Origin of the sequence: Nocardia aobensis NBRC 100429 (assembly GCF_000308375.1) — a bacterium.
GTDB classification, from domain to species: domain Bacteria; phylum Actinomycetota; class Actinomycetes; order Mycobacteriales; family Mycobacteriaceae; genus Nocardia; species Nocardia aobensis.
Window position 1 is genome coordinate 57,672 of the sequence record NZ_BAFQ01000167.1, and the last position, 57,671, is coordinate 115,342.

The window sequence follows — 57,671 nt, forward strand, 5'->3', positions numbered from 1 at the left end:
CGCGAGGTCGTCGTCGAGCAGTTCGCCGTCGACCTCCACGACCTCGGTGGAGACGGTGCGGCGGTAGGCCGGCTGTGGGTAGTCGTCCTCGACGACGACATCGTCCTCGAATTCGTATTCGACGTAGCGCGGGTCGTCGTACAGCTGGTCGATGTAGCCCGGTTCGGCGCGGTCGTCGTAGTAGTCGTCGCGATCGGCGGCGGGGTCGGGGTCGTAGCCGTGATCCCGGTACTCGTCCCGGTCGTCCTCGTCGTCCTCGTCGTGCGAGTAGTCGGTGGGAAGGTACCGGCCGCGCGGCCCGCCGAGATCCACCTCGACCACGGCGGGCGGAATCCCGAGAAACCTTCGCCCACACAGCAATCCGAGGTATCCGGCGACGGTCAGCCAGGCGAAGGTGAGCCCCGCGGTGACCAGCACACCCGGTCCGATCTCCCCGAACGATCCGACCGTGCCGCCGGCGAACAGGCCCAGCAGCAACAGCGCGAGCGCGGCGAGCGCCGCCGAGAACACCGTCGCCCACGGGCTGCGCACCTCGTCGGCGGACTCGCGCGCGCAGTCCAGGCCGCCCCGCACGCCGACAGCCGCCGGCACCAGCAGCAACACCGGCCACCAGCCCGCCGCGGGTCCGCTCGGCACCGCCGCGAGCACCGGCAGCGCGGGCACCGGCGCGCCGGCGACCGAGAACACGCTCAGCGCCCCACCGCCGATGTGCACGTCCGCGCCGATCAGCACGCTGGTCGCCGCGATCACGACATTCGGCAGATAGGCCAGCGACAGCACGGTCAGACCGAGGAAACCCGCGATATTGCCCGCCGCCGCGTAGGTGTCACCGATCACCGACCAGTGCAGCACGAACGACACCAGCGTGAGGATCGCCCCGCCGAGCAGCAGGCGCCACAGCGCCCGCACCGCCGCCCGCGCCCCGGCGAAAACCCAGTCCGGCAGCGAGGAGGCGATCCGATCGCGCAGCGCATTGGGCCGGGTGGCGATCCCGGTGACCGCCGCGAGCAGGTGCAGACCCCCCACACAGCAGAAGGCGGTGAGCGTATCGGGCGACTGCAGCGGCACCGCTGTCGCGGCATCCTCGGCCACCGCCAGGCAGACGGCGGTGACCAGCAGCGGGCCCGCGAGCGCGGCGCCGACGATCCAGCCCAGATCGGCGCGTGAGGAGCGCGGCGAGACGGCATGCGCACAGTCGCGCATGGTCAGCCACAACACGCCCGCGGTCGGCAGCAGCGGCAGCAGCCCGAGCGAGGTCTTGCCGACCACGACCGGCACCTGATGCACGGCCAGCCAGCCGGCCGCGATCGCACCGGACGCGCCGGTCATACCGCTGCCCGCGGCCAATAGCGTGATCAGTACGAGCGCCACGATGGCGACGACGGTGAAACTCGACGCCCGAGCGGCGATGACGAGCAGCACCTTGGCCCGCTCGGGGCTCAGGGACAGGAATACCGGATCCTCGGGTCCGCCTGCGCCCCTGCCGCCGTGACCGCTTCGCGGCTGGGACGCATCCGCGTTCGGGCGAGCCTGCGCCGGTCTCGTGCCGGCCCGCTGTTCGCGAAGGTCGGCCCATCGGACCAGTGCGGACTTCATAGAACTACCTCGCGGGATCCTGGTTGACTCGTCCGGTTGACTCGCCGAAGCACGACACGACCACCGACATGACAGGGTCTCAGCTGGAAACGGATCGGCGAGTCAGGCGCGCCGTGAAAAGCGCCTGACTCGCCGATCGTCGCGTCGAGCGGATCTACTTCTGGTCGTCCTCGGGACGGAAGGCCTTGGTGGCGTCGGCGGCCGGGTTACCGGTCTGCTCGCCACCGAACGGCTGCGCGCCGGGCTGGCCGGGCTGACCGGTCTGCCCCTGCTGGCCCTGCTGACCGAAGTTCAGCGAACCGTACTGCTGACCGGACTGGCCGGGCTGCTGGCCCGCGGCGCCGAAGTGCTGGGTCGCGGCCTCGTCACCACCGGTCTGCGGGCGCTGACCGTAGGGCGACTGCGCACCCTGCGCGCCGTAACCCTGCTGCGCCTGCTGACCCTGCTGGCCGTAGGGCTGCTGTCCGTACGCGGAGGGCTGCTGACCGTACTGGCCCTGGCCGTACTGCTGACCGTACTGGCCGTAGGCGGCCTGCTGCTGTCCCTGCTGCTGGGCCTGACCCTGTGCCTGGCCGTACTGCTGGCCGTACTGGCCGTAGGCGGCCTGCTGACCGGCCTGGGCCTGACCGTAGGACTGCTGCTGACCCGGCTGGCTCTGGCCGTAGGAGGACTGACCGTAGGCGCTCGCACCGCCGGCAGCCGGGGCGGCGGCCGCCGCGGGCTTCGGCTCGGGCGCGGAGAGGATTCCGCTCTCGAACAACAGCGCGACCACGGCCGCGGCGAGCTGCACCAGCGCCAGGAAGACCAGGACCCAGGCGGTTCCCGCGGTCTTGTACAGGGTCGGCGTCACGAACGCCTGGAACAGGACACCGAGGAAGCCGGCCGCCGAGGCCGCCGCGACCACCGCGTTCCTGGCCTCCTGCTTGGGCAGCAGCGCGATACCGGCCACCAGACCCGCGAACAGCAGGAGCAGCAGCGGCGCCGTGCCGCCTTCCTGGAACAGGCTCATGCCCTTGTCGGGCTCCTTGGAGCTGTTCATCGCGCCCTCGTCGAAGGTCGAGAAATCGAGGAAGCCCAGGAAGAAGTTGATCACGCCCAGCGCGGCGATTCCAACGGTCAGGTAGAAAGTCAGCCCCTTGGCGCTCAACGCCGAAAGCCCCGAACCGCCGCCGGTACTACCTGTCGGCTGCTGGCCGAAGCTGGGCGCGGACGAGGGTGTGGGCGAGGGCGTCTGATTGGGCGCGTTGTACCCGGATCCCCCGGTCGGGTAGGACATGTGGTCGTCTCCTATCGAGTCCTTCATCGGCTTCAGGCTGAATGCCCTTGACGCTACTGCACTCGAGCGCACCGGTCACGGCCACGACGCCACTGGCGGCAAGCTCGAGAATTCACTATGAACCGCATACCCGGATCGTTCGTGTTGTCACCGAAGACGATCGGAGGTATCGGATGGACGTTTCGGAAATGTTCTGCACGGTGGTGCGGGCGCTGGGCCTGTGCCACCTGTTCCCGGCACCCTGAACGACGGTTGTCCCCTGCCCGGGACAACCGCTGCCGACCCTGCCCGGCAGCACGTCGTTCACCTGCCGAGTGAAAAACGAAGGCCGCCTTGCCGTTACGACAAGGCGGCCTTCGCGCTGTGTCCCGCTGCCGCACGGCAGCGAACGATCAAGCGGTGATCGAAGCCTTCTCCAGGATCTCGCGCGCCAGGGCGGCGGTCTCGGACGGGGTCTTGCCGACCTTCACGCCCGCGGCCTCGAGGGCCTCCTTCTTGGCGGCGGCGGTGCCCGAGGAGCCGGAGACGATGGCGCCGGCGTGGCCCATGGTCTTACCCTCCGGGGCGGTGAAGCCCGCGACGTAGCCGACGACCGGCTTGGTGACGTTGGCCTGGATGTAGGCCGCCGCCCGCTCCTCGGCGTCGCCGCCGATCTCGCCGATCATGACGATGAGCTTGGTCTCCGGGTCCTTCTCGAACGCCTCGATGGCGTCGATGTGGGTGGTGCCGATGACCGGGTCGCCACCGATGCCGATGGAGGTCGAGAAGCCGAAGTCACGCAGCTCGTACATCATCTGGTAGGTCAGGGTGCCCGACTTCGACACCAGGCCGATCGGGCCCTTGCCGGTGATGTTGGCCGGGGTGATGCCCACCAGCGACTCACCCGGGGTGATGATGCCGGGGCAGTTGGGGCCGATGATCCGGGTCTTGTTGCCCTTCTCCACGTTGTAGGCCCACGCGTAGGCGGTGTCCTGCACCGGGATGCCCTCGGTGATGACCACGAGCAGCGGGATCTCCGCGTCGATGGCCTCGATGATGGCGTCCTTGGCGAACTTCGGCGGCACGAAGGCGATCGACACGTCGGCGCCGGTCTCCTTGATGGCCTCGGCGACGGTGCCGAACACCGGCAGCTCGACGTCCGAGCCGTCCTTGGCGGTGTGCGAGACGGTGGTGCCGGCCTTGCGGGCGTTGACGCCACCGACGACCTGGGTGCCCGCCTTCAGCATCAGCGCGGTGTGCTTGGTGCCCTCACCGCCGGTGATGCCCTGGACGATGACCTTGGAGTCCTTGTTCAGGAAGATAGACATGTTGTTTTTCGTCCTTTACTTGGCCGCAGCCAGTTCAGCGGCCTTGTCGGCGCCTTCGTCCATGGTCTGGGCGAGGGTGACCAGCGGGTGGTTGGCATCGACGAGGATCTGGCGACCCTCCTCGACCTTGTTGCCGTCGAGGCGGACGACCAGCGGCTTGTTCGCCTCCGACCCCAGGATCTCCAGGGCCTTGACGATGCCGTTGGCTACCGCGTCACACGCGGTGATGCCGCCGAACACGTTCACGAACACGCTCTTGACCTGCGCGTCGTTGAGGATCACGTCGAGACCGTTGGCCATCACCTCGGCCGAGGCGCCACCACCGATGTCGAGGAAGTTGGCCGGCTTCACGCCGTTGTGCTTCTCACCCGCGTAGGCGACGACGTCCAGGGTCGACATGACCAGGCCGGCGCCGTTGCCGATGATGCCGACCTCACCGTCGAGCTTGACGTAGTTGAGGTCGTTCTCCTTGGCCTTGAGCTCCAGCGGATCGGTGGCGTCACGATCGGCGAACTCGGCGTGGTCGGGGTGGCGGAAGTCGGCGTTCTCGTCCAGGGTGACCTTGCCGTCCAGCGCCAGGATCTCGTTCTCCGGCGTGCGGACCAGCGGGTTCACCTCGACCAGCGTCGCGTCTTCGGCGACGAAGACCTCCCACAGCTTCTGAATGGTCACCGCGGCGGCGTCCAGCACGTCGGCGGGCAGGTGGCCCTGCTCGGCGATCGAACGCGCGAAGGCCAGGTCCACGCCCTTGACGGCGTCGACCGGCACCTTGGCCAGGCGGTCGGGCTTGGTGGCGGCGACCTCTTCGATCTCCATACCGCCCTCGACCGAGCACATGGCCAGGTAGGTGCGGTTGGCGCGATCGAGCAGGAAGGAGATGTAGTACTCCTCCGCGATGTCCTTCGCCTCGGCGACCAGGATCTTCTTGGTGACGTGGCCCTTGATGTCCAGGCCCAGGATGTTGTTCGCGTGGGTGAAGGCGTCGTCCGGGGTGGCGGCGTACTTCACGCCACCGGCCTTACCGCGGCCACCGACCTTGACCTGCGACTTGATCATCACAGGCTTGCCGATTTCGGTCGCGATGGCACGGGCGTCCTCGGCCGAGTCCGTGACGCGGCCCTCCGACGAAGGCACTCCGTGCTTCACGAAGAGTTCCTTCGCCTGATATTCGAAGAGATCCATGTACTCACCGTCTCGTCTGCGTTGTTGTGACAACGACTTTGTTGGCGGCCCGTCGTCGGAAGCGGGTCGAGTCGGACTCTAATCAGTTCGATGTCGCCGAAATCAGCCGCATACAGCCTAAGTGGCGCAGGTCACGAGCGGGCATCCGCCCGGGCAAAACCGCTGGCCAAGGCTACTGGCGAGTAGCTTGCTGACACGCCGCCAGGTAGGGCGGACGATGATCCGAATTGCCACATTGGCTACTACATAGTGTAGTTGTCTGTTCTCACTCGCGTGCCCAGCAGAACGTGAGATATTCCGCGCTCTAGACGTGATCAATGTCACAACTACCCCCTTATCGAGCGGAGCGCTTGCCCACCTGCAATCGTTTCGTTACCGTCGATGCGGTCGATGTCACAGCCAGATCACAGGCGTAACGGGAATACTCGTCACTCGGTCGCCAGGCGCAGCTGGTAGAACACATCGACAGACCCACCCGGATGAGGCCGCGTACACCGCACCGATCAGGAGGACGGCAGGCTTGTTGCAGCACAGTGCTCCGCAGGTAGCGAGCCGTTCTACCGGCGCACCGCGTCCCGCGTCTTCCGGATCCCCCGCGTTACCCGGTCTCGGAGTCCGCCGATGAGCCACGGTCGCCTACAACCTGGGCATCGGCCACAGTCCGCCCGCCGTTACCGCGGCGACGGAGAATCCCTCGACCAACATCCGTACTTCGGTGGTAACCAATCCTTCGGCGGTTACACCGGTTCCCGTTCCGAGGAGCCCGCGGCTCCGCCCGTGCGCAGTATGCCGGGACGTGCCGACAGCTGGATGTCCGCCGGCGCCGGTGCGGCGGGCGCGACCGTCGTCGGCCTCACCGCGACCACCGGGAATTCCACCGAGAACGCCTGGGGCGCAACCGGTTCGGAAGATTCCGGGCAGTGGCAGCCCTGGGGAGCCCAGGCGCGGCCCGACGGTGACTGGACCGCCGATCCGCAGTGGCCACGAACCGACGAATGGGCCGCCGCCGACCCCGGTTTCGATGACGGCCGCGGTGTGCACTACCCCGAGGGCCCCGCCGACTACGACGCCGCCCATTACGACGCCGCCGACGAATACGACGAACCCGCCGGCAGCGAACCGTTCAACCTGGCCCGGCTGCGCAGCTCCTGGAAGCGTGACAGCGCCGACGCCGATGAGGCCGACGCCGACGCGGAAGGCCCCCGCCGCTTCAGCGGTGCGCACCGCGTGCCGACCCCGCCCGCCGCGCTCAAGGGCCGCGCCGCCGTGGTGGCGGTCGCGGCCGGCGCGGTGGTCGCCGCCGGACAGGCCGGAATGGAGTCCGGCAGTCAGCACCACACCGCGACCGCCGACTACGACGCCGCCGGTCAGGTCCACGAAATCGCGGCCCAGGCGGTCAGCACCCAGGCGGGTAATCCGCAGTCGCCGCAGGTTCTCAATGTCGCGCCCGTCGCGGATCTCAGTCAGTTCCAGGACATCCTGCAGCACGGTCAGGAATTCGCCGCCGGACTCGCGGCCCAGGAATCGGCGAAACTGCGCCCCCTGTTCTCCAAATTCGCCAACGGCACCTTCACCTCGGGCTTCGGTAGCCGCTGGGGTGTGCAGCACCTGGGTGTCGACATCGCGGCCCCCATCGGCACCCCGATCTACGCGGTCGAGGACGGCGAAGTGATCAGCGCCGGCCCGGCCTCCGGATTCGGCATGTGGGTCCGCCTGCGGCACGCCGACGGCACCATCACGGTCTACGGTCACGTCGACACCGCTACCGTCTCCGAAGGCCAGCACGTGATGGCCGGCGATCAGATCGCCACCGTCGGCAACCGCGGCTTCTCCACCGGTCCGCACTGCCATTTCGAGGTGTGGCTCAACGGCCAGGACAAGATCGACCCCCTCCCCTGGCTCGCCTCCCGCGGCATCTCCCTCGGCCCCGAGCGCGACTGACGCGTTCCCCGGGTGTCACCCGCACTCTCTGCCGGGCGGCTGCCTGAGAAAGCCGTTGCCGGTCGATGGGCGCAGCGGTCAATCTTGCGGCATGATCGAAATTCGTGTGGTCGGGGCGGACGACTGGCGGTTGTGGCGGCGGGCTCGACTAGCGGCGCTCGCGGGGGCGCCGGATGCGTTTCGGACTCGGCTGGCGGACTGGCAGGGCGACGGAGACCGGGAAGACCGCTGGCGTGCGCGGTTGAGTATTCCCGGGGCGCACGATCTGCTGGCGTTTCGTCACGGCGAACCGGTGGGAATCGCGAGTGGGGTGCCGGAGCCCGACCATGGTGCGGCCCGGGTGATCTCGATATGGGTCGACCGGTCCGCGCGCGGCCTGGGGGTGGGTGATCTGCTGCTCGGTCGTGTCGAGCGTTGGGCTGCCGAGAACCGATACACCACCCTCCGGCTCGATGTCTTCGCCGACAACGAGCATGCCGTCGCGCTCTACCGCCGCAACGGATTCGAGTTCGAGGCGGAATGTCAGCGCACCGAACAGCTCGGCGTTCTCGATGCGGGCGACCGGGTGGAACGGATCATGGTGAAAGGCATCGTCCCGGCGGGCCGTTGAGCGCGAGGCCGCCGGGACGGCGCCTCAGAGCTTTACCAGGGTCCGGCTGTACTGCGGGATCAGGCGGATCTTGCCGGCGGTGCCGAAATCGATGGTGACCGTGGCGAGGGCGCCGAAACCTTCGGCGGCGACCACGCGGCCGAGACCGTACTTGTCGTCGCTGACACGGTCGCCCACGGCGAGCACCAGGCCGGAGTTGTTGTGCTTGGCGGCGGGCCGGGCGGGGCTGCGATCGCGCAGGCCGGGGCGCTGCTGGGACCAGCCGTCACCGCGGGTCCAGTCGCGTTCCAGGCCGTCGTCCTCGCCGCGGCGGCGGAAGCCACGTCCGCCCGACGGCGGAGTCGGTTCCAGCCGTTGCCAATCCATCAGATGCCCCGGAATCTCCTGCAGGAAGCGGGACTCCGGATTCGACACCGCCTGTCCCCAGCCGGAGCGCACCACCGCGCGGCTCAGGTACAGCCGTTTCCGGGCGCGGGTGATGCCGACGTAGGCCAAGCGGCGTTCCTCGGCCAGTTCGGCCGGATCGCCCAGCGCGCGCATGTGCGGGAACTGGCCGTCCTCCCAGCCGGTCACGAACACCACCGGGAACTCCAGGCCCTTCGCGGTGTGCAGGGTCATCAGGGTGACCACGCCGGAACCCTCGTCCGGGATCTGATCGGTATCGGCCACCAGCGAGACCCGTTCCAGGAACGCCGCCAGGGAACCGGGGTCCGGCTCGCCGTCGGCCGCCTCGGGCAGCAGGCCCTCCTCGCGGGCGGCCTCCACATTGTTGCGCGCCTCGGAACTGAATTCCCTTGCCACGCTGACCAATTCGTTGAGGTTGTCCAGCCGGGCGCCGTCCTGCGGATCGTCGGAGGCCTCCAGCTCGGCGCGGTAGCCGGTCTTGTCCAGGACCGCCTCGACGACATTGCCCACATCGGGGAATTCGCTGTCCGCGGTGACGCCGGCGGCGCGGATCTCGTCGAGCAGATCGAGGAAGCCGGCGATCGCACGCTGCGCGCGGGTGTTCAACAGCGCCACCTTGCCGTCGGCGGCGTCGCGCAGCGCGGCCGCGAAGCCGATATCGCGCTGTTCGGCGTGCACCGCGACACAGGCTTCGGCGCGGTCACCGATCCCCCGGCGCGGCGTGTTGAGAATGCGGCGCAGGCTCACCGCGTCGTCGGGATTCTCGAGCACGCGCAGGTAGGCGACCACATCGCGGACCTCCTTGCGCTCGTAGAACCGGACGCCGCCGACCACCTTGTAGGGCAGCCCCATGCGGATGAAGATCTCTTCCAGCGCCCGCGAGTTGTTGTTGGTGCGATAGAACACCGCGACATCGCCGTAGTTGTAGTCGCCCTGTTCGACCAGCCGGTCGATCTCGCGCGCGACGAACGACGCCTCGTCGTGTTCGTTGTCGGCGACGTAGCCGACGATCAGATCGCCCTCACCGGAATCGGTCCACAACTTCTTGTCGCGCCGATTCTCGTTGCGGGAGATGAGCGCGTTGGCGGCCGAGAGGATGTGCTGGGTGGAGCGGTAGTTCTGTTCCAGCAGAATCGTTTCCGCGTCCGGGAAATCGCGCTCGAATTCCTCGATGTTGCGGATGGTCGCCCCGCGGAACGCGTAGATGGACTGGTCGGCGTCACCGACCACACACAGCTCGCTGGGCGGCACCGCATCGCCGCGACGTGCCGGGCTGAATTCCGGATCGGCCGCCTCGGCCCCCGCGTCGGCGTCGGCGAGCTCGTCGGCCGCCGGTCGCACATGATGGCCCACCAGTTCGCGCACCAGCACGTACTGGGCGTGGTTGGTGTCCTGGTACTCGTCGACCAGCACATGCCGGAAGCGACGGCGGTAGTACTCGGCGACCTGCGGGTGGCTCTGCAGGAGCGCGACCGTCTCGCCGATCAGATCGTCGAAGTCGAAGGCGTTGGCCGCGCGCAGCCGCCGCTGATATTCGGTGTAGACCCGGGCGACGATACCGGGCAGTTCCGTCTCGTCTGATTCCGCGTCCGCCGTGGCCGTTTCGGGGTCGATCAGCTCGTTCTTGAGATTGGAGATGGCGGTCGCGAGCAGTCGCGGCGAATACTTCTTCGGATCCAGATTCTGGTCGCGAATGATCATCGCCAGCAGGCGGCGCGAGTCGTCGGCGTCGTAGATGGAGAAGTTGGAGTTCAACGCGCCGGGCAGCAGATTCGCCTGCATCCGCAGGATGCGCACACAGGAGGAGTGGAAGGTCGACACCCACATGGCGGCGGCGCGCGGACCCACCAGGTCCGTCACGCGCTCGCGCATCTCCGCCGCGGCCTTGTTGGTGAACGTGATGGCCAGGATCTGCCCGGGCGTGACGCCGCGTTCGGCCAGCAGATAGGCGATGCGCCGGGTGAGTACGGCGGTCTTCCCGGAGCCGGCGCCGGCCACGATCAGCAGGGGCGAACCCGCGTGCACAACCGCCGCCCGCTGCTGCGGGTTCAGGCCCTCGAGCAGGCGCTGCGCCTGCTGATCGGCCTGCGCGGACCTGTCCGCACCTCGCGTTGCCGCCGTACCCACCGTTGCCGTCCCCGCCGCTGTTCCCGCCACCGTCGTCTCCATCGTCCATCCACGCTACCGGCGGCCACCGACATGCTGTAGTCCGGCGCGATCTCAGCGCATTCTCACCGACGAGAACTTTGCCTCACTTGCCCCACGTGGCAGACTGGCCACATGACCAGCGCGCTCACGACCTCTGCTGTTCAGGCGTACGAAGGTATTCGTGGTCGCCGATTTCGCACGTGAGCGCATACTCGACGGGGGACAATTCAAGGCCGAACAGGTCTGTTTCACGGTGGAGGAATCACATCGGTAACGGGGCAGGGCCGCACGCCGATCGAAGTTCTGACACGAGGAGAAGAAAGTATGAGCACCTCTACTGAGCCGATTGATCAGCCAGCGACCGGTTCCGATGCGACGTTGCCGAGTAGTGAGGCGGAGATCGAGAAGCTCCGCAAGGAGATCGATCGCCTCGACGCCGAGATTCTCGCAGCCATCAAGCGGCGCACCGAGGTCTCGCGCATCATCGGCCGCACCCGCATGGCCAACGGTGGCCCGCGCCTGGTGCACTCCCGCGAGATGAAGGTGCTGGAACGCTTCAGCGAACTGGGTCAGGAAGGTCACACGCTGGCCATGCTGCTGCTCCGCCTCGGCCGCGGCCGCCTCGGCCACTGAGTTACCGCCGCCTCGGCCACTGAGCTACACAACCCACCGAGACCACGCGGCGATCGTCTCGACGAACTCCGCGACCCCAGGCCGCCCCGGGTGCCGATCCCCCGGGGCGGTCGTTTCGTATCCGGGGACTGCCGGGTCAGGGCAGGGCGATGTACTTCGTCGACAGATACTCCTCGATCCCCTCGAAGCCGCCCTCGCGGCCGAATCCGGAGGCCTTGACCCCGCCGAACGGCGCCGCCGGATCGGAGATGACGCCGCGGTTGATGCCGACCATGCCGCTCTCCAGCCCCTCCGCGATACGCAGCGCACGATCCAGATCGCGGGTGTAAACGTAAGCGACCAAACCGAATTCGGTGTCGTTGGCGGCGGCGAGGCCCTGCTCCTCGGTATCGAATCCGACGATCGGCGCGACCGGTCCGAACACCTCTTCGCTGAGGATCCGGGCCTGCTCGGGCACCTCGCACAGCACGGTCGCCGGATAGTAGTACCCGGTCCCGCCGGGCGCCTTCCCGCCGATGCGTACCTCGGCGCCGCGCTCGACCGCGTCCTCCACCAGTTCGCTGACGGTGTCGAGCTGATCCTGATTGATCAGCGGGCCGAGGGTGGTCGACGGGTCGTCACCGGGGCCGAGTTTCACCTCCTGCATGGCGGCGACCAGTTTGTCGGTGAACTCGGCGCGCACCGAGTTGTGCACGTGGAACCGGTTGGCGGCGGTGCACGCCTCGCCTCCGTTGCGCAGCTTCGCCAGCATCGCGCCCTGCACCGCGGCATCGATGTCGGCGTCGTCGAAGACCACGAACGGGGCATTGCCGCCCAGTTCCATCGAGGTGCGCAGCAGGCCGTTCGCGGACTTCTCCACCAGTTTCTTGCCGACGCCGGTCGAGCCGGTGAAGGTGAGTTTGCGCAGCCGCGGATCGTTGATCAGCGGTTCGGTCACCGCACCGGAGTGGCTGGAGGTGATGACCGACAGCACCCCGTCCGGCAGCCCGGCCTCACTGCACAGCTTCGCCAGCAGCAGCATGGTCAGCGGTGTGGCCGAGGCGGGTTTGACGATCATCGTGCAGCCCGCGGCCAGGGCCGGGCCGATCTTGCGGGTGCCCATCGCGAGCGGGAAATTCCAGGGCGTGATGGCCAGGCACGGCCCGACCGGCTGTTTGTGGACGACGATGCGGCCCGTCCCGGTGGGCGCGGTCTGGTAGCGGCCGTGCACCCGGACCGCTTCCTCGCTGAACCAGCGGAAGAATTCGGCGCCGTAGCGCACCTCGTTGCGGCTCTCGGGCAGCGCCTTACCCATTTCCAGGGTCATCAGCAGGGCGAAGTCCTCGGTGCGCTCGACGATCCGCTCGTAGACCGCGCGCAGGATCTCGCCGCGTTCGCGGGCCGAGGTGGCGGCCCAGCTGTCCTGCGCGGCCACGGCCGCGTCGAGGGCGCGCACGGCGTCCTCCGGCGTGGCGTCGGCGACGTGTACGAGGGGCTCTCCGGTCGCCGGATTCTCGACCGCGAAGGTGGCGCCACCGGTGGCATCCACCGGCCCGCCGATCCAGAGTTGAGTGGGGACGGATTCGAGTAACTCGGTTTGCGACACCATGTGCTCAGGGTAGGCCGCGGTGGACGCGAGCGCGGGCAACTGCCAGGTGGGCTGTGACTACCTGCGCGTAGCGAAACGACTACCTGCGCGTAGCGGAACTGGTCTGTAATCTCGCGGGGGTGAGCAGCGACATCACCGCGACGGCGGCCTGGCGGAAACTGCACGATCACTATTCGGCCGTGGCCGACCGGCATCTGCGCGAGTTCTTCGCCGAGGATCCGGAGCGGGGACGCGAGCTGACCGTCGAGGTCGGCGATCTGCACATCGACTACAGCAAGCACCGCATCACCCGCGAAACCCTGGATCTGCTGCTCGATCTGGCGGAGACGGCGGGGGTGGCGCGGCGCCGGGACGCGATGTTCGCGGGCGAGCACATCAATACCTCCGAGGACCGCGCGGTGGGCCATGTCGCCCTGCGCCTGCCGGCCGGCGCCTCGATGACGATCGACGGCGCCGACGCGGGTGCGCAGGTGCACGAAGTGCTGCGCCGGATGGGCGAATTCACCGATGCGGTGCGCTCGGGGCAGTGGCGCGGCGCGAGCGGTGAACGCATCACCACGGTGGTGAACATCGGCATCGGCGGCTCGGATCTGGGACCCGCCATGCTGTATCAAGCCTTGCGGCACTACGCGGATGCCGGTATTTCGGCGCGATTCGTCTCCAATATCGACCCGGCGGATCTGATCGCGAAGCTCGACGGCCTCGACCCGGCACACACCCTGTTCGTCGTTGCCTCCAAGACGTTTTCGACGCTGGAGACGCTCACCAATGCCACCGCGGCGCGGCGCTGGCTGGTGGCGGCGCTCGGCGAGGACGCGGTCGCCAAACATTTCGTGGCGGTGTCCACCCATGCGCAGCGGGTGGCCGACTTCGGCATCGACACCGCGAACATGTTCGAGTTCTGGGATTGGGTCGGCGGCCGCTACTCGGTGGATTCCGCGATCGGGCTGTCGATGATGGCGGTGATCGGCAAGGAACGTTTCGCCGAATTCCTGGCCGGAATGCACAGTGTCGACGAACATTTCGTTTCCGCGCCGCCGGAGCGCAATGCGCCGATCCTGCTCGGCCTGCTCGGGGTCTGGTACTCGAATTTCTTCGGCGCCCAGTCGCGCGCGGTGCTGCCGTACTCCAACGATCTGGCGCGCTTCCCGGCCTATCTGCAGCAGCTGACCATGGAGTCGAACGGTAAATCGGTGCGCCTGGACGGCAGTCCGGTGACGACCTCGACCGGCGAGATCTTCTGGGGCGAACCCGGAACGAACGGACAGCACGCCTTCTACCAGTTGCTGCATCAGGGCACCCGGCTGGTGCCGGCCGATTTCATCGGATTCGCCCGTCCCACCGATGATCTCGCGACGCGCGACGGCTCCGGCAGCATGCACGACATCCTGATGAGCAATCTGTTCGCGCAGACGAAGGTGCTGGCCTTCGGCCGCACCGCAGCGGAGATCGAAGCCGAGGACGGCGGCACTCCGGATTTCGATCCGGCCCTCGTGCCGCATCGCGTGATGCCCGGTAACCGGCCTTCCACCGCGATCCTGGCCCCGCAGCTCACCCCGTCGGTGGTCGGACAGTTGATCGCGCTCTACGAGCACCAGGTTTTCGTCGAGGGCACCATCTGGGGCATCGACAGTTTCGACCAGTGGGGCGTGGAGCTGGGCAAACAGCAGGCGCTCGCGCTGGAGCCGCTGCTCACCTCCACCGAAGATCCGGCACCGCAATCGGATTCGTCGACCGATGCGCTGATCCGGTGGTATCGCGGCCACCGCTGATCCCGCCACCACGGAAATACCTCGCCCGGATGCGTCATTGATCTCATGCCGGGAATGTGAGCACGGCGCTGCCACGGGCCGGCGCGCAGTTGTCACGTCCGGAATATGACCTCGGTTGGACAACATCTGCTGTGCGCTGGCCTGATCGGCCTGGCCCTCGCCGCCGCCCCGTGAGATCCCAACCGCACAGCGCACCACCCGGACCTGTTGACTTATGCAGGTAAATACCTGCATAATTTTCCCGTGCAACCCGAACCGGATATGGACGTGGTCTTCAAGGCGTTGGCCGACCCGACACGGCGACTGCTACTGGACCGGCTTCGTGAGCAGAACGGGCAGACCCTGCGCGAACTGTGCGAGCGGGTGGAGATGGCGCGCCAGTCACTGACGCAGCATCTCGACATCCTGGTCCGAGCCGGACTGGTCACCGTGCTGCGACGCGGGCGGGAACGGGTGCACTACATCAATCCGGCACCAATCCACGACATCGAACAACGATGGATCTCCGTCTTCGACAGGCCGCGACTGGATGCGATCCGGGCCATCAGAAACCAGGCTGAGGAGTACGCCATGAGCACGACCGTGCCCACCTACGTCTACGTCACCTACATTCACGCCAGTGCCGAACAGGTCTGGAAGGCACTGACCGACGCCGATCTCACCGCCCGCTACTGGGGACATGCGAATGTCTCCGACTGGCAACCGGGTTCGAGCTGGGAACACCGCCGCGTCGACGGCTCGGGTGCGGTCGACGTCGTCGGCGAGGTCATCGAATCGGATCCGCCGCACCGCCTCGTGGTGACCTTCGAGGACATGCCGGATGCCGACCGGTCGCCGTCGCTGGTCACCTTCCTCGTCGAACCGCACCGCGATATCGTCCGGCTCACCGTCACCCATGAGAATCTGCCGAATCAGGAGATGCTGCAGGGTATTTCGAGCGGTTGGCCCGCCGTGCTGGCCAACCTCAAATCCCTCCTCGAGACCGGCGACGTACTGCCGCAGGCCCCGTGGGAGATGTCGAGCGAACCGGTGAGCTGAGCCGGATCGTGCGAAACCGGATCAGACGAAGGCGCGCTGCAGGATCGCCTCGGTATCCACCCCCACCGGGAGGGTGCCGAAGGCGATCCCCCAGTCACCACCGAATCGGCTGGCACAGAACGCATCCGCGACCGCGGCGTGACCGTGGCGCACCAACTGCGCGCCCTGCAGCACCAACGCCATCAGTTCGACCACGCGCCGGGCGCGGAACTCGATATCGCTGAGGTCGGTGAGCTCCTTGCCGATCCGGTCGATCGCGTCGTCGAGGTGGTGGTTGGCGCCGCGGGCCAGCGACACCTCGTTGAAGTAGGCCTCGACCGTCTCCGGCTGACGGCCCATGGCGCGCAGGGCGTCCAGCGCCGCAACATTGCCCGAGCCCTCCCAGATCGACATCAGCGGCGCCTCCCGGTACAGCCGCGGCATACCCGACTCCTCGACGTAGCCGTTGCCGCCGAAGCATTCCAGCGCCTCGGCCGCGTGCGCCGGGGCCCGCTTGCAGACCCAATATTTGGTGACCGCCAACGCGATTCGGCGCAGTGCCGCCTCGGCGGGGTCGGTCGCGGCGCGGTCGGTGGCACCGGCCAGCCGCATCATCACCGTCGTCGCGGCGTCCGATTCGATCACCAGATCGGCCAGCACATTGCGCATGGCGGCCTGGTCGATCAGCTTGGCGCCGAACGCTTCCCGATGCCGCGCGTGGTGCGCGGCGTAGACCACACCGGTGCGCATGCCGGTCGCCGAACCGATCACACAGTCGAGCCGGGTCATGTTCACCATCTCGATGATGGTCTTCACACCCGCACCCTCGGCGCCGACCAGCCAGCCGGTCGCGTTCTCGTACTCGATCTCCGAGGACGCGTTGGACTTGTTGCCCAGCTTGTCCTTCAGGCGCTGCAGCCGCAGCGCGTTGCGGGTGCCGTCGGGCAGCACCCGCGGCAGCAGGAAGCAGGACAGGCCGCCCGGCGCTTGGGCCAGCGTCAGGAACATGTCCGACATCGGCGCGGAGGTGAACCACTTGTGCCCGACGACGCGGTAGGTACCGTCGGATTGCGGTGTGGCCGTGGTGGTATTGGCCCGGACGTCGGAGCCGCCCTGCTTCTCCGTCATCGACATCCCGGCGATCAGGCCGGCCTTCGACGAGGGTTCGCGCAGGCCGAAATCGTAGGTGCGCGAACCGAGTAGCGGCTCGAAGCGGGCGGCCAGTTCGGGGTTGTGGCGCAATGCCGGAACCGCGGCGTAGGTCATCGAGATGGGGCACATGTGTCCGGCGTCGGCGATGCCCCACGTGTAGAACTTCGCGGCGCGGGCGACGTGCGCGCCGGGCCGGTCGTCGAGCCAGGGGCTGCCGTGCAGGCCGTGCCGTACCGCGACGTCCATCAGGTTGTGCCAGTAGGGGTGGAACTCCACCTCGTCCACCCGATTGCCGTAGCGATCGTGAGTGTGCAGCACCGGCGGGTACTCGTTGGCCAGCCGGCCCCACTCCTGCGCCTCGAAACTACCTGCCAGCGCGCCCAATTCACGCACCTCGGCCTCCGCCCAGCCGGCGCCCTCGCGGTGCAGGCCCTCGATCAGGGCCGGGTTGCGGGAGAAGTCGAACGGGGTGATCGGCGGGACCTGGTTGAACACTTCGTGGGTGGCCATATGAGTTCTCCTATTCGTGCGCGCCGAGGGCCCGCAGGGCGAAGGCGACGAGTTCGGGCACCACGGATTCGCTCTGCAACTGCTCGGCCAGCGGTCCGACCAGCACCTCACCGATGGCGCCGACCAGGGCGGTGGCGGTGGTGCGCGGGTCCTGCGGCGGCAACTGCCCGGCGCCGACACCGTCGGCGATCGCGGTCTCGAAGGTTTCGGCGAACGCCCGGCGGAAGCGCAGGCGTTCGGTGTCGACGCTCGCGTCCACGGGTTCGGCGAGCAGGACGTAGGCGAGTTTGGGATTCTTCAGCGCGCGCCCGGCGAAGGTCTCCACCGCGGCGGTGACCCGCTCGACCACACCGCCCTCCGCCCCGGCCTGCGCGACCGCGGCGACCTCCCGGGTGACGACGTCCCGGAACACGGCGGTGACCAGTTCGGACTTACCGCTGAAGCTCTTGTAGACGGTTCCGGTGGCGACCCCCGCCTCCGCGGCGACGGTGGCCATCGACAGCCCGCCGAAGCCCTGCTCCGAGAGCACCTTCATGGCCGCGTGCACGATGGCGCGCGACTGGGCGTCCAGTCGGGCCTGCACGGCGGGGGTTCTGCGGTACGCCACGCAAGAAGTGAATCACATATTCATTTCTTGACGCAAGGGCCGGGGCGGGCCGTATGGTCGAATTCGTGAGCGTACGAATCGAGCGCAGCGGGCCGGTCTTCACGGTGATCCTGGATCGCCCCGAGGCGCGCAATGCCGTCGACGGACCGACCGCGCAGGCGCTGGCGGCGGCGTTCCGCGAATTCGATACCGACGACACGGTGGCGGTCGCGGTGCTCTGGGGCGCGGGCGGCACCTTCTGCGCCGGGGCGGATCTGAAATCGCTGGGCACCGAGAAGTCCAATCGGGCGGCCGAGGACGGCGACGGGCCGATGGGCCCCACCCGCACGACGCTGACCAAACCGGTGATCGCCGCGGTCTCCGGCTATGCCGTAGCCGGTGGACTGGAACTGGCGCTGTGGTGTGATCTGCGAATCGCCGAGCAGGACAGCACATTCGGCGTGTTCTGCCGGCGCTGGGGCGTCCCGCTGATCGACGGTGGCACCGTGCGACTGCCGCGCATCGTCGGCCACGGCCGGGCGATGGACATGATCCTGACCGGCCGTGCGGTCGCCGCACCCGAGGCACTGCAGATCGGACTGGTCAACCAGGTCGTGGCCCCCGGCGAATCGCGCGCCGCCGCGGAGCGGCTCGCCACCGAACTGGCCGCGCTGCCGCAGACCTGCCTGCGGTCGGATCGGATGTCGGCGCTGGAGCAGTGGGGGCTCGACGAATCGGAGGCGATGACGCGCGAGTTCCGCTACGGCTTCACCGCGCTGGCCGACGGCGCGCTCGAGGGTGCGCAACGGTTCGCCGGTGGCGCGGGCCGGCACGGATCGTCGGCCTGAGCGGCGATGGGCCGGCTCACCGTCGTCGACGAGATCTTCCTGCGCGCCCATCGCGGTCTGGGCACTCCCAGTGCGCTGCAAGGATTGTGGCGCACCGCCGACCCCATCGACCGCCGGCTGCTGGAACAGATCCACGCCGCCCTGCGCGTCGGCCCGCTCGGCCGCCGGGTCGTCCGGCCACGGGTGCCGGGTGCGCGGCCGTACTGGCGGCGCAACAACGGCGCTCATCCGTTGCGTATCGCCGGCGGCGGCATCACCACCGCTGATCTGCTGAGCTGGGCCGGCGAACAGGGTTACGAGCTGGATCCGGAATTCGGACCGGGATGGCGGCTGTCCGCGGCGGCGTTGCGTGAGGGCGGTTCGGTGGTGGCGCTGACGTGTTCCCACGCCCTCGCCGACGGTCGCGGCCTGGCACTGGCCGTCGACCACGCGCTGTCCGGCACGCCGGTCACGGATTACGCCGCCCCCCAGTCGGATTGGGCCGATGCCGCCCGGCAGTGGTCCACCGTGGTGTCCGGCACCGCACGCGCCCTGCGCCACGGAGTTCCACGGGAATCCGGTGACGGCACGGGTCGCAGTGCCGAGACGGCGACGACCTCCGATGTGATACTTCAATTTCCGGCGGCAGATTGGGAGCTGGCCGCGGCGGGACGGGGTGGAACAGCCAACAGCCTGTTCCTCCATATCGTCGCGAAAATACTGTGGGACAGCGGCTTTCCCGATCCGACCATCACCGCCGCCGTGCCCGTCGACACCCGCGACGATCGCCGCGTCAACAACGACATGGCTATGACCGAAGTGGTGGTCGAACGCACCGACACACCCGCCATCCTCCGCGAGAAGTGCCGTGCGGCATACGAATACCGGATGTCCGGTCCGCCGGGCATGCCCGCGGAACTATTGCAGGTGCTGCCCGCGCGCGTGGCCCATCGGCTCTCGCGCGGTGCGGGCGAACGTGACATCCTGTGCTCGAATATCGGCACCCTCCCCGCCTCGCTGGCGCAGCTGGGTCCCCATCGCTGCACCGGCGTCGCCGCCCGGGCCATCCATCCCGGACTGCAACCGACGGCGCTGCCCCGCACGCGTCTCGCGGCCTATCTGTGCCGGATCGGGCACACGTACACCCTCGCACTGGTCGGCCTGGATCAGGAACACTTCCGATCCCCCGCTGCGCTGATCGATGTCGCGCGCAAGACGATCGAGCGGCTCGAGGTGCCGGTCACCGTCTGGTGAACCGGTGTCGACGGCCGGCAGCTTCGCCGGTTCCGGTACGCGCCGTCACGTGGTCCGGGGCAGCCACCGGGCGCACCAGGTCGGGCGCCGGGACCGGCGTGCCGAAGACCTGGCGGACCGGGAGCAAGCCCGCCCAGGCGTCGCTGTCGAGGTCTGCGGGATCGTCGGAGGGATCGCCGGTGCGGGTCTTCACCGAGGCTTCGGTGAGGTCGAGGGCCAGGACCAGGGTGGCCGCCAACTCCTTCTTGTCGGGCGCGCGCACGGTGTCCCAGGCGCCCGGGGCGGAATGTTCGACGATGGCGCGCAACGCGCGCAGCCGCTCCTCGGGATCGGTGACCTCGACCGGACGCCCGTGGATGACGGCGGAGCGGTAGTTCATCGAAAAGTGCATGGCCGCACGGGCGTACACGATCGCATCGACCAACGTCACCGCCACCGAGATCTCGCCGGTGAGGGCGGCGCGCATATTGCCCGCACCGGTCGATCCGTGCAGATACAGCGTGTCGTTCACCCGTCCGTAGATGGTCGGCAGCACGACCGGCGCGCCGTGCAGTAGCACGCCGATATGGCAGATCAGGCCGGCGTCGAGAACGTCGTCCAAGGCCGCGCGGTCGGTCGCCGCGCGGTCCCGGTAGCGAGTGACGGTACTGCGGCGGGTGGGAGAAAGCGCAGGTCCGGGAACTGATGTGGCGGTCATGGGAACAGCATCGCGCGGCGAATGGCATTATGAAATGGCCAATACACAGGCTTTCGAGAAGTCCACTTCGGAGCGGATCGGAGAACAACCGTGGACGAGCTGCCGCTCGCGGTCGATCGATCGAACCGGCGTCCGCTGTCGGTACAGGTCGCCGACGAGCTGCGCAAGGCCGCGACCGACGGACGACTGCGCGGCGGTGACCGTATGCCCTCCTCGCGAGCCCTCGCCGCCCGGCTCGGCGTCAGCCGCACCGTGGTCACCGCCGCCTACGACCAACTACATGCCGAGGGCTGGATCTCCGGGCGGCACGGATCGGGGACCTACCTCACCGCGGCACCCGTTCCGGCCTCGAACCACTCAGCCGCCCAGGCGGATTCGGATTCCGCCGGGGAACTGCTGGACCTCGCGCCCGGCGCCCCCTGCGCGGAGGCGATGGACAGCGCCGCATGGCGGCGGGCCTGGCGGGCGGCCGGCGATCGTGGCCCGTCGGTGCGCAAGGAGCGCGCCGGCGATCCCGGCTATCGGGCCATGGTCGCCGAACATCTGCTGCGCCATCGCGGGCTGCGCGTCGATCAACCGGCACGCATCATCGCGACAGCCGGAACCAGTTGCGCCGTAGGCGAATTCGCTCGTGCGGTACTGCGGCCAGGCGATGCCGTCGCCATCGAAGATCCCGGATATCTGCGCGCGGTCGGCGCCTTTCGCTCCGCCGGAGTCGAGGTGGTGCCGGTGCCGATGGACCGCGACGGGATCCTGGTCGCATCGATTCCCGCTCATGTCCGCGCGGTGTATTGCACTCCGGCACATCAATTTCCACTCGGCGTACGGATGCCCGCCGGCCGCCGGGTCGAGCTCGTGGACTTCGCGCGGCGCACCGGCGCGGTGATCGTCGAAGACGACTACGACGGGGAACTGCGCTACGACAGCGCACCGCTGCCCTTGCTCGCCGGGCTCGCGCCCGACCTGGTCGTCCACCTCGGCACCACCTCGAAGATCCTTTCGCCCACACTGGGCGTCGGATGGCTGGTCGCCGCCCCATGGATCGTGGCGGCCGTATTGGCGCACCGCGAATCGACCGGCGCTTGGCCGGCGCCGGCCGGTCAGTTGGTGCTGGCCGAACTCGCCCGCCACGGCGATCTTGCCCGCCATCTGCGCCGATTGCGCCGGGAAGTACCGCCCCGGCGCACGCTCACCGTCGCGGAACTACGCCGCCACGGCCTCGATATCCGCGGTGACGACGCCGGTTCCCACCTGGTGGTTCCCCTCCCCGATGCGGCGGCCGAAGGCCGTGCGATCGAGCTCGCGCGCCGCCGCGGTGTTCTCCTCGACGGGCTGGCCCGCCACCACGCCGGACCCCGGCAGACATTCGGCATCGCGCTGGGATACACCGCGGTGCCCCGCGACGAACTCCCCCGCGCCCTCCGGGTCGCCGCCGAATGCCTCGCGGCCGCCGCGCGCGAGACGAACACCGATGTGCGCGCCACTTTCCAGGGGTGGCAATAGCAGCCCGGTTGCATGCGGGCCTCGGTTACGAAATTCTCGATCCGTATGCGGCCCTGACGAGCGATAGATCGAGGCGGTGGTGGGAATTGAAGATCTCGCGGACTCGGCGGACCGGATCATCGCGGGCTTGCGCGAGCTCGCACCGCCCGGATGGCAACGGCTGGAGGCATCGTTCGCGGTGACCGTTGTCACCGAGTCGGCGTTGTTCCTGGTCGACGACGGTAACGGGCCGATCAGGTGTCAGGTGTCGGACGAGGTGTGGGCGTCGGTGCGCCGGCACCGGCAGCTCTCGGCCGAGCTGCAGAGCGAGCCGTGGTGGCGGATAGTGGTGCGGGCCGACACGGAAGAGGCCGAGGTCGTCGTCGATCACGGGGCCGAGCCGTTTCCCGGGGAGCAGTTGTTCGCGCCGCAGGCGTACCTGGCCGACCTGGAACATCATCCGCGCGGTCGGCTGCCGGTGTGGTTGGCGGCGTACATCGGGCGCGGTGAATCCCAGTCGAGGCCACCGCGCGCCGCCTGGGACGGAATGCGGGCGGACCGGAGCGCGGGCGTGCGGGCGGTGCCGGTCACCGGTGAGTTGCCGGACCTGCGAATACTGTGGGCACGGTGGGCGGTGCTGGCCGCGGCCTTCGTGGCGGTCGGCTCGGAACGGGGGCCACGCATCGGTCCGTCCGTGGGCATCTTCGAAAGCGCGGCCCACAGCGGCTCGACGTTGACGTTGCTTCCCGGAGATCGGGCGGTGCTGTCGGGTGGCGTATGGGAGGCCCCCGCCTTGGACGTCGCCTACAACGGGGGTGGCGCGATGCCGAATGTGTTTGCGGGAGCGCCGGACTGGGTGGCGGACCCGGTGCTCAATCCGCGGGTGCTGACCGGCATGCTGTCGTTTTGTTTCTGGTGGGAGGAGGGGCAGTGGTACCGGGGCGAATCCGCTCCGGTGTCGGAATGCGCGGCGGCGCTGCCCGCGGTGTGGACCACCGACACGGTGGCGCGAGTCGTCGCCGAGGTCGTTGAGAATCCGTCACCGGATGCCGCCGAGTTGCTGGTATCGGCCGCGCAAGCCGCCGCGGTGACACGTGAGGCGATCGTGCAGGTGGTCGGTGACGACACCGGTGTCGACGTCGCCGGTGCGCTGTTCCAGTTCGTCCTCGCGGATCTGGTTGCCGGAGAGGTCGCCGGGATCGGCGAGACGGAGGCGTTGGCACTGGTCCGCGATCACATCCGCGAGCGCGGGTACGACACCGCGGACTACCCCCCGTCGTCCTTGCGCGCCGACCGGGTCAGCGTGGGCTGGATGGTGCGATCGCCGGTGCCGGACAACGACATCGCGCTCGACCGCGCGGTCTTCTACGTCGCCGACGACGGAGTCGTGGAGCGCTCGAGTTCGTCGGTGCCGCTGTCGGTTTTCGTGACCGACTTCGAGCGACGACTCCGCCTGCGGGTCGGCGGCCGGAGCTGACGGTTCGAGGCGGGATATGAGCGGCGAACTTCGACTGGATCTGGCCGGTCTACGCGAACGGGGTGCACGGCTGACCGAACTCGCCGACCGGGTCGGGCAGACCTATGCGGGATTGCGCGATTGCCTGGATCAGGCTCGCGGTAGCTGGGGCGACGACTATATGGGCCGTCAGTTCGCCGAGCAGTTCACACCGCATGCCGATCAGATGCTGGCCAATGTGCGGGCGATGGAGCAGGGGCTGCACAGCACGGCGTCCGGAATCGTCGGTGTCGCAGACGAATTCGACGCCCAGGATGCCGGTAACGCCGCCCGCCTGGCCGACGCGGCGGATGATCGGACTTCGGGAAGCGGGAGTTCGCCCACGCTTCGACCGGATGCCGCGGCCACCCTGCCGTCGCCGGTCGATACCGGTGCACAGGTCCCGTACGACCCCGCCGCGTCCTCCCCGGCGCGCAACTCCGCGCTCGCCGACGGTCCGGCGCAGCGCGCCGGCGGGACGCCGCGCGCCGAACAACCTGCGGCCGGTGGCTCGCAGTCACCGAACGGTTCTCCGGCGCGCACCGGCCCGCAGGATGGGGCGCAGTCGCGCTCGCCGTGGAATCAGGATCGGCCGACGTCCGATCCGTCCGGGCACGACGGGCGACAGCCGGGCGGTGACTCCGGTCGCCGGTCCTCCTCCGTTTCGGCGCCGCCGTCCTCGTCGGCACCGCCTCCTGCCGACCGCCGCGCCGCGCCCCGAGCCACGGATGCCTCGTCCGGCGGCCGAGCGGCACCGACGAGACGGGGCGATACCCCGTGGGCAGGGCAGCCGCCTCGCCCTTCCGGCACACCGGGAAGGACCGAATCCCCCGGAAAGACCGGATCTCCCGGCAGGCCGGAGTCGAATCCCCGGCACGGTTCCCCACCCCGATCCGACCGTTCGTCGCGCGACAAGGCGCGTGCGGATGATCGGCGCCGCTCTCGCGAGCAGCGGGCGTCCGACCCGATGATCGGTTGGCTGGCGCGGACAGTGGCCGAGCGCCACGGCGTACAGGTCACCGGGTTCGACACACCTGGCCTCCAGCTGCCGCCCGTACGTGACTTTCTGTCAGCGGTGGACCGGGTGCTCACCGACTACCCGATGGTCCAGCTGAATTCGGTCGCGGTAGCGGAGCTCGATGGCGAACACGGCACGGTGCGATGGAGTCGTGAACCGGGCGACGAGGGCTCCACCGGCTCGATGACGCTCGACCTGCGCACCGCGCAAGAACCGGCGGCCGCCCCGACCACGGAATCCGGCGGCGAGCCGGCGCGATCGGACATCTATCCGGCGACGCTCCACGAGTTCGGCCGGGCCCTCGACGACGCCGGTGGCGGCGCGGCGCGCAAGCAGGCGCAGCGTGTCCTGATCGGGGAATACCTGCGCCGGGAGCCGCAGCCGGATCGCACACTCGCCGAAGTGGTGAGCGGTTACCGGGACTGGCGAGCCGGTGTGGCCGGGAAGTCCGTGGCCCCAGGCGAATTCGATGTGGGCCACGCGCTCGGAATCGCGTTCGCCGAGGTGGTGCAGCACGGTGCCGAGGCGGGCATCCAGGCGAGATTGCTGCATGCGGTGCTGGTCGCCGCGGCATCTCGACCGGTGTAGGTGGTGCCGGTGGACGGTTCGTTACTCAGCCCCGTCGTCGAGCTGCGCAACACCTTCGAAAGTCTGCCCGACATGCTGCGGCGACCGATCGAGATGGCGGTGTTCGGCGGAGAACTCCCGCGCGCCGACATCTCCGAGATGCGCCGCATGGCCGCCGAGCTCCGGGCACGCGGTGAGGAGCTGGACGGACACTCGAGGGATATCAAAGCCGTACTCGCGCAGGAAGACTCGGTGGGCGAGCTGGCCGACCGGCTGCGCGAGGCCTTGCATTCGTACGGAAAGGGCGCGGCCCAGCTCGGTAACGACGCCGCTACCCTGGCCGACCAGGCGCAGGCCGCCGCCAACGACGCGGAGAAGTGGCTGTGCGTGATGTTCACGTTCGGTATCCACTTGGCGTGGCGCATCTTCGGTGTGGTGAGCAGCGCCGCGGCGGCGGGTCCGGCCGGCACCGCCGCCGCCGCGCCCACCGTGGATGCCATGCTGGTCGAGGGGCGCGGCGAAGTAACGGCGATGCGGGCCAGCCTGGAACGGGCGATCCAGGCCGGTGCGGCGAGGGCGGCTACCCGGCTGGCCGCGGCGGGACCGTTGCAGTTCGCCACCATGCTGGCCAAGGCGGCCGCGCTGCCCGTGGGCGTGGACGCGGGAGTGCAGGCGCTGCAGGTCGCCACCGGTGATCGCACCGCCGACATCATCGGATCGGACGGCACGAATCCGACCGGGATCGATCTGAAGTCGATCGAAGTCGCGGCCCTGGCGGGGATGGGTGGAGCGGCGGGCGGCATGCTCGCCGGAAAGTTCGCGCCGATGGTTTTCCCCAGAATCGGCAGCAGTCGTTTGGCCATGGGCCTGGTGCACGGCACCGCCGGCGCGATATCGGGTCTGGGTGCGGCATCGATGGTGGCCGGTTGGCCGCAGCATTACGATCAGGTGCTCGCGCCGCTGCTCAACGGAGCGTTCGCCGGGGGCGTGTATTCCCGCGGCGGCGCCCCCGCGAGAACCGTCGACGGCGGCGGGACCTTCACACCACCCGACGCGTTCTCGGCAGGCCACGACGGGACGGCCGCGATGCCTCGGCGGCCCGTCGAGGTGTCGGCGGAATCGAAACGGGCGTGGGAGGACGCGCAGAAGGCATGGGGACCGGCCGCGGAGACCACGAAGACCGCGGGCGAGCGCGGTGCGGCTCGCGCCGAGGTCAAAGAGGAGACCGCGGTTGCGAAACCGCCCTCACGCGGCGAACAGGGTGCATCGATCGCAGCCGACGGCCGCCAGTCCGGACAACACGCCCGTCCCGCGTCCGCCGACGCCGCCGCGGCACGGTCGGGCACGCATGCCGAGACGGCCGCTCCGGGCGAGCGGCCACCGGCCGAGAAACCGGTCGCTGCCGGGAAGGCGACCGCGCCCAGATCGGTCGAGGCGGTGGGCGAAACCTCGCCGCCGCCGAAGCTCTCGGCGAGCGGCACGCCACGCCCGGCCGGAGAACACACCGCGGTCGCGGACGGCGCCGGCAACAAGACGTCGGCACGGCCCCATCCGGTCGCCGAGGGCGAAGCCGGTTCGCCGCCGGGCGCTCGCGACGAGCACGGATCCTCGAATGACGGAGAGCGTCCGGCCCCGCAGCGGGATGCGACCGCCGTGCAGTCCGGCCCGGAAAGTCCCGAGCACTCGGGCCGGACCGAGGCGGACGGTGCCGAAACGCCCGTCGCTGAGCAACATTCGTCATCGGCGCACGACGAGCAGAGCGGTCCGGGCACCGATCACGACAGTCTGGCCGATGGTGCCGGTCTGCCACGCAGCGACCGCGACCGGGCGGTCGATCTACTGATCGACTTCCACGCGGCTTCCGCCGACCATGTTCCGGAAAGCCAACGCCTGCACAACCTGCCGGATGACGTGCTGATGGCCGGCCTGCACAGTGGCGATGAGCACCAGTCGTTGCTGGCGACGATGGAGATCATCCGGCGCGGCACGATCAGCGAAAAGGTGCCCGGCGGCATGGTGCTGCGGGTCGAACAGGCCGAAGCCGTCTACGCGATGAAATGGCGCCCGGTGGAAATGAAACCCGGCCAGGGCAAATCGCTGGTATTCATGGCCGCCGCAATGCAACGGGCGGTGCAGCACAAATCGGTTCTGCTCGTCACCACGACCGATGGGCTGGCCAATCGCGAAGTCGACACGTATCGGAAGTTGCTGACCGACGATCGAGAAGTCGCCGAAGTGCGGAAGTTGTTGGGCGACTTCGGGATCGACGTGTTCCGCGCCGATCAGCAGAACGGCTTCGGACCGATCACGGAGGGGCGGCCGGCGATCGTGGTCGCGACCGGTGAGACGGTCGGGCATCTGTGTAATGCCGGTATCAAGCCACCGCGACATGTGCTGATCGACGAGATGGACGGCATCATCGACCGGGGTGAGCGGCAGTTCCTCCGGTCGGAAGGTGCCGAGCAGGCGGCGCCGCAGGCTACGGCCGAGCAGGTATTCGATGCCCACGATTTCCTCACCGACGCATTGGCGAAAGGGGCTCTGTCACACGAGGATTTCGGCCTCCGGCGCATCTCGGAGGAAATAGGAGAGCATGCCGACGGGACACCGGAGGTCATGCACTGGTACGACGGTCAGCCCGAACTCACGCCCGAGGGCCGGGCGAAGGTCGGGGCACTGCCCGGCGGAAAAGACTGGCTGGACGGAATGGGCGCCTCCCGGCTGGAGACCGCGGCCCACGCCGAATTCCTCGTCCGTGAAGGCGTCCACTACGAAATGGACGCGGGCAAGATCGTCATCATCGACCAAGCCGAACACGGTCTGCAACGAAACCCGAAGACCTCGAGCGAATCACGGTGGAGCGCGGAGCCGGGTAAGGCGAGCCTCGCGCAGGCCATCGAGGCCAAGGAGATCCGCGCGGCCGAGACCCGCGGGGAGAGCGCCGAGGAGCATCGGATCGTCGTGCGCGCGGATGCGGAGTCCGCCAAACGCATCGATTCGGTCGAAATCTACCGTGTCGGAAGCGAATCCTTCTTCGATGAGGTGACCGGTGCATCCGGCACCCTCACCGACCTGAACCCCGTACTGAACAAGATCTACGGTCTGCAGGAGGCCCACGAGATCGGACGGTCGCAGGCGCATCGGCTGGTGGAGGGCCAGCATGATGTGGTCGAGAGCACCCATGCCAAACTGCGCACGATTGCCGAATACGCGAACGAGATGCGGGCCGGAGGCGAGGGCCGGTTTCAGGAGATCCTCTGTCACCGCAACGATTTGGTCGCCCGGCAGGTCGAGGCACTGGTGCGCGCGGGTGTGCCCCGAGAGGCGATCGAAGCGGTGGACGCCAAACGGATCATCGGCTGGGGTGCGGACTGGGAAGCCCAGTTGCAGAAGGTTTTCGACGAGGCCGGTGAGCAGGGCAAGATCCTGGTGATCAACCGGCAGGGTCAGCGCGGTGTCGACATCTCGGTCTCGGACGCGGTGAAGGCCAAGGGCGGCATGCATGTCTGGATGACCGAGGCGCCGGAGCACTCCTACATCTACGAGCAGGCCAAGAACCGCACCGCACGCAACGGTGAGCGCGGCAGTTCGCAGGTGGTGATGTCGACGCAGGACGCGCTGATCCGCAATGCCATGCACCTACGCGGCGTCCGTGAGGCGGTTGTCGTCTACGAGCAGGCCGTGGCCGCACACCAGGCCGATCCGACTCCCCAGACCCACGACGCGGTCGTCGCGGCGAGCCATGCCGTCCGGGAGATGGCACCGGAACTGCAGCAGCGTGCGCTGCGGCACTCCACCGCGGAGTTCATCCGCCATCACGCGAGCTCCACATACCTTCCCGGCCTCACCGTCGCCCAGGCCGAGACCGGGCACTACCGCGACGACACCGACTTCGGCCGCCCGGACGGGGCGGCGGACCGGACGGCCCGCCTGGCCGGGCTGCTGGGCATACCCGCCCCGGTCGTCGCCGATCAGCTGACCGTTCTCGAACGCGACGGTGCCGCCGATCCGTTGCGAGAGCTGCTGGAGCAGAACGGAATTCCGTCCGCAGCGGTGGAGGCCCTACGTCAACACGTCGATGCGACCGCGCCGGCGACGGTCCTGCAACGCGCCTTGTTCACCGACGAACAAGCGCTGAATCACCTGACGCCCCTCCGGGATCGGCTCGCCGTCGCGCTCGGCATGCGAATCGCCGGTATCGACGGCGCCGAAGGTATGCGCATCCTCGATCCCGCGCTGACCGACGCCAGGGACGTCCTGGCGGAGGCACTTGGGTACCCGGCCTCCGCGATCACCCCCACCATCGCCCGGGACATCCTCGGCGAGGCGGTCGACGACCACCTGACTGCCGCGAATAGCGGACGATCCGCCGCCCGGGACGATATCGCCCCGGCTGCGGCGGATTCCGGGCCTGTCGATTCCGGGGCGGTGGATGCCGGATCGGCGGATTCCGGGTCGGTGGACCTGGACGCTCGGGATCCGGAGGCCGAGTCGCCGCGAGCCGACGATCGGACGGCCGCGGACATCGTCGCCGCCGCGTCCCAGTACCTGGCCACCGCGGCCCTGCTCGATCTGGTCGTGCAGATCCACCGCCGCAGCCCCAACAGTTGCGTCAACAACGCGGTGACCGGCATGCGAGTGTTGTGCCCCGGCAACGCCCGCCGTTTCGAGATGCCCGCCGCCACACTGCGGGGCCACGGACGCGATGTGGTGCGCAAGGTGTTCGGCGCCGGGCTCGAGAAGGCCGAATCCCTGGAGCAGGTGGCCGAATCGTTGAAGTCCCGGCCGGGTGGGATCAGTGTCCTGGTCTACAAATGGAAGGACACCCGGGCGACCGGCAGCACCGACGCCGACGACCATATGGTCTTGCTGGTCAACGACAGCGACTCGATCGACGAACCGAACCTGGTCGTCGTCGACCTGGCGGTCTCGCGGGACGGTGACACCGCGAACGACTACGGTCCGCGGGACCTGCGAAACCGCCGGGCGTTGCTGAACAAAGCCGTCGGATTCGATGAATGGCGCCGCGAGCAGAAAAAGTTCATCGATCGGATGCCGGTGGAAAAGCGGCTGTTCGAAAGCATCGAGTTCGACCGCGACGGCAACCTCGTCGCCGATCCGCGCCGGGGCGCCCCGACCGCCGAGAACCTCCCGCCATCCCAGCAAGTCGACGCTCCCGCCGCCATGGTGGACGAAATAAATGCGATCAGCGCGGAGCTACCGGACCTGGACATGGCCATGCCGGCCCGACCGAGTGCCGCCCGAGACGTGTCGAACGACTCACACCGAGACGAACGCTCACCGGTCGGCAGCAGGCCGTCGGAGAACGCGACGGATCCGCCGTCACCGAGCACTCGCAAGCAGTACACGGTGCGGGCGGCCGGCGTGGCAGTGGGCCCGACCGGCAGGGAAGGCGAAAGAACTCGCACCAACGATGTCGCCACGGAACGCCGCCGCCTGGAGGCGTTGCTGAGGGAATCCTTCGGCTGGCTGGACTCCGACGGGGTCGACATCGCGATCATCCTCATGTCGGAACTGATGGCGAACTCCCTCGCCGACACCGACGGCAAGGTCGAGGTCGTCATTACCCAGACCGACACCGAGGCCGGCCGAAAACTGCGTTTCGAAGTTCTCGACGAGAGCACCTTCGCGCCCGAAATCGGCGATATGCCCGACGAATTCGCCGAACGTGGCCGTGGCCTGCCGATGATGGCGGCCGCCGCCGACGAATCGGGCATAACCGTGTTCGACGACGGCTCGGGTAAATCTTCCTGGTTCGAACTTCACCGGCCGCTACCGGCGGGTGGTGATCGCCTGCAGAATCCGACAACGCTGCAACGAGCACAGCGCGGTGACGCTGCGGCATTCCGGGAACTGCGGGAGCGGTACGGCGAGCAGGCATTTCGACGCGTGCTCGATGCTCTGATGCCGGGCACCAAACCTTCGGCCGGCCCTGAAGCCGCTCGTCTGCGGACCGTGGCTCGGTACATCAACGGGGCGGTCTTTCGAATCGCCGAGACCCGGCGCTGGCCGGTCGCTGCGGAGGAGGACATCGGAACCTGGATCAGCGACGTTGCGCAGCTTGCCGCGAGGGCATGGTCCGGCCTGACCTCAACACAGCGCCGGATCATCACCGAAGCGATCACCTCACCGCGACAAGACCGCACACCGCTGCAGCGCGGGGCCTTCGGGGCGTTCGTACGGTCCGTGCAGGCGCTACTGCCGAGCGAGCTGGGCCCTGAAGCGCCGGCGCACGACCTGACCGATCATGAGCTCCAGCTGATCCGGATGGTCGCCGCCGGGTTGTCGAACGACGCCATCGCTCGTCGGCTGGATCGCTCGGAGAGCCGAGTCAAGTTCTACCTGAAGCAGATCGGCGACAAGCTCGGAGACCACGGCCGGGTCGGCATAGTATCGGCCGCGCGAGAGCTGGGGCTGCTCGCGGACGACGACATCGCGGAGTCGCTCGGAAAGCCGTCGAACCTCGAAGTGACCGCGCGAGAAGTATCGATCCTCGCAAGCGTTGCCGACGGCATGTCGAACAAGGCGGTCGCGGCGCGACTCGGATTGTCACCGCTCACGGTGAAGGCCCATCTCGCGCGCATCGGCGGCAAACTCGGCATCAGTGATCGCGCCGGGATGGTGGCGCGGGCCTTTCACGCCGGCCTTATCCCCGCAATCGACAGCGGCCCGGGCATCGAATGGTCCGATGTGGAACGCGAGGTACTGGGGCTGGTTGCCGAAGGGATGAGCAACAAAGAGATTGCCGTCCTTCTCGGTCTGTCACCCGATCAGGTGAAGAGTCGGCTGAACCGGCTCGGCGTCAAGCTCGGCATTCGGGATCGGGCGGGAATGGTGGGCAAGGCGCTGCGCACCGGTGGCCTCGCACTTCCGTCCGATGCGGCGGATACCGGTTCCCGGGTGTTCCAGGGCAAGGATTCGTTGTCCGAGACCGAAGCCGTGATTCTCGGACTCGTCAAACAGGGCAAGACGAACAAGCAAATCGCGGCGGCGCAAGGGATCTCACCCACAACCGTCAATGCCTACCTGATCCGTATCGGCCTCAAGCTGCGCACGAGCGGACGAGCGGCTGCGGTGGAGGAGGCAGAGAACCGCGGCATCGACTTGACGGGTGAGCTGCCCGGCGCCCGGTCTACGCCCGATTACCTCGCATCCGGGGACGCCATCGGGAGTCGCCCGATCGGTAGACCCCACGATGCGGAGGACGCCGACGCGAACGAGTCGAGCGATTCCCGTTCCGCGACAACAGCACCCGACGGTTTCCGCAGTGCCCTGACAGCAAAGCTGTGGGGGCCGGGCTCGTTCACCGACTCCACCGGTGCGGTGGCGTCCGATTCGGAACCGGGGTACGAGGACCCGCCGTCCAGCGGCCCGGAAGGCCGGATCGGCAGCGCGCCCCACAGCCCGCGCACAACCGGTTTCCCGGCCCTTCTCATCGAAGGCCTCGACGCCGGTGTGGTGCGCCGGGAACCGCTGCCGGGCGCCCCGGGAGTCAGCGTCGAGCGGGTCACGTTCGGTAACGGCTACCAGAGCCTCCAGGAGGTCTACGACGACGCCGACGATGCGGCGAAGCAGTGGCACATATCGCTGATCGGTGGTGCGATGGGCGCACCGGTCGCCGCTACCCACCCCGCAAGCGACGACCATAGGGTGCTGTACCGGGAAATCGTGCCCGGAGGCGCTGCGAATACCGTTCTGCCGCAGGGAATGTCACGGGCTTACGATCTGGGATTGGTCGGCGGTGATCCGGCGAGCGAAGGATTCGCGTCCGGTCCGGTCGATCGCGGCTATCTGGATTCGGCTTCCGGGGAGCTGCTCGGCCTGCTGGATGCGGTAACCGGGACTCGGCGCAACACACGGCATTGGAATATCGGCCCGGACGGCGAGGTGACCGGCGGGCGGACCGCACTCGACTCCGAGCAGGCCGTGCCGAGCCCATTCGCCACCAAGTTCACCCGGTATGTCGACGGTCGCCCGGTGTGGCAGGGCCACGGCTTCGCCCGCGCCGACATCACCGAGATGCGGGAGCAGGTGTCCTACCTCGAGGACCGGCTGCGGGACTTCTCGAGTGCGCAGGAAGCCATGTTGCTCGACATGCACTCGCGGGTGATGGCCGAGTTCGGCCGGGCCGAGCGGTATGCGGTGCACACCCCGGAAGAGACGGTGCACGTCGGCGGTGTGAGCGCCGACGCCCAGGCCAAAGCCCGGCTGGTCGAGGAGTTCAACCTCAACCATCCCTACTTCGTCATCGCCGGATTCGACCATCCCCGAGTCCCCGTCGACGCGGTGCGAGAGATTCTCGAGACGCTGGACGACCTGCTCACCCGATACCGGCACGCCCCGGATCTGCTTGCGCACATAAGCAATATCCGCGAACTGCGCGTCGACTTCCTGGCGGATCCAGGAGTCAACGCCGAGACCTTCAACCGGGGCACCCGGAGCGAGTGGATGACGCTGAACCTGTCCCGGGTGGCCGACCGAGCTCAGGCGCTCGAGGACGATCTGTACGACCGCTCGACCGGGTTCCATCCGGCCAGCGGACGGTCCTACCACGACGACGTCATCCATGAGTTCGCGCACGCGATCGACCACGCCACGGGCAACCGGCTCAGCAAGGAAATCGCGGCCGTGCTGCGGCGCGCATGGAGGGCGCTGCGAATCACCGGCCTGATCGCCGAATCGTACGAAGAATGGCTCCGGCGCCTTCCGGAGGCGGCCTTCACCGACGAAACGAAAACCACGCTCAGGCCGGCGGAGGCGGTCGCGGTGGGGTTCGCCGCTGTGGAGATCGACGGCCCCGACGTCGGCAGTCCGGAATGGGTGATCCATCACTATGTCACCACCCTGCGCCTACCGGAGATCTCACCGGACCTGGTGGTGAATCTTCCTCCCGGCGAAGCGAAATCGGGAACCGCCACCACAGCGGATCAGCCGGAATTCGGACCCGACGACGTCATCGGCAGTAGGCCCTCGGAGAACGAGGCAAACCCGCGATTCGACCCGATCGGCGCGCGATCGGCCGAAGGGCCGGCATACGAGCGTTATCGGCACCGGCTCGGTGAGCAATACCGTGCCTTGGCCGGACAATTCGGTGCGGTGGCGGGCGGACCGCTGTCGCCGGACCTGCGGCCGGAGTTGCGGCCGGTGCTCGATCGCGCCGTCGATATGAACGGGGACCCGAGTGGGCCGGCCGACGCCGATCGGCTCGTCCGGCTCGCCTGGCGTCTGCAATGCCTCGACGAGCTGGCGGGGCGCGTGTGGGCCGAGACGCGGGGACGGTCCGTCGCGGGCGCCGAGAGCCTGCCGGTGCCGATGCACCGCGTGGAATCGCTGACCGCGGCGCTACTCGCCCACAGCGATGCATCGGCCGCGTACGATAGCGAAACCTCCACGCTCACAGCACAACTGGACGACGAGCTGGCACGGCTCTTCGGTGCGCCGCCCGGCTCACTGACGGCGAGCTTCCCGCACGACGCCACCGTCCGGGATATCGATGGAATCGATATCCGCAGTGTGTCCGGCGTCCTGCCGCCGGATGCGGGCGCACTGATCAGGCATGTCGACGCGACCGGTGTCGAACGGTTTCTGATGGTCAGGGAATCTCCCCGTCCCAGTGGTTCGCCCGCCGACTGGCGGTCGCCGACCGTGCCGGAGGCGGTGGCATTGAATGTGCGGGCGACGGGTTCGGTGACATTCACCGATGCCGGAGTGGCGGTGATGGAAGCCGCCGTACGCTTCGCGGCGGGTAGGGGCGAGGGCCGGATCACCGACGCCCGGTGGCTGACGGCCGATGAGCTCGAGGTGGAAAAGACCGCAGACCGGTTGCACTCATGGTTCGTGGATACCTTCCCGGCCGCGCAGGAAGCGTACGACGAGGTGCCACCACCGATCGACGCGGCCGGCCGCATCGCGCGATCCGCCTCCCGATTGTCGTTGAGCACGAACGACATCGAACGCCTGGCCCTCGAGGTAGCCGCGCGGCCGGTGACCGAGCACGCCGATATCATCGAGTTCTTCGATCAGCTCGTCGAGTGGGTCGAGGAGATCAGGATGGCCGACGCCTCCGCGACGATCGGCGATGCCGAACTGTTCGACAGCTTGCACAAACACCGAATGTGCATCACTCTCGCCACCCATCCCGACATCCTGGACGCGCTGTCCACGCCGATAGGCTACGAGGCAGTGCTCGATTTCGTGCACACTCCGGGTTGGGGTATCGGCGGGATCGCTGCCCGAGTGGAATTCCTGGCGGGGAGCGAGATCCGTGCGGCTCTGCGGCGGGCCGATGCGAACAATCCGGATTTCGCGCCCGTTGTGCGCGGAAGTTTGGGTCTGCCATGGGCGGACGATCTCGGCAGGATCGGCCGGGAGCTGCGTCGCATGGCTGAAATACCGGCGGGGGCTCTGGATCAGGCTCTACTGAGAACGATCCGCCAGTTCGTGTCGAAGATCGCAGACCCCGACGCTCCGGAAAAAACCGATCTGCGCAGCGCGGCGATGGCTGCCGATTATCGAGTCTGGAGTTATCTAGCCGCCCTCGACGACTATTCTCCGCGCGCAATCCGACAAAGCATCGCCAACGATTATCTGCATTCGGGCCGGATCGGAGAGTTTTCCAAGGAAATGCTCGGTGACGTCGTGTTCACCGAGCAGCAGCTGCGCGCGGTCGAGGACCTCTACATCGACCACGCGGACAGTTTCACTTTTTCCAGATATTCCACTCTGGCCGCTGCGCTGCCACCGAGCCGCCGGCCGCCGACGATTCGCGCGGCCACGGAGTTGGTCGCTGACGTACCAGTGGAACTCGCCCGGTCTGTCCGCGCTGTCATGGCCGATGACGAGCGAGGCAGAGAGCACACAGTACTCGGCTTGCGGGGCACCGGGGCGGCAGTGCTGCCCGAATTGAAGGCAGTTGTGCGGGCCTTCGTGACCGAGGTGAAGTCAGCGCATCTCTCGCGGGAAAGCTTGGCGAAAGTGCGGTCGTCGGATCTTCTCGCCGGCGTGCTGATGGCCGTGACGAGATTTTCGACGTCGGAGTGGCACCGCGGCGATACCGCGTCGTTGCGGGAGTTGCTCGCGTATTTCGACCGGGCCACGACCGACGGGCGTATCGCGGCGATGCCCGCGGAATACCAGCCGAGTGGTGTGGTGGAGGTCGCCAAGCTGCGCGCCGGGTCCGGGCCGCAGTGGACCGAGGACCAGCTGGCGCGTTTCGCGCGGCTGGCGGCAAATCTGCGTGCCGCGCATTCGGCGATGACCGGTGCCCGGCGTCCGATCACCCAACTACTCGGGGAACTCGGGCGCGGCATCGTCGAGCACATCTCTGCATTGGAGCGTTCGCTTGCGTCGGGCCGGCACGCCAACGGCGCCGTGATGAACGATGTGGCGCGACGGAAAATGAGAGCTCTCGCAGAGGAGCTGCGGAAACTCGCAGCATCGGAGCCCGGTGGTGCGAATCCTTTTCCGGCGTTGCGTTCACTCGAGGCTTTCGAGAACAATTTCCAGTTGTTGGCCGGAGTCGGGGACTTGCACGACCACTTGCGAACGATTTGTTTTGCGTGGGCGATGCAGCAATATCCGGAATGGATCGACCGGTTGCGGGATATCGGTGCGGGAGAGCCGACGCTCGACGAGATCGTCCTCGTCCGGGAATTTGTGGATCACATTACGAACCAGGAGGTGTTCTCACACTATTTCTCCAGCCGCAACGGCGCCCGCACTTTCCGTCGAATGACCAGCGCTATCGCGCTCGAGGAGGCGATAGCGCGCGCTCAGGGGGTCGGTGTCGCGAGCGAGACGACTCCGCTGCGGTTCATTCCGACACGTGGGCCGTTGCTCGAGCTGTCCGGGCATATCGCCAGCGCCTGTTGGGCGGGCAAGTATCGCTCGGTCGCCGAAGCGATGCCGAATATGACGGCCGCTGTCATCGTCCGCAATCCGGACGACCCGGACCGCGCCAGGCTGGAGGGCGCCGGCCTGCTCATCGAAACCACCAGCACATCCGGTGTGCCCCTGCTGCTCATTCGCGGTCTCAACCCGCAGGAGACCTATATCAACCATGTGTCGGTCGATGATTTCTATCGCACCTTCATCGACTGGGCACAGGGTATTGCCGCAGCTCGCGGCCGTCACCTCGCAATCGTCATCGACGGCGCCAGCGGCCGAGCCGCGACCAACCGCCCCGCCCTGTTCCGGTACCTCGACGACATCCGCCCGACGCTGACTCCGGTCCAGGTGGATCCGGCCGACACGACCTTCAACAACTACGACGTCGGCCGATCGGCCTACCTTGTCGAGCCCGCCAACGCCGGTCGGCAGGGGCTGCCGCAGCCCGACGATCGCATCGGCAGCAGGCCGACGGAGGACCTCGGATCGCCCGACGATGCTCTGCGGTCGTTGTCGGAGCCCGAAGCGGTTCTCGGGTGGGTCAGTTCGGCATTACCCGCTGCGGACAACGGGCACTCCGGCCGCCGCGCGCTGATCGATCACCTGCGCGACCGCGCCGCCTTCGCCCATCCCGCCATCGGGCTCCGGCCACCGGACGGGTGGCTCGCGGACAACCGGGACATGCGTCGCGGCCACGCCGCGAAGGCACGTGAAATCGCCGACCGATTGGAGTCCGATCCGTCCTACGGGCCGGCCGAAGCTCATCACGATGCCCGGTTGCACGCGTCTGAGATGCGCGAGGAGTACAGCGGTTTTCGCTGGCAACTGGCCGTATCGGGCGCTGACGTATCGAATCCGGGGGCCTTGGCCGCCGCCGTGGCGGCTCGACTGCCCGAAGAGGACTCGAAGCCGGCGCACCGGGACGTCATCGCCGCGGCGGCACGCCTGGCGGAACTCGCCCGGACCACTGCCAGGGACGACGCCGCATTCGTTGTCACGTCGTCCCAGGACCCCGATGGCCGACACCGCTTGGTCGCCCAACTGGATTACACCCGAAGCGATCCCACCGATTCCGATCCCGGGCTGACCGTCGAGGAGTTACGTCGCGGACTGTCCGATATGGACGGCCGCATCGATCTCGACACGGCCGATCCCCTGCCGGAGGGGCAGGTCTGGCATCGGGTTCGGCTCGACCTCACCAGACAGCGAATTCTGGTGTGCTGCGCTCTGTGGGGACGGGGCCGGACGGGTATGGGCACGTTGAACCTGGCGCTCTGCGAGGGCCTGGTGGCGGCCGGGCACGAAGTGACTGTCCTACCGGGACAGGTCGATTCCGAGTTCCGGGTTCCGGGTGTGCAGGTCTACCTCCGCGAGGAGTGGATGCGGGATCTGCATCCCGAGCACGTGAGAAGTTTGCCCGACTCGGTCGATATGGTGATCGTGCACGTCGAAGCCGGTGGCCTCCGGGCCGCGGTGAATGCCGAGGAGGTCTATCCCGCAGCAAAAATCGTCGCTGTCCATCATCTGATTCCGATGCTGTGGGAGAGCCTCACGAGCGATCCTGCGCAGGGTCGCGGCAGCGTCGCGGCGGGCATCTATCTTTCGCGGCGGGCGCATCTGGTGACGGGCTTGGGCCCGGCATTGGCGACAGACGCACTGTTGCAGGCCGCCCTGGCGGGCCACAGTTCGGTGCACGAACTGCAGCCGGTCCTGGACATGGCCGAACAGCCGCCGCAGCCCGCGCCCGGCAGTCCGGTACGGGTTCTGCTCTTCGGCCGTGTGGACGACGCGTTGAAAGGTGGCGCGGAGATCGCCGAGGTGGTGTCGCGGCTGCGCGCGCACGGCCACGATGTCCGATTGGTGGTCCGGGGTTTCGAGAACGACCTCAGGGCGGCCCACACCGAATTGGCGCAGATCGTCGGTGACCCCGATGTGGTCGAGGTGCTGCCACACACGAGGGATCCTGCTGAGATCCGGGCGGACATTCGCGCGGCTACCGTGGTCGTGATGCCTTCGCGGGCGGAGGGTTTCGGCAGCGTCGCTACCGAGGCGACCGAACAGGGGGTGCCGGTCGTCGTGCCGTCGACGAGCGGGGCGGGTAGATACCTCGCCGCACTTGCCGGGCACCGCGCCGCGGTGGAACGATTCAACCTGGTGAAGCAGGACCAGGGTGCACCGGTGCCGATCGACGACTGGGTGGCCAAGCTGCAGGTCGTCATCGACGATGTGCCCGGCGCATGGGCGGCGGCGCGTCGATTGCAGGAGCTCATGCGGCCCCTGACACGTGAGAACAGCGCCAGGATGCTCGTGCATGCCACGGTGAACACCGAACCCCACGCTCGTCCCGAGATCCGGCCGTCGCGGACGCGCGTGTCGTTGGTGCAGGGGCGAGTCGTGGCCCGTGGGGAGGAAGAAGACTACCTGCGGATACTCGCCGTGGCCGACGCGATGGAAACCGATCCCGCCGTGCGCAGTGCGATCATCGGTCGCAAGGGCATCGAATTCGCGCCGTCCTGGGAGCCACTGTCGATCCGCCTCGCCACGGCGGATCCTGACGAGTGGTTGTTCGCGCCTTGGACAAGACCTGCGCGGCACGATGATTCGCGGGCCCGCATCCTGGGGGCAACGGTGGCGACGGTAGCCGAGCAGGGATTCGCCGCGACGACAGTCGACGAAATCTGCCGCCGCGCGGAAGTCGCTCCGGAGGAGTTCGACGAAAACTTTCCGCGCACCTACGACGCATTCGCCGCGGCGCACAAGGCGGCGCTGGAGGATCTGCGGCAACTGATCGTCGACGAAGTGAGTTTCGCGCGGGCGCCCGACCACACCGCCCGTATAGCGACCGTGGCGCACACCTATGTGAGTGCCCTGACCGCTCGACCGGGCACCGCACGGGTCGTACTGGTAGAAAGATCCGGCCTCGACCTGGTTCAGCGCGCTGCGCGCGCCATGACCGCCACGAAATCGATTGCCGCCACTCTGGCCGAGGTACTCGACGAGCCGACCATGTCCGCCGAGAATCTGCGCGCTCTGGCGGCTGCGATCCAAGGCCTGCTGGCGAATTGGGCCGTTACCGGAGACAGGGCTGTGGTAACGCGCCTACGGCGTGATCTCGCCGACCTCCTCCGTATCGGTACCGCGTCGCCGGAGGTGAGGCCCGTCGCCGTCACGCGACCGCAGTCGCCATCGGCGGAAAGCGGCACGATCGAGGCGGCGAAACCTGTCGAGCGAGAACGGATGTTGACCGAAATGATCTCGGTCGCCGCGCGTTATGGCTACGCCAGGATGTCGCTGGACATGGTTCAGCAGCGCGCCGGCGTGGTCCTCGGGGCATTTCAGGAGCTGTTCTCCGACAAGGAGACCGGTTTCGAGGCCGCCTGCGCTGCGGCTATCGAGCGCCTGCGAACCTCTCTTCGAGCGGCGGTGCCGGACAGGGTCGATGATGAACTGCGACCGCGGCTGGAGGCCGCATTGGGTACCTGTCTCACCGTTCTTGCTGCGCACGGGGACGAGACGCGAGTGCTGCACTTGGAATTGCCCGCGACCGGGCCGCTGCGCGAACGGTTCCACGCGATTATCGCTGAGCATCTCGCCCAGGCCGTCGACGAAATAGATGCCGATACCGGCCGCCTCCTCGCAACCGCCGTCACGGGCGTCGTCGCCGACCGGATCGCCGCACGGCAGTACGCCAGATTTCACGATCTGCCGTCGGCCGACGTCGATGCCGGAGCGATGACCCCGCTGCCCGGAGACGTTCCGATCGTGACGGCCTGGGCGCACGCACTACTCACCGACGCCGCTTCACCAACCGACGGGCCGATCGGCTCGCGCCCCGGGCGTCCCGCTCGAAAGCCTGCGCCGCAACAGGGTTCCGGCACCGATCGGGCACCCGGCTCACCGTGGCGCCGCGGCGGTAACTCCCACCCCGGGACCGATCCGGCCGCCGTCGACTTCGGCGAAAACAGCGATGCCACGGCGATCGGGGCCACCCCGTGGCAGCGCAAAGACGCGACGCCGGCCACTACGCCGTGGGCGTCGGTCACTGAAACAGGCAGCGGTACAGCGCGTTCCGATTCGGCGCGGCTCCTCGAACGGATCAGGGCGCACATCGATGAGGGGGCGCAAGATCGAGCGGCCGCACTCGTCCGCGCGGAGTTCGATACCGAACTTCGCACAGTCTCCACACGTTTCGGACTGCAGGCCATACCCGGCGTGTTCGACGAGATCTGCGCCGCTGTTGTCGGCCGGATCGCCCAGATCGAAGATCGAAGCCTGGCCGCGTGGGTGGAGCTCGTCGCCAACAACGTGCTGTCGCAACAACGCGGATTCGCCCACATGTGGTGGCGCATCCGGGAACTGCTCGTCAACGGCGCGCGTCTGACGGAATCGGATCCGATGGTGCAGGCGTGGAACGACGTGCGGTTGACCGATGTACGGCGGGCGCTCGACACATTGCCGCCCCATCGCCGCGATCGCCTCATCGCCGCCTTCACCTCTGGCCGCCGCGGCGGTGGGCAGGCGCATGCCGATCCTCTTGCCGCCGCCCCACAGGCGCTGTGGTCGGCTGCCCGCCATCTTGGATCGGCGATCGCGGCCGCCCGCGGTGTACAGGCCGAACTTCCGGCCGAGCCCCGGACACAAGTGGACGACGTCGACGCGGACGAGGTCGCGGTGCGGCGGATCCCGTCCGGACTCCGCGACCGCAGCGACACCGAGGCTGTGCCGATGACTCCCGGCGCGCTCGATCGCCCACCGGTGGAAACACCGGCACCGGCGCCGACACCGGCCCGGAAACGCGCATCGAAGTCCGCCGCCGAAGCGGAGCCGATCTATATCGTCAATCCCGGGCGAATCACCGAGGCGCTCCGAGGGCTCCCCGGGCTCGAACGGGAGTTCACCCGCGCGAGTTTGGCGGATCCACGTGGCGATTTCGCTGCGGCCGGTGCGGATTATCTGCGCACCTTGATCACGGTCGCCGCGTACGAGCTCTCGCTCGGCCAATCCACGACCGCACACAACCGCCTGTCGGCCGCATTCGACGCAGGTATAGCACTGCTCAACCGGTTCACCGCGGACACGGAGATCAAAGCCATTCTGGCGCCGCTGCATCGGCTGCGGCGCACGCTCATCGAAGACCCGACGTCGGCCGTGACACTGGCCGACGAACTCGCGGACGACAGTCCCACCCGCCGGATTCTCGAGCGGACCGTGTCGCATCTGCAGGCCATCGGCCGAACGGGCCCCGTGGTGGGATCGAAGCCCGTTGCCGGACAAGCGCATCGGGGGGTGCCGACCGATCCTGGGACGAATGCGGCCGAAGGTCCGATCGGACACCGGCCGTCCGACGCCGCGCCGACTCCGCTCGACGTCGATCAGGTGCTGCAATGGATCCTCGACAGCCGGTCGACACCGGTGCACTGGCAGCCGGTCGATCAGGTGCCGGACGACGTGCTGCTCGCGTCTGCCGCCGATACGGAGATCGACCTCGAGACCATTCGCCGGAGGTGGGGCGCGATCGCGGAAGATTATGTCCGCTCGGGCTGGCGCGCCGGCGGGGGGCTGTTGTTCCGGGGCGACACGCGGCCCTTGTCCGTTCCGTCGGCGGACGGATTCGTCCCGCTCTCCCAGCGCGATGGCAAGGTCGTCTACACGACGGTGCGGGTGAATCGAGCCGGCGACTACGGCGAGTCGGTGATGATGGACGCCGCGACCTCGCAGTGGACCGTCGTCCACCGGATCTACGTCATCGACGCGCCCGGTGGGTTCGGAGTGGTGGACGAGAACGGCGACGTCGTCTCCGTGCACTGGCCGGGAGGCCTGCGCAGCGACCGCGTCGTGGGCTGCTTCGAGATTCCCGCCGAAATCTGGCAGCGCGATTTCGCGGCCCAGGCGGGCCGATTGCGGCAGTTCTGGCGCCCCAACCCCACCTACCGCCGACTCGACGCGACCGCGTCCGAAATTTCTGCCACCGAGGACGAATCAGCCGAGGACACTCCGGCGCAATCGTGGGCACAGGACGGTCGGAACGATCCACAACCGGTCCAACCGGAGAATCCCGAGGGGCGACCGGACGAGGCCGCGTCAACCCTTCGCACCGTCGACCGATCGACGGCGTCGGCGGCTCGGCATGTTCTGGCCGAATTGCTCTCGGCGCCGGTGCATGTCGTGCTGGCGGGAGCGGTGCGCTCGGCCGTGGATGCCATCCGACAGCGCATCGCCGAAGCGTCCGACGACGTTCTGGTGGCGGTGGACACCTCCGAGCTGATCGCCTGGATCTCGGAGGCGCTCGACCTGCACCGCCGAGCCGAGGCGGCGACCAGGAAGTCCGCGACCACCGATGTGCTGTCGCCGGACCAGCAGGACCGACTCGAAGAACTTCGGCGGGCGTTCGTCACGAAAGCCGACGCGCTGTCTCGGCGCCTGGACCGGATGTTCGGATCCGACCCCACGGCACCGCTCGCGATCCCGGATGCCGACGATCCCCTGCGTGAATTGCGACGATTGGCCCACGTGTCGAACTCGGCGCATGCCGCCGCCCTCGTCGATGCGCTGACGCACTACTTCGCGACCGCCCGCTTCGGCGACTCCCGCGCCGGCGAACTCGCGAATCCGGAATTGGCCGCTGCCGCTGCCCGATACCGCGACCTGCAAGCAGCGGGATTCACCGGAAAAGCGGCTCAGAAAGACGTCGCGAAGGTCGCCGGAACCTCGCAGTCGAAGGTCAGTCAGGTACTGCGCCGACCGGCCGCCGATATCACCGCCGATCAACGAATCATCCTCATCGCCGCACGCTGGCTCGACTACCCGATGCCGGAGGATCTGGTGCGCGCCGCCGCGCAGTACGAATCGGAGATGCGCGGCGATGCCGATGGGACACAGCCCGACACGGCAGCGGCGATTCGGGCAGCGGAAACCAGCCGATTGCGCGACGAACTCGCCACCGCGTACCGAGAACTCGAGCATGGCGAAGACTCGGACCCGCTCGCCGAATCAATCTCTCGTGCCACACCATCACAGTTCGACGAGCAATTCCGCGCGCTGAGCCCGATTCAGCGGCGCGTCCTGAAGCTGCGGTACGAAGAGGGTTTGGCGCCCACCGAAACAGCGGAGGAGTTGAACGCGCGGGGCTGGGAGGCCTCGACGGTGACGCCCCACATCGTGCGGGCGGCGGAGGCCGGTGCCCTTCGTCGGCTGGCCGGATTACTGGCCCCGAACCAGACTTCGGCGGTAAGCGATCACTGGCGCGAACGGCAACAGACGCTCCTGAGGCTGACCGCCCGTGGCGTGTCATGGTCGGGAGTCCTCGAACAGACCGGCTGGTCGCGAGAAACGGGGCGCAGAACCTACTCAAAGCTCCTGCGGACCCTCGACGTGCCGAAGCGCGTGTCGATGGTGCCCGAGGCGGTCCGCCGCGGATTGCTGGATATCCCCGAACTTCCGGCACTACCCGCGCGGACTCCCCCCGTATCCCCCGACGAGCGCACCTTGCTGTTCCTCGTAGCCACCGGATTGTCGAACCGCGCGATCGCCGAGACGCTCACCGCCCTACGCGGTGTGCCCGTGGGAAAGGACGCGGTGACCAAGCGCGTACGGGCCCTCGGGCGCAGGATCGGAATCGGCGACCGCGCCGGGATGGTGGCCGCCGCCATTCGCGCGGGATGGCTGGATGTCAATGCCGACGACTGGCCCTCCCACTCCCGCGTTCGTGGCACCGCCGTACCCCTCAGTGCACAGGAGCTTCGGACCCTCAGCCTGATCATCTCCGGTCGCACCGACGGTCAGATCGCTGCCGAGCTGAACACGACCCGGCAAACGGCCGTGACCTATCGCAACCGGATTTTCGTCAAACTCGGGGTCCACTCCCGAGAGGACGCGGTCATTGCCACGTATACGAAGCCGGAACTCGTTGCCGCGCTGCCTGATTCAAGCAGCGCCGATATTCGGGCCATAACCGACATTCTCCGGATGGTCGAGCAAGCTACCGCGGGCCGCGAAGCCGGTCAGCCACAGTGGCGTCGGACGCTCGTGCATCGGCTGCGTCACGCGATCCTGTCGGGCGACGTAGCCGCCGGCCGGGCGCTGCCCTCGGCCCGTCTGCTGATGCAACGGCTGGACCCTGAGAAGATACAGGCGTCCACGGTCCGAGAGGCGTACCGGCAACTACGCGACGAGGGATATCTCGCCGTCGTCAGGGGTCGACCGACCGTCACCCCCAGAGACGGCTGGCCCATCACCGCCGAGACACTCCGAACCCACTTCGCCGACAGAATTCTCGACCTGGCTACCAGAACCGTCGGGGCCGCTTCGGGACCGGTGATCGTCGCGGAAGTGTGCGCACGGGCGACACGTGGTGCCGAAAAGGGTGACCGGACCGTGGCGGAATGGGTTGATTTCGTCGCACGCAATGTGATCGCCGAACACCGCCCCGCCGCCGAATTCCTTCGTCGCTTAGGAGATTTCGTGTTGCGCGGCGCCGGCTTGTCCGGTGACGGCGCGCTCGCGCAGGTGTTGGCGAAGGTCTCCACCGACGAAGTGCGCCACTTACGCGCCGAACTCCCCCTCAATCGACAGTTGCGGCTCGACAGGTTCTGGCCGACGCGGCGCGATTCGGCGGCGCCACGCGACATTCCCACGGATCCGATGACCGTAACACTCGAACTATGGTCGACTGCACGGGATTTCGTCATTCTGCTGGCCGAACGCCACGGAGCCACGGTTTCTCTGCCGATGAAGCCGACCGGTCGCCAACCTTGGCCGATCCTCGACAACTGGACAGGCAGACCGTCCACCCGATCGCTCGTGGGTCTCCGCCTGACGCCGGACCAACGCAGACTCGTCCGTCTGCTCGCACGGGACCTGACTTATCGGGAGATCGCTTCCGAGTTGGGCATTTCGGTGGACTCGGTGAAGTCTCGAGTGGCTGATGTGGCCCGCGAACTCCACGGGGAAGGTCGTGCCGAGCTCGTCGAGATCGCCCGCCGCTCGGGACTGCTCGACGACACGTCCTCGGCTTCCCGCGCCGCGAACACCCCGTCGCGAAGGACCGCCTCCCCGGTCGCGGAGCCCTCGGAGGTAGCGCGCCGGGCGGGCTTGTCGAACCGCGAGAGCGAGGTCCTCGCGTTGTCGGAGCGGGGTCTATCGAAGCGAGAGATCGCCGCTCAGCTGGGTATCGCCCCCCATACCGTGGAGGACCACCTCGGCCGAGCCCGGCGCAAGATCCGGAAAATCACCGAGCCCACCCTCTCGCCCGGCAGCACCGACCCAACAGCCATGTCGTCAACCGAGGAGGTGCCGGATACCGGGCGACCGGACACTGATGCGATCGGCGCAAGGCCGACACGGAACACAACCGCGAATGCCTCGCAGACGAACTCCGCCGTCACACCGGATCCCCTGCCGGCCGACACCGATCCCACCCCTTCCGAGAAGAGCCTCGCCGAGGAGGCGCTGATCGGACTACAGGGGTACTTCGGTCCCGACGCGGACGAACGCACACTGCTGCAAGCAGTCGACGCCACCGACGTCGTCGGCGCCTCCCGCGCCCACGCCGGCAAGGTCGCCCAGTGGTGGCATGCGATGAGCAGCGGCCTCCCCGACCGCCCGGACCTGCCGCCGCTCCAGGCCGAACTCGGGCTCTCCGATCAGCAGTACGCGCTGCTGCGGGTTCACCCGCACGCGATCGGCAACGCCGACGGTGTTCCGTTCACGGTGCGGGACAAGGCGAATCGGCTCTCGATCGCCCGTGATATCCGGCGGTTCCTGCAACGGCGACCCGAAGTCGCCACGCATGCCGTCGTCGAGGGCGCCGCGGGGATCGCGCGCGCCCGTGCCTTGTTGCGCCGCGCCGGTACCGATCTGCAGGCGAGAATTCCCAACCCGACACTCACCAGAGCCGAATTCGAGGAACTGCGCAACCTACTCGCCACCCGGCGGCACCTGCGCGACATCGAGGCCGATACCACGCGCCTGACCGGACACCCGCCGGTACAACTGCTCGCTTACGACGCCACGGCGCACGACGGCAACGGCCGCGTGATCCTGTCCATCGGCAACGCCGACCGCGCCGAAATCGTGAACCGGATGACCAACGGTCTGGGTTCGACGGCGCGGAAACTGCACCACCGCGCGGAGTATGGGCAGAGTCTCTACGAGATCACCACGCTGCGCGGGAACGGTTCCTCGGTCGCCGCGATCGTCGATATCGGCTATCACTGCCCGGTCGATCTGTCCGTCGCCTCACCGCAGATGGCCGAAGTCGGCGGCGACATCGTGGCCCGCGACATCACCGCATTCAACGCCACCCGCGAGTTCTACGCCGAGCAACCAGCCGGCGTGCCCGTGCCGCGGCTGCGCAACGCCATCGGCCACAGCTACGGCTCGACCACCCTGTGCTACGCGGCGCAGGATAGGCGGCTGGCAGGCGAGTTCGATCAGGTGATTCTCACCGGTTCCCCGGGCGTGGGCCGTCGGATGACGCATGCCGATGAGTTCGGGGTGCCGGTGTACGTCTCGAGCGAAAAGGCCGATCCCGTAGCCAATCTGGGTACCCACAAACCGGGCCGGAAGGGGCGCGTGGGACTGGGCACGAGCCCGGCGGCGGCGATCTTCGGCGCCACCCTGCTCACCACCGACGTGCCGGTCCGTGGCCGGTACGCCGCGCAACGCCCGGGGCCGGCCCACCGCTTCCTGGTGAAGCCGCACGCCTCCTACTATCTCTGGGCCGATGAGACCGAACAGGTGCCGGGCCGCAGCCTCGACAATCTGGGATGGGTACTCGTCGGCCGACCCGAGGCCGCCGAACGCGCCGAATACCCCATCGCGCCGCGGCCGCACGGTAAGCGATGGCGGCGGAAGCGAGAAGGGCCCTCGCCACTCGAGACGGACGTCGACGCCGAGGCCGGTCCGACCAGCCGCATCGGCCGCGCGCCCGCAGACGACGGCCCGCAAGACTTCCGACACGGCGGCGGCTTTTTCCCCAACCAACCCGATGAGCCCCAGGACGGCGTGGGCTCGGACGGTGTTCCGGCGGAACGGAATCCACACCGTCTGTCCGACCGCGAGATCGAGAGCGAACAGCAACGGAGCGAAACCGAGCGTGCGCGTGTGGATCTCGCAAGGCTACTCGGCGTGGACCCGCGCACGGTGGAACTGCGAGGCGCGCTGCTACAGGTCCTCGATCAGGTGCAAATGGAGTTGCGCCTCCTCGACGACGAGGACTGGCCCGGGATCCGAGCCGAGAAACTTCCCGGCTGGCTGGGACGAGCTCTCGACCGTGAGTACCGCGCCCAGCGCGCAATGAGCGACGGAGCCACCGCGGAAGAACTCGCCCGATTGGACGCGGATACCCGCCAACTCGAAGCAGATCTCCCCACCATCCTCGGGCAAGATCAATTGGCCCCCGGTTGGCGCGCCGCCGACAGCGACGACAAGCTACACGAACTTCGGCGACTGGCCACGCGCGCAAACGCGCCGCGAGAGATCGCAGATCTCGTCGATGCCGCCGCACGCTTCCTCGGCCTGGCCCGGCCGACACCGCCTGCCACGGATTCGCCAGGCCTGGCGGGAGCGCGCCCGAGCGTCCGTGAATTGCTCACGGCCGAAGGCGATATCGCCGCGGCCGAGGAAATTCTCGATGCTCTGGTTCGCACTGCGGAGGGTCCGGTCGCAGTCCGGGTACGGCCGGAGGGAACCGACAGCGTGCGGGTCGAGGTACTCGACCATAGCCGGATCTTGCCGGTGCGTGATGAGCCGGATGAGACGACCGGGGAGGTGACGACGACCGAGGCGGGTAAGGTCACCGCGCTGTTGGACAAGTCCGGCCGGTGGGGCTTCCAGATACACACCAACGGGTCGCGCACCCGATGGTTCACTGCCGGGCAGGCCCAGTCGGTACCGGCGTCGACCGAACCCGCGGTGCGGATGAGGTTCGAGCGCGGGCAGGTTCGGCAGGGCGTGGCGCGGGCTCGCAGGGATGTCGGCCGATTCCTGTCGTACAACACGCGGCTGCCCCAGACGACAATCGATGCCGCGGTGCTCGCCCTGTCGGAATTGCTGGGGAACTCCGCGCAGTACGCGAAACAAGGTGGGGCGGAGGTCACCGTCGAGGCGGACGACACCCGCGTGCGGATCGGCATCACCGACACCTCACTCGGCTTGCCGAAGTGGCGCATCGAGAGCGACGTCGATGCAGCCGACGAGGTCGCTCCCTCACCCACCATCGACCTCGACGACATCGACGCGTTCCTGGCCGATATCGACCTGGCGGCGCTGGACTCCGCCCGGACCGACCCCGACGAACTGGGGAGCCGTGCCGATGGCGAGCACGGGCGGGGCGCGCGGATCGTGCGAGACAAGGCTTTCGCCGTCGGGACCGATGTGACCCGGCACGGCAAGACCGTCTGGGTCGAATACCGAACTCCGCCCAGGAGCTACCCAGCATCCCCGGACGACGCGCTCGACCTCCCCCGCGGGAGCGCGAACCGCGCCGACGGGGCTGTGATGGTCCCGTCACCGTGGACGAAGCGAGGACAGTCCGCGGAAGGCCCTTTCGCTTTCAGCACACCGCCGGGGGACACACCGGGTGTCGGGTCGGTCGGCTCCAGACCGCATGAACTCCGAGACACATTGGCCCGCGTCGAGGAGAGCGGCATCGATCCGACGACCGCAGCGCAGGTCAAACAGGCCATCGTCCGCCGCTACGAGCAGCAGCACCGAAAAAACACCAAGAACGGTCGATCGCAGAATTCGAGAAGTAGTGAAGCCGTAGCACAGACCATCCAGTGGCTCGATGGCCTCATGCTTTTTCGGGCGCTCGAAGTTCTCGCATCCTCTGGCCGAGCGATGCCGGCGCCGTCGTATACCGGCCCCACAGCCGAGGACCTCGCTCGTGATCCCAGTCGATTGCCGACCACCTTGGCGACGATACTCTCCGACCTCGCGAACTCCAGTTCCGAGACCACGGTGGCCGAACAGGCAAACCTGGCCGTTCTCAACATATTCAGTGAATACCTGCAGTCGGCCACCGCGTCCATATACCGCGATCACCAGCTGAACAAGCACAACTCTGCGACAGACCTCGGCTTCCCGGAAAACGTCGCGGGCGTGCTGGCCCAGCTGTCAGCCGATTCTTTTGTACGGACACAGAAGGCCCGCGCCTTGGTCGCGGATACCGCTGCGAAGATTACGACCCAGTGGCTCGACAAGACCCGCAGAAGGGCCGAGCGGAGCGAAAGCGACCTGGCAGAGCTGCTGGCCGACATCTACCGGCGCAATCACATGCCCCTGTCGCAGGGGCGGCGACGCGAACTCCAGGACCGGTTGCGCGGCATACGAGCCGAATTCGAAGAACTTGCAGCCCGCCGAACGGCTGTATCAGCGCGGATTCCGCATGTGGCAGATGCGGACGCGGCACGGTGGCCGGCGGGTTTCCTGACCGGACTCGCCGAGGTCGAACAGCTGTCCACCGCGGTCGACGCTTGGCTCGCGAGTGGGGTCCCGATCACCCCCCGCATGCTGAAGGAGATCATGAGCAGCGACCTCGCGCAGCTCGGCGGGGCCAAAGGCGAGGTCGCGTTGGCCGAACAGCTCGACGGAATCCACGCGCTGGGCACTCCCGTCCATGCCGAAACGCTGGATGGCGGTCGTTTGGAGAGCGAAGTCGACGTCTCGACCGACGGAGGCCGAATCTGGCACGAGGCAAAGAATTACACCCTCGAGTGGCAGCGGCAGCGCCAGAGCAGGCTCGAGGCACAGGCACGCAAGCAACTCCGCATCGCATATTCGAATCGCGATTACTGGGTGGATGGCAGCCCACCACAGATCAAGTGGCACTTCACAATCGGCGTCGACTCCGCGGTCCAGGCCGCCCTGGAGGCCATCCGGATCGAAGACGAGAACGGGCGGACTCTCGACGATTACCGCATCGAGGTGATCGATGGTTCGACCACCCAAGTCCCCGCCGGACCGCAGTCCGATTCCGGAGCCACGATCGCGGCGGAGCCGAATGCCGAGCGACCGGACCCGGGCGCGATCGGTGCAAAGCCGGCGCCGATCACAAGCGCGGGCCGAAAGAACGACCCGGCAATGGTGTTCACAGCCGACCCGCCCCTCGGCGACGAGGCTCGCGCCTTCGGCGTGCCGGTAAGTTCCGATCACCGGAAGGTGCTGCTATGGATCTCCCAGGGGTGGACCGATCCGGAGATCACCGAGGCGTTGCCGGACACGGGCAAGGCGTCGACCTATATCCGGGACTTGGCGTCGGCGCTCGGAATTCCCACCAAGCGCTATCTGATCGCCGCCGAAGGCGCACGCCGCGGGCTCGTTTCCGTGCAAGCGCCACTGACCGATCTCCGGGAGGTACTGACCCCGCGCCAGATCGTCGTGCTCGCGTATCTGTCTCGTGGACTCAGCAGACGGGAGATCGCGGACAAGCTGTCGATCTCGATTCGTACCGTCGACGAACACGTCGAGCGTTCACTGCCCCGCATCGAATCACCCAGTCTGGTCACGGCCATGCCTCGGATCGTCGGCGCGCTCGACGCATTCGACGAGGAGGAACTGACCAGGCTCGCCGAAACCGCGTCCGGCCCGGCCGCCCCACCGGGCGGTGGCCGAACCACGGGAAACCGGTTGTCCGCCGAGGAAGCAACAGTGCTGCGACTGGTCGGCCGCGGGTTGACCTATTCCGAAATCGCGACCGAGACGGGCATGGTCGTACGCGAGGTACGGCGCGCATTGGCCCGCGCCCGCAAGAAGGTCGGGGATTCCTCGGAACGCCGGGCCGCGGCCCTACTGGAAGAGCAGCGAGCCCGGCGCGCCGCCGGTAACGGTGCGAGTCCCGCGAAAGCGCCGGGCCGCAAGGACGACTTCGGGAGTGACGCGCTGCGAGCGGCGCGCGACCGCGTAGGTTCACCCGTTCCCACATCCGATTCCGAGACAGCTCCCACCGCGGAATTTCTGCGCAGGTCCGCGGCGGGAGCACCGAGTGCTGCCGGACAGATCCCCGAGATCGAGGATGCCCTCGACCTGCCCCGCGGTACGACCGACCGCACCGGACTCGTCGCACACCTGAGCAAGGACCCCACCATCGTCTTCGCCGACGATCCGCGGGTCGGCGACGAGGGCCACGCCAACCCCGCACGCCGGAAGGGCGAGCAGCCGAATCCCGACTCCGCCACGGCCGAGCGGATGGCAGCCGCTGCCCAAGCGAACGGATCGCTGCTGCGCCTGGTCCGCAACAGTGCCGAGGCGCGAACCCTCTTCTCCGGTCAACTGGTAGCCGAGATAGGAACCTCGGCTTCCCAGAACGCCCTGACTTTGATGATGATGGGAATCGATCCGCAAACCGCGGCCATCGTCGCAGGGCTGTCGGATGTGCCGAGGTTCGTTCTGTCCCCCTTCATGGGCTACCTCGCCGACACCGTAGAACCCACCGAAATGATGCGGAGGGCCAAGTGGGCCATGTTCGGCGCCTCCGCCGTAGCCGCGGCCACATCCGGATTCCATACGCCGTACACGGTTCCGCTCCTGATCGGCGCGAATCTTGTGAACACCGCCGCCGACACGCTGTACTCGCCGAGCGCATCCCGGGTGAACCGCGCAATCATCGGAACCGACAAACGGTTGCAGGAGGGACTCAGCCAGTACAACTCCTTCGTGACAAACCTCTCCCGGACCATCGGCAACAGTCTCGCGGGGGCGTTGCAACCGTGGATGGTCTTCGGACTCGACTCGGTGGCCTCGGGCGTCAACGTGGCGGGGCTGCAGAGGGTTCGCACGATGCCGCCCACGCCCAAAAAGACTGAGCCGCAATCGCTTCGAGGTCGATTGCGCGAGGTGTTCGTACCCGGTTTCGAAGCGTTGCACCAGGACAAGATCCTGCGCAACTACACCTGGAATCTCGTCGTCACCAACGGATATCTGGGCGCCCAACATTTCTTTTTCATCCACTCGCTGACCGCGGCCGGACTTTCCGGCGCCCAGACCTCCGCCGCATTCATCCTGCCGTCGATCGGCGGCATTATCGGCAATTCCTTGCCCAAACGATGGTTGAGCAAGGTCGACATCCGCAAACTGCTGGCCGCGAAGTACATCGGTTTGACCGGCATGGCGGCCGGCGCCTTGATCACCGCGTTCACGAACGACCCCTACATCGGCGGCGCCGGTTACGCGGCGGGCTGGGTGGCCCTGGGAGCCACCAACGTGCACACCAACGCCTACTTCAGCCGAAACGTGCCCGAGGATCGGCTCGGCCGCGCGGTCTCCTTCCTCAACCTCAGCCGAATCGCCGCCTACTCCCTGGCCGGTCTCGTCGGCGGCACGCTCATCGCCAACCAAGGAGCGACACCCACCGCGATCGGAATGACGGCGGCCATGAGCACCATCACCGCCGGATCGCTGGTACTGGACAGGGCGAGGTTCCTGGCCGCATCACTGGGGGGCATGTACGAAACACCGGCTCCACCGATCCACCACCAAGTCCCGACCCAACTCGCCGCCGAACAAGACCCACGAGCACAACTCGGCCGAGCGCACTTCCGGGCCGTCGACGGCACATTGCTGGTGGATCCGGCAGGCCGGCCCGCCGTCCCGGACGGCACCTACACGGTGACCTTCCCCACCGGTGGGATGCCCGGACGCCAACTGGGACGACAAGCGCCCTCGACCGTCGAGACGGATGTCGACGCCGAAGTGCGGGCCGCGCTCGAATCCGCGCGAGCACCCGGGGAATCCACCACACCGGCGCGCTGCGGCCTGGCAGAGCTGACCTTCGCGCGACAGCGCTTCACCGGACGCACGCCGATCGAGCTACCCGACGAAGACACCGTCACCATCCTCGAATACCGCGGATTCCACCCGAAGGAACTCGCCCAGTACGCCCACGGCAAGTGGGAAAAGGTGACTCCGGACAGCGAATTCGTCTCGCGCATAGCGAATTCCGAGCAGCCGACCGATCTGGCCCTGCTGCTCGTGCAGAATCCGAACGCGGCCGAAGACCGTATAGACGGACACCTCATCAGCCTCACCACAGACGAGGACGGCGAACTCTGGCTACACGAAGTGGTGCCGGGGCCGGACGGTACGGCGGTCGAGCACAACCTGCACGGCGACGCCGCACATCAACGCCTGGCGGACCTGCGAAACCGGAACGGCGCGAGCTTCTTCGCCATCACCTACGGAACCGACGGCCGGCCCGAAAACCCGATCGACACCACGAGCTCGACCGGCACCGAATGGGCTCACGGCACCGCCCCCGCCACACGCATCGGCCGCGCCGACGACGAGCCGACCGAGGACCCTGCGGCATCGACGAAGGAACGCGCTCCCTCACCGTCCACCCGGCTGGGCCGGGCCGAGCCCAGCGGCTCCGAGGTGAACACCTCCGCCGATTCCGAGGTCGGTCAGCGGCAGCAACCTGCCGCCTCACCCTCGCTCGCGCGCATCGTGATCCCTGGACCGCGACACGCCACGACGTCCGCCGCCACGGCCGACACGCGCGGGGATGTCGAACTGACAGCCGCGGTGCGCAACGGCGACGTGCACGCCTTCGGCGCGCTGTTCGAACGACATATCGACGCCGTTCGGCGATACGCGCGAAGCCGCTTCCGGCATGCGGACGCGGAGGAACTGGTGTCGCACGCCTTCGAGGCAACGCTCGCCGCCCTGGTGAAGGGTTCCGGGCCGGACTCCGCGTTCCGGGCATATGTGCTGACAGCGCTGCGTAACCGCGCGGCCGCGATGAATGTCTCGTACACCGAGCGAGTCGCGTTGAGCGACGACATGACTCGTTACGACGGTCCGATCCACTCCGTCGATACGGCGCTCGAAAGCCTGGACCGAGACCTCCTCGGACAGGCGCTGGCCACACTGACCGAACGCGCACGGCTGATCCTGCACAACATCGAGTTGCCGGCGACAGAACTGGCGGGGCTCATCGGCGCGCCCTCCGCCAATGCCGCGACTGTGGCACGACACCGGGCAATGGAGGAACTGCGAGCGGCATACCTGCAGGCGCAGCTTCCACAGGTACCGAACGAAACATGCCGCGGCACTGTCGAGCAGCTCGGAGCGTGGGTACGGGGACCGCTGCGTAGCAAGCGCGCCGAAAACCGGGTGAACACCCATCTGCAGGACTGTGCTTCCTGTCGCGCCACGCTTCGACAATTGATCGACGTGAATGGCGGGCTGGCTGTACGCACCCGACTTCCGGCTCCGCGCGCCGCCGGCCGACCGGCCGACGAGACCACCCCACAGGGCAGAGCCGGCAGTGTTCGCCCGCAGCGACGTGGCTCCGCTGCGCGTGGCGAGGAAAGGTTCTACCGGCTCGGGGACCTGGACCATGATCGGGCTCCCGCCGTGCTCCCCGGACAGCTGGGCAATCCCTGGCTGGTATTCGCCGACGATCCGCGGGGAGGCGAGAATATCAGCGCCGTCCGTCCGCGAATCGGCGGCCGGCCGTCGCCCGACCAGCCCGCCGGCCGGTCCGAGTCGCAGTCGTGGCTGCCGCGGATCCATGCCGCGATCACCGAAGAAATCCGTGAGGCCGACGATCCGCTGCGCGCACAACTCGCCGCCATCCTCGCCCAGCTGGACAAGCTGATGCCAGGTGCAGCACCGGTCATGCCGGATCACCGCACCGAGTTGGAGACATTTGCCCGGGCGGTGGACCGCTGGCTGCAGGTCGCGCAGACCGATCTCGGCGACGATCTCCCCGCCGGGCAGGTCGCGCACAGTGCCACCGCACGACAACACCACCTCGCCGAAGCGACCGACAGATATCGGGCCGCCACCGAGGCCCTCGCCTTCCATGCGACGAAAGTGGATGCCGCACCGGCGAATGCGTCACCGTGGGGTCGGGACCCGGCATTGCTCGACGGCGTCGACATCGCCGAGCTCGCACAGACCATCGAGGGCCTCGCAGCGGAATCGGCTCGGCTGGAATCCGATTCGGCGCCGGCCGCCGAGGTCCAGCAGATACGGCACGCCTGGACCGCAGCCTACGAGCTGTGGAATCTCGCGCAGAACCCGCGATCGGTGCCCGCCACTCCCCGCGTCGAAGCACTGATCTCCTATGCCGGCGCGGCGCGGCACTGGCTGATGGCCGTGCTGGACCGGAACAACTCGGCGAACATTTCGGCGCAGGAACAGCGAGTTGCTCAGGCTGTCGACGAGTATCGCCAGGCCGATCGCCAGGTCCGCGAGCTATTGGGGGCCTTGGAGCGACAGCCGTGGCTCGGCCTGCCGCCTCCGGCGCCGCACAAGGAGGCGGACCTCGTGCACGCGGCCGGTGTCACCGACGTCGGTCGCCGGAAAACGAATCAGGACGACTTCGCCATCGCGACCGCGGTGATCAACGGTGAACGAGTGACACTTGCCGCAGTCTGTGACGGCACCTCCGGGGAGGCGACCCGCAGCGACCGTGCCGCTGCCGTCGGTTCGGCCGCGGCATGTGCGGTCCTGGAACAGGAGGCCGCTGCCGTCGCGGCGGGCCAGACCTGGGATCCGGCGACCGTGCTGGCGAAGGCGACCCAGGCGGCCCAGGACGCCGTGCTGGACCTGATCACGCGGGAGTTTCCCGGCTGCGATCTACCACCGGTGAGCACGATCGTGCTGTCACTGGTCACCGGGACCCAGGTCTTCACCGAACGCGCCGGCGACTCCCGGGCCTACTGGATTCCACTGGACGGCGGGCCCGCGATCCAGCTGACCACCGACGACTCGGCTCTGCAGAGTTATATGGACCGGATGGGCCTGAGTGCGGAAGAGGCCGCACGCATGCCGCACGCGTCGTCGCTCACCCGTGGCCTCGGCATGAAATACGAATGGCGCGAACCGAATCCGACCGCCCACCGAATGACCGGCCGCGGCGTGGTCGCGCTCGTTTCCGACGGTCCGATCAAGAAGATCGGCTCGCCGGATGCGATCGCGGACCAGGTCCGGGGGCAACTCACGCGGAACTCGGGGAATCTCCTCGCCGCCGCGGAAGGATTTGCCACCGCTGCCGTCGAGGCCGGTAGCCGCGACAACGTCACCGTGGTGCTGATCGCCGGACCGGACCACTCGGGACGAGGCGACGCGGCGCCGGGTGCCGTGGAAACATCACCGTGGAAAACACCCGCGCGCCCGGATGTACCGGCACCCGTGGACCCGCGCACCCTGCCGTGGACCGGAGGATTCCGGCAGGGTCGCGCACGCAGGACGCCCCCCGCTGAATCGACCGGCGAAATCGGCTCAGCGCCCCGATCCGAGGAGACGAACAACGACGTTCCCGGGCAGCCCATCACCGAACAGCACGTGCCGGCCACCCCACACCGAGCGGTGTGGTCGGACAGCAGTCTGCTGATCGGAACCGAGCATTACACCGAGCCTGAATACCCTCAGTCCAAAGCGCTCATTTCGATGCTTCACGAATGGGTTGAACGCACCGACGGCCAACCCCGCGTCATCCTGACCGAGGGTCGCATCGCGCCGTACGCCGGCACGATCAAAGAATCCCTGTCCACCCAACGCGGCGAAATGGCGGTGCTCGCCTTTCTCGCCCACGAACACGGCATCGACATCGAAACCGCCGAAGAAGACCAAACCGCAGCCGCTCGGGGAGTGATAGACCAGATCAGCGAAAGAATCCATCGGGACACCACACTTGCCGCGCTGTTCAATGACGGAACCGTCCAGGAAAGCCTCTTCCTCTACTACGTCCTGA

At 67.9% G+C, this 57,671-nt stretch carries 20 protein-coding genes (2 of these 20 cut by a window edge); 11 read left to right on the forward strand and 9 right to left on the reverse strand.

Annotation, left to right across the window (positions count from 1 at the left end; all coding sequences use genetic code 11):
* The 4 genes from RJ03_RS22180 to sucC form a co-directional block, all read right to left on the reverse strand.
* On the reverse strand, positions 1 to 1,596 hold the 5' portion of the coding sequence (locus RJ03_RS22180; RefSeq protein WP_083871258.1) for a cell division protein PerM. 111 nt of this gene lie to the left of the window's left edge; only the first 1,596 of its 1,707 coding nucleotides appear in the window; it begins with the start codon at positions 1,594 to 1,596; the stop codon falls past the left edge of the window.
* 154 nt (positions 1,597 to 1,750) lie between these two features.
* Positions 1,751 to 2,872 (reverse strand): DUF5336 domain-containing protein, encoded by a 1,122-nt coding sequence (locus RJ03_RS22185; RefSeq protein WP_036505480.1) that lies wholly within the window; start codon positions 2,870 to 2,872, stop codon positions 1,751 to 1,753.
* 392 nt (positions 2,873 to 3,264) lie between these two features.
* Positions 3,265 to 4,179: a succinate--CoA ligase subunit alpha gene (gene sucD, locus RJ03_RS22195; protein WP_036505482.1), complete on the reverse strand. Its 915-nt coding sequence runs from the start codon at positions 4,177 to 4,179 to the stop codon at positions 3,265 to 3,267.
* Positions 4,180 to 4,194: 15 nt separating this feature from the next.
* On the reverse strand, positions 4,195 to 5,361 hold the full coding sequence (gene sucC, locus RJ03_RS22200) for an ADP-forming succinate--CoA ligase subunit beta (RefSeq protein ID WP_036505484.1): 1,167 nt from the start codon (positions 5,359 to 5,361) through the stop codon (positions 4,195 to 4,197).
* Positions 5,362 to 6,489: 1,128 nt separating this feature from the next.
* Here sucC and RJ03_RS36200 point away from each other — a divergent pair.
* Together RJ03_RS36200 and RJ03_RS22210 are read left to right on the forward strand one after the other, a co-directional pair.
* Complete coding sequence (locus RJ03_RS36200; protein ID WP_232329359.1) at positions 6,490 to 7,302, forward strand: M23 family metallopeptidase; 813 nt, start codon at positions 6,490 to 6,492, stop codon at positions 7,300 to 7,302.
* A gap of 91 nt (positions 7,303 to 7,393) precedes the next feature.
* Entirely contained in the window at positions 7,394 to 7,912 is a 519-nt protein-coding gene (locus RJ03_RS22210) for a GNAT family N-acetyltransferase (RefSeq protein ID WP_036505485.1), read from the forward strand.
* A 24-nt stretch (positions 7,913 to 7,936) separates the two neighbouring features.
* On the opposite strand, the gene pcrA is transcribed toward RJ03_RS22210, so the two are convergent.
* Positions 7,937 to 10,486: a DNA helicase PcrA gene (gene pcrA / locus RJ03_RS22215; protein ID WP_036505487.1), complete on the reverse strand. Its 2,550-nt coding sequence runs from the start codon at positions 10,484 to 10,486 to the stop codon at positions 7,937 to 7,939.
* Between the two features lie 303 nt (positions 10,487 to 10,789).
* On the opposite strand from pcrA, the gene RJ03_RS22220 reads away from it, so the two are divergent.
* Positions 10,790 to 11,098: a chorismate mutase gene (locus RJ03_RS22220; RefSeq protein WP_036505489.1), complete on the forward strand. Its 309-nt coding sequence runs from the start codon at positions 10,790 to 10,792 to the stop codon at positions 11,096 to 11,098.
* 136 nt (positions 11,099 to 11,234) lie between these two features.
* On the opposite strand, the gene RJ03_RS22225 is transcribed toward RJ03_RS22220, so the two are convergent.
* On the reverse strand, positions 11,235 to 12,686 hold the full coding sequence (locus RJ03_RS22225; RefSeq protein ID WP_036505540.1) for an NAD-dependent succinate-semialdehyde dehydrogenase: 1,452 nt from the start codon (positions 12,684 to 12,686) through the stop codon (positions 11,235 to 11,237).
* A gap of 119 nt (positions 12,687 to 12,805) precedes the next feature.
* On the opposite strand from RJ03_RS22225, the gene pgi reads away from it, so the two are divergent.
* Both pgi and RJ03_RS22235 read left to right on the forward strand, forming a co-directional pair.
* A complete protein-coding gene (pgi, locus tag RJ03_RS22230; protein ID WP_036505491.1) occupies positions 12,806 to 14,458 on the forward strand; it encodes a glucose-6-phosphate isomerase in 1,653 nt (550 codons plus the stop codon).
* Positions 14,459 to 14,725: 267 nt separating this feature from the next.
* Positions 14,726 to 15,496, forward strand: coding sequence for an ArsR/SmtB family transcription factor (locus RJ03_RS22235; protein ID WP_218000989.1), 771 nt, complete (start codon positions 14,726 to 14,728; stop codon positions 15,494 to 15,496).
* Positions 15,497 to 15,517: 21 nt separating this feature from the next.
* Here RJ03_RS22235 and RJ03_RS22240 read toward each other — a convergent pair whose 3' ends face one another.
* Both RJ03_RS22240 and RJ03_RS22245 read right to left on the reverse strand, forming a co-directional pair.
* A complete protein-coding gene (locus RJ03_RS22240) occupies positions 15,518 to 17,137 on the reverse strand; it encodes an acyl-CoA dehydrogenase family protein (protein ID WP_036505493.1) in 1,620 nt (539 codons plus the stop codon).
* Between the two features lie 10 nt (positions 17,138 to 17,147).
* Positions 17,148 to 17,744 carry a TetR/AcrR family transcriptional regulator gene (locus tag RJ03_RS22245; protein WP_036505495.1) on the reverse strand — a complete coding sequence of 199 codons (597 nt, stop codon included), beginning with the start codon at positions 17,742 to 17,744 and terminating at the stop codon, positions 17,148 to 17,150.
* A 53-nt stretch (positions 17,745 to 17,797) separates the two neighbouring features.
* Between RJ03_RS22245 and RJ03_RS22250 the strand changes: the two genes are divergently transcribed.
* Together RJ03_RS22250 and RJ03_RS22255 are read left to right on the forward strand one after the other, a co-directional pair.
* On the forward strand, positions 17,798 to 18,571 hold the full coding sequence (locus tag RJ03_RS22250) for a crotonase/enoyl-CoA hydratase family protein (RefSeq protein ID WP_036505497.1): 774 nt from the start codon (positions 17,798 to 17,800) through the stop codon (positions 18,569 to 18,571).
* A gap of 6 nt (positions 18,572 to 18,577) precedes the next feature.
* Positions 18,578 to 19,804, forward strand: a complete 1,227-nt coding sequence (locus tag RJ03_RS22255) for a hypothetical protein (RefSeq protein ID WP_036505499.1) — start codon at positions 18,578 to 18,580, stop codon at positions 19,802 to 19,804.
* On the opposite strand, the gene RJ03_RS22260 is transcribed toward RJ03_RS22255, so the two are convergent.
* Positions 19,791 to 20,501 carry a pyridoxamine 5'-phosphate oxidase family protein gene (locus tag RJ03_RS22260; protein WP_036505501.1) on the reverse strand — a complete coding sequence of 237 codons (711 nt, stop codon included), beginning with the start codon at positions 20,499 to 20,501 and terminating at the stop codon, positions 19,791 to 19,793. The two genes, RJ03_RS22255 and RJ03_RS22260, sit on opposite strands and share 14 nt — an antisense overlap.
* Positions 20,502 to 20,591: 90 nt before the next feature.
* Between RJ03_RS22260 and pdxR the strand changes: the two genes are divergently transcribed.
* The 4 genes from pdxR to RJ03_RS22280 all read left to right on the forward strand — a co-directional run.
* Positions 20,592 to 22,004: a MocR-like pyridoxine biosynthesis transcription factor PdxR gene (pdxR, locus tag RJ03_RS22265; protein ID WP_036505502.1), complete on the forward strand. Its 1,413-nt coding sequence runs from the start codon at positions 20,592 to 20,594 to the stop codon at positions 22,002 to 22,004.
* Positions 22,005 to 22,083: 79 nt separating this feature from the next.
* On the forward strand, positions 22,084 to 23,460 hold the full coding sequence (locus tag RJ03_RS22270; protein WP_232329355.1) for a hypothetical protein: 1,377 nt from the start codon (positions 22,084 to 22,086) through the stop codon (positions 23,458 to 23,460).
* A gap of 16 nt (positions 23,461 to 23,476) precedes the next feature.
* Complete coding sequence (locus tag RJ03_RS22275) at positions 23,477 to 25,084, forward strand: hypothetical protein (RefSeq protein ID WP_036505504.1); 1,608 nt, start codon at positions 23,477 to 23,479, stop codon at positions 25,082 to 25,084.
* Between the two features lie 9 nt (positions 25,085 to 25,093).
* Positions 25,094 to 57,671, forward strand: the 5' portion of a protein-coding gene (locus RJ03_RS22280) for an MFS transporter (protein WP_157163478.1). 4,955 nt of this gene lie beyond the right edge of the window; 32,578 of the gene's 37,533 nt are visible here — the first part of the coding sequence; it begins with the start codon at positions 25,094 to 25,096; the stop codon falls past the right edge of the window.

Bases quoted from the DNA above. Each gene is read 5' to 3' on its own strand.
- RJ03_RS22185 (WP_036505480.1), bottom strand. From the start codon at position 2,872: ATGTCCTACCCGACCGGGGGATCCGGGTACAACGCGCCCAATCAGACG.
- sucD (WP_036505482.1), bottom strand. From the start codon at position 4,179: ATGTCTATCTTCCTGAACAAGGACTCCAAGGTCATCGTCCAGGGCATC.
- sucC (WP_036505484.1), bottom strand. From the start codon at position 5,361: ATGGATCTCTTCGAATATCAGGCGAAGGAACTCTTCGTGAAGCACGGA.
- RJ03_RS22210 (WP_036505485.1), top strand. From the start codon at position 7,394: ATGATCGAAATTCGTGTGGTCGGGGCGGACGACTGGCGGTTGTGGCGG.
- pcrA (WP_036505487.1), bottom strand. From the start codon at position 10,486: ATGGAGACGACGGTGGCGGGAACAGCGGCGGGGACGGCAACGGTGGGT.
- RJ03_RS22220 (WP_036505489.1), top strand. From the start codon at position 10,790: ATGAGCACCTCTACTGAGCCGATTGATCAGCCAGCGACCGGTTCCGAT.
- RJ03_RS22225 (WP_036505540.1), bottom strand. From the start codon at position 12,686: ATGGTGTCGCAAACCGAGTTACTCGAATCCGTCCCCACTCAACTCTGG.
- RJ03_RS22240 (WP_036505493.1), bottom strand. From the start codon at position 17,137: ATGGCCACCCACGAAGTGTTCAACCAGGTCCCGCCGATCACCCCGTTC.
- RJ03_RS22250 (WP_036505497.1), top strand. From the start codon at position 17,798: ATGGTCGAATTCGTGAGCGTACGAATCGAGCGCAGCGGGCCGGTCTTC.
- RJ03_RS22255 (WP_036505499.1), top strand. From the start codon at position 18,578: ATGGGCCGGCTCACCGTCGTCGACGAGATCTTCCTGCGCGCCCATCGC.
- RJ03_RS22260 (WP_036505501.1), bottom strand. From the start codon at position 20,501: ATGACCGCCACATCAGTTCCCGGACCTGCGCTTTCTCCCACCCGCCGC.
- RJ03_RS22275 (WP_036505504.1), top strand. From the start codon at position 23,477: ATGAGCGGCGAACTTCGACTGGATCTGGCCGGTCTACGCGAACGGGGT.